Consider the following 57,039-nt stretch of genomic DNA (forward strand, 5'->3'; position numbering starts at 1 on the left):
GCGGCGCGGGGCAATCTGCGGCGCCGCCGCGACTCGACGATGGCAACGCATCGCCATCATCGCGGCGACTGGCAGCTTACCCCGCGGCGCTCCGAACGCCGCCATCGTTATTCCCGGGGCGGGACACCACTCCCGCGACTACAAAGGAGGCGGCTCGTTGAGCACGAGCCAATACAGCCCCAGCTGCCGGACGGCATCGACGAACTTCGCGAAATCGACCGGCTTCAGGATGTAGCTGTTCGCCCCCGTCCGGTAGCCCCGGATCAGGTCCTGCTCCTCGCGCGAGGAGGTCAGGATCACGACCGGCACGAGCCGCGTCCGATCGTCGGCGCGGATCCGCGCGAGCACGTCGAGCCCGCCGATCTTCGGAAGCTTGAGGTCGAGGAGGACCACCGCGGGGGTCTTCGCGGGGTCGCGCCCCGCGTGCGTCCCTTCGCCGAAGAGATAGTCGATGGCTTCCGCGCCGTCGCGCGCGACGACCACCGGGTTCAGAATGTTGCTTCGGGCGAGCGCGCGGAGCGTCAGCTCCTCGTCGTCCGGGTTGTCCTCGACGAGCAGGATGATCTTTTCTTCGAACATCGTTCCGGCGGCCTCTTTTCTCGGGCCCATCGTAGCGCCTCAGCCCGGCGCCCCCCACCCCGGTTCATGAAAGATTATACGGGGCCGACGACGCGTCGGTCGGCCGATCGCTCGTCCTTCCAGCGGTTTGGACCGTCCGGAACCGTGGGGCACGGGCGGCCGGACCTCCTCTCGGGCCGCCGGGATCGCCTTGACAGCCGCCGGGACGGATGCTTACGATCTCTTTCGGTTCTTTGATTTCATCCAGAGCGGCGGAGGGAATGGGCCCCGTGAAGCCGCGGCAACCGGGTTCCGTGTCGCGCGGAAAGCGTCAGGTGCCAAATCCCACCCCCGAGAGGGGAGAGATGAGATGAGAGGCTCGCGATCGATTTCCGCGGATTCCGCCCCTCATCGACGTGGAGGGGCTTTTTCATGGCTGTAAATTTCCGCCAGGCGCTCGAACACGACGTCCTTCTCGCCGACGGCGCGATCGGGACGCTCCTCGTCACGCGCGGCGCGGAGCCGTCGACGGCGAAGTCGTCGCTCTGCCTCTCGGCGCCCGACGCCGTGAGCGAGGTCCACGACGACTACGTCGACGCGGGCGCGCGCATCCTCACGACGAACACGTGGGACGCCAACCGGGTGAAGCTCCGCGAGCACGACTGGGCGGACTCGCTCGAGAAGATCAACCGCGCCGCGGTCGCGCTCGCCCGGGAGGCCGGCGCCGGCGAGCACATCTTCGTCGCCGGTTCCGTCGGACCGCTGGGCGCGATGGTCAAGCCGTACGGGTCTCTCGCGCTCTCCCAGGTCCGCGAGATCTTCGAGGAGCAGATCCGGATCCTCGTCGAGGAAGGGGTCGACCTCCTGCTTCTCGAGTCGTTCAGCAACCTGCTCGAGGCCGCGGAAGCCGTTCGGGCGGCGCGCGGCCTCTCGGCGGACATCCCGATCGTCGCGCAGATGACGTTCTACGCCGACGGGCGCACCGCGTTCGGCGAGCGGGCCGGAGACGCGCTCCGCACGCTCGTCGCGGCCGGGGCGGACGCCGCCGGGATCAACTGCACGCTCGGCCCGCAGGAGACGCTCGACGTCTTCGGACAGATCGCGTCGCAGGTCGGGGCGCCGCTCTCCGTGATGCCCAACGCCGGATATCCCACGCTGATCCGCGGGCGCAACGTCTACAACGCCTCGCCCGACTATTTCCGCGAGTACGCCCTCGAGTTCGTCGACCACGGCGCGGCGATCGTCGGCGGCTGTTGCGGGACGACCCCCGAGCACGTCCGCGCGATGGCGCGGGCGCTCTCCGGCGCCGCGCGGCGGCCGCTCGCGACGGCGGTCGAGGCGGTGCGGGAGAGCTACCCCCATGCGGTCGTCGGGGAGACGATCGAGACCTCGCATTTCAAGCGCAAGCTCGCCTCGACGTCCTTCGCGGTCACCGTCGAGGTCGAGCCGCCGCGGGGCGCGGACTGCCGCTCCTCGATCGAAGCCGCCCGCCTGCTCCGGGGCCTCGGCGTCGACGCCGTCAACGTCACGGACAACCCGATGGCGCGCCTGCGCATGTCCTCGGTCGCCGTCGCCGGGCTCATCCAGCGCGAGACCGGGCTCGACGCGATCGTGCAGTTCACGACGCGCGACCGCAACGTGCTCGGGATCCAATCGGACCTGCTCGGCGCCTCGGCGCTGGGGTTGAAGGCGCTGCTCTGCCTCGGAGGCGACCCGCTCAAGATCGGCGACTATCCCGACGGTCACCAGGTTTCCGAGGTCGACACGCTCGGCCTGCTGCGGATCGCGAAGATCTTAAACGCCGGCGCCGATCTCGTCGGGAACCCGATCGGCGCGCCGACGTCGTTTGCGATCGGCTGCGCGGCCAACCCCGCGGCGCGCGACCTCGAGGTCGAGTTCTCGAAGCTCCGGGCGAAGATCGAGGCGGGCGCCACGTTCGCGCAGACGCAGCCGGTCTTCGACCCGGCCGCGCTGGAGACGTTCTTCGCCCGCCCCGACGCCCGCGCGATACCGGTTCTCGTCGGGCTCATCCCGCTCAAGAGCCTGAAGCAGACGCTCTATTTCGCCAACGAGGTGCCGGGGATGGTCGTGCCCGAGGAGACGATCGCGCGGATGCGGCGCGCGGCCGAGCGCGGCCCCGAGTTCGAGGCGGAGGAAGGGCTTGCGATCGCGAGGGAGCTCGCGGCGGCCATCGCCGCGGTCGCCCCGGGGATGCACGTCATGCCGATGCAGAAGTACGCCTCGGTGGCGACGATCCTCGAGGCGGTGCCCGCCGCGGCCCGGCGCGCCGCGGCGGCCGAAGGCCCGTCGTGACCCCGCGCGCCGCGAAACCTCACCCCCGCTCTCCCGGTGACAAGGGGGAAAAAGGCGACGCTCTTGCCGCGCTCCTGAAAGAGCGCATCGTCGTGATCGACGGCGCCATGGGGACGATGATCCAGGCGCACGGCCTCGACGAGGCGGCCTATCGGGGCGAGCGGTTCCGGGCGCACCCCGTCGACCTGCGCGGGAACAACGACCTGCTGTCGATCACGCGCCCCGGGATCGTCGAGGCGATCCACCGGCAGTATCTCGAGGCGGGCGCGGACGTCATCGAGACGAACACCTTCAACGCGAACGCCATCTCGATGGCCGATTACCGTCTGGAGCCGCACGTCGCGGAGATCAACCGGGAGGCGGCCCGGATCGCGCGTCGGGCGGCGGATGCCTTCGCGGCGGCCCATGGGCGGCCGGCGTTCGTCGCCGGCTCGATGGGTCCCACGAACCGGACGCTGTCGCTCTCGACGGACGTCAATCGTCCCGGATGGCGGGAGAAGCGGTGGGACGACTTCGTCGGGGCGTATGCGGAGCAGGCGGCGGCGCTCCTCGAGGGCGGCGTCGATCTCCTCCTCGTCGAGACCGTGTTCGACACCCTGGTCGCGAAGGCCGCGCTCTTCGCGATCGAGACGGTCTTCGAGTCGCGCGGCCTCCGCGTTCCCGTGATGGTCTCGGGGACGATCACGGACCGCAGCGGACGGACCCTCTCGGGTCAGCTCATCGAGGCCTTCTGGATCTCGGTTTCGCACGCGGACCTGCTCTCCGTGGGGCTCAACTGCGCGCTCGGCGCCCCCGAGATGGCGCCCTACCTCGAGGAGCTCGCCGGGCTCGCGCCGGTCGCCGTCAGCGCGTATCCCAACGCGGGGCTTCCGAACGCGTTCGGCGGCTTCGACGAGACGCCGGAGAAGATGGCCGCCGATCTCGCGCGCTTCGCCGAACGCGGGTGGATCAACTTCGCCGGCGGGTGCTGCGGGACGACGCCGGAGCACATCCGCCGGATCGCGGAGGCCGTGCGCCCGTTCCCGCCGCGCGTGCCGGCGTCGCCGCCGCCGTACACGCGCCTGTCCGGGCTCGAGCCGCTCACGATCCGTCCCGACTCGAACTTCATCGTCGTCGGGGAGCGGACGAACGTCACGGGATCGCCGAAGTTCGCGAGGCTCGTCCTGGAAGGGGACCTCGAAGGCGCCCTCTCGGTCGCGCGGCAGCAGGTCGAAGGAGGCGCCAACATCCTCGACGTCAACATGGACGAAGGGATGCTCGACTCCGAACGGGCGATGCGCGATTTCCTGAGCCTCGTCGCGGCCGAGCCCGAGATTTCCCGTCTCCCGATCATGGTGGACAGCTCGCGATGGCCGGTCCTCGAGGCGGGGCTGCAATGCCTGCAGGGGAAGGGAGTCGTCAACTCGCTGTCGCTCAAGGAAGGAGAGGAGGAGTTTCGCCGGCAGGCGAAGCTCGTGCGGCGCTACGGCGCGGCGGTCGTCGTGATGGCCTTCGACGAGGAGGGTCAGGCGACGACGACCGAGCGGCGCGTGGCGATATGCCGGCGCGCCCACGCGATCCTCACGGAGCTCGGCTTTCCCTCCTCGGACGTCATCTTCGACCCCAACGTGCTCACGATCGCGACCGGGATCGAGGAGCACGACGCGTATGCCGTGAGCTTCCTCGAGGCCGTGCGCCGGATCAAGTCGGAGCTCCCGGGCTGCAAGGTGAGCGGCGGTGTGAGCAACATCTCGTTCTCCTTCCGCGGCAACCGCGGGGTGCGCGAGGCGATGCACTCGGCGTTCCTGTACCACGCGATCCGCGCGGGGATGGACATGGGAATCGTCAACGCCGGCCAGCTCGAGGTGTACGAGGAGATCGACCCGGAGCTGCGCGAGCGGGTCGAGGACGTCCTGCTGAACCGCCGGCCCGACGCGACCGAGCGGCTCCTCGCGCTCGCGGAGTCGGTGCGCGGGAAGGAAAGGGGAGCGGCGGCGGAGGAAGACTGGCGTTCGGCGCCCGTCGAGGAGCGCCTCGCGCACGCCCTCGTCAAGGGGATCGTCGACCACGTCGACGAAGACGTCGAAGAGGCGCGGCTCAAGCTCGGCCGGCCGCTCGCCGTGATCGAAGGGCCGCTGATGGCCGGGATGAACGTCGTCGGGGACCTCTTCGGGAGCGGGAAGATGTTCCTCCCGCAGGTCGTCAAGAGCGCGCGCGTCATGAAACGGGCGGTCGCGGTCCTCCTGCCGTATCTCGAGGCGGAAAAGACGGCCGGCGAGCGCTCGAACGCCGGAAAGGTGCTGCTCGCGACGGTGAAGGGGGACGTCCACGACATCGGCAAGAACATCGTCGGGGTCGTGCTCTCCTGCAACAACTACGAAGTGATCGATCTCGGCGTGATGGTCCCGGCCGACCGGATCCTCCGCGCCGCGCGCGAGAGGAACGTCGACGTCGTCGGGCTGTCGGGCCTGATCACGCCGTCGCTCGACGAGATGGTCCACGTGGCGCAGGCGCTCGAGCGGGAGGGCTTCTCCGTGCCTCTCCTGATCGGCGGCGCGACGACGAGCCCGCTCCACACCGCGATCCGGATCGCGCCGGCGTACTCGGCGCCGGTCGTCCACGTTCCCGACGCGTCCCGGGCCGTCGCGGCCGTTTCCGCGCTCCTCTCGGCGGACCGCGCCTCCTTCGCGCGCGCCCACCGGGAGCGCCAGGAGCAGGCGCGCGCGGCGCACCTCGCCCGCGGCGAACGGCCGCTCCTTCCTCTCGAGGAGGCAAGGCGGCGGCGGACGCCGATCGACTGGGAGCGCGAGCCGCCCGCGACCCCCTCTTTCTTCGGAGCGCGGACGATCGAGGCGCTTCCGTGGGACGAGCTCCTCCCGCTGATCGACTGGACCCCGTTCTTCCACGCGTGGGGGATGCGCGGCCGCTATCCGCAGATCCTCGAGGACGCCGAGGCCGGCTCGCGGGCGCGCGAGCTGTACCTCGACGCCGGCCGGATGCTCGACCGGCTGGCCGCCGGCGGCCGAGTCCGCGTGCGCGCGGCCTTCGGTTTCTTTCCGGCCGCCGCCCGCGGCGACGACGTCGCGATCTTCGACCCCGCCGATCCGCAGCGCCCGATCGGCGCCTTCCACACGCTCCGCCAGCAGGGAGAGCGTCCCGAAGGAGAGCCGAACCAGGCGCTGGCCGATTTCGTCGCGTCCGAGGGCCCCGGACCGCGCGACGCGGTCGGCGCGTTCGTGGTGACGGCGGGCGGCGAAATCGACGAGATCGCTCGCGATCACGAGCGGGAGCACGATGACTACGCGGCCATCATGGTCAAGACGCTCGGCGACCGGCTCGTCGAGGCGGGCGCGGAGTGGCTGCACCGGAGGGCGCGGCAGGAATGGGGCTTCGGGCGCGACGAGCGGCTGACCGTCGAGGACCTCCTGAAGGAGCGGTATCGCGGCATCCGGCCGGCGCCCGGATACCCGGCGTGCCCGGACCACACCGAAAAGGAGGTGATCTTCCGCCTCCTCGACGCGCAGGCGCGGACGGGCGTCCGCCTGACGGAGAGCTTCGCGATGTCGCCGGGCAGCTCGATCGCCGGCTTTTACTTCGCCCACCCCCGCGCCCGTTACTTCGCGGTCGGCCGGATCGGCCGCGACCAGGCGGCCGACTACGCCGCCCGGAAGGGGCTGTCGCTGGCGGAGGTCGAGCGCTGGCTCGGACCCTCGCTCGGGTACGACCCCCTCCCGGCTTCTCCCGCGGCCGTCCCGGTGTGACCCCTTCGCGCCGCTTTTCCGGAATTGTTCCGATTTGGCATGCCATCCGCTAGAATCCCGCCAACAAGAGGAGGAGGGTCTCATGAAATTCGTCGCCTCACGCGCCGCGCTGGCGGTCGCGGTCGCCCTGCTCTATGTTCCGCTCTACGCGGCGGAAGGAACGCTCGGCGGCATGGTCGTCGACGAGAGCGGCACGCCCGTGACGGGCGCCAAGATCACGATCACGACGCCCAAACAGAAAGACTTCAACAGCGTTCAGACGACGGACGAGAGCGGCCGGTTCACGGCGACCGTGCCCAATGCGAAATGGGAATACGGTCTGCGCGTCGAACGGGACGGGTTCTCGCCGAGCCAGACGGAGACGCCGTCGGCCAACGGCAACCTGTCGATCACGATGCATCCCCCCTTCCCCGGCACCGCTCCTCCTCCGCCGAAGGTCGATCCGGGCGTGGCCGCCTACAACGAGGGGGTCGAGCTCATCCAGAAAGGGGACAAGGCGGGAGCGGAGAAGAAGTTCGACGAGGCCGTCGCCGCCAAGCCCGATCTCGCGCAGGCGTGGAAAGTGATCTCGCAGCTCGCCTACGAGAGGAAGGACTACGCGAAGGCGCTCGCCGCCGGCCGCAAGCTCCTCGAGCTCGACGCGAAGGACAAGGACCTCTACGGCATCCTGATGGACTCGGCCCAGAAGACCGGCGACACCGCCGCGGCGGTCGACTACAAGAAGAAATTCGTCGAGGCCAACGCCGACAACCCGGAGGTCAACTACAACGCCGGCGTCGAGTCGTACACGGCCGGCGACTACGTTTCGGCGACCGCGTCGTTCGCGAAAGCGGTGCAGATCAAGCCCGACATGGCCAACGCGTACTTCTGGATGGCGATGTCCGAGTACAACCAGAAGAGCTATCCGGCGAGCCGCCGCGACTTCCAGAAGTATCTCGAGCTCGCGCCGCAGGGAGATCAGGCGGATAACGCGAAGAAGATGCTGGAGGCATTACCTCCGAAATGAGCTTGCTGGCGGCGTGATGCATCGAGCCGGGCGGGCGCGTGCGCCACGACCCGCGGCCTTAACGTACGCCCCGGTACGCCGCGGCCGCGGGCTCGGGCGCCCGCATCCCGCCGGGCTCGCGCCTCGCGCCGCTTTCGACTTCTCCGAACTGAACAACTGATTTCCAGAATCACCGGTGCGAGAGAACGTCCAAGCGATTTCCTGTACCCTAATCACCCGGGAAGTCTTGAGGCGCGGCGAGACGCGAGCGAGACGGGCGATCGCGGCGGGAATGATTGCTTCGCCTGCAACGTATTTGATTTCCGTCATTCCCGCGTAAGCGGGAATCCAGAAATCCAGCCCTGCGTCCGCGCTTTCGCGGGGACGACCGCTTTGCGCGCGCTTTACCCCCTCGTAAACGAGTCGAACTCCTCCGCATGCGGCGCCCGCGCGCGGGCCTCGTCGGCCGCGACGAGCCCCGCTTTCGCGAGCTTCGCCAGCGACTGCTCGAGCGACACGGCGCCGAACTTTCGCGCGATCGCGATCTCCTGGTGGAGGTGGTGCAGCGCGTTCTTCCGGATGTGCTGGCGGGCGCCGTCGGTCGCGAGCAGCAGCTCGATCGCGACGACCCGCCCCTTTGCGTCCGCCCGCGGCAGAAGGTGCTGCGAGAGGATCGCCGCGACCGCCATCGCGATCTCCTGGCGCACGGTCGCCTGGCGCTCGGGGGGGAAGGAGTCGGCGAGCCGCGCGACGGCTCCCGCGGTGTCGGAGCTGTGGAGCGTCGAGAGGACGAGATGCCCCGTTTCGGCCGCGGCGAGCGCGATCGCCATCGTCTCCGGGTCGCGCATCTCGCCGATCACGAGGACGTCGGGCGCCTGCCGGAGCGACGCGCGGAGCGCCGAGGCGAAGTCCGGGGCGTCGACGCCGATCTCGATCTGCTCGATCACGGACTTGCGGTGCGCGTGCTCGTACTCGATCGGGTCCTCGATCGTCACGACGTGCCGCGCGCTCGAGCGGTTGATCTCAGCCACCAGCGCGGCGAGCGTCGTCGTCTTCCCCGACCCGGTCGGACCGGTGACGAGCACGAGACCGCGCGCGAGATGGGCGAGACGGGCGACTTCCTCCGGGAGGCCGAGTGCCGCAAACGACGGCGGCTCGGCCGGCAGCGCGCGAATCGCGGCGGCGGCCCGGCCGCGTTCCCGGTGGAGGTTGACGCGGAACCGCTGCCCTCCGCGGCGAAGGGACGCGTCCGCGTTCCACCGCTCACGGTAGGCCCGGCGCGCCGGCGCGGAGAGAGCGGGGAGGACGGCGCGCTCGATCTCGGGCCCCGAGAGCCTTTCGGCGTCCAGGAACTGGAAGTCCGCGTCGCGGCGGACCGCGGGCGGCGCGTCCGCGACGAGGAGGAGATCGCTGCCCTTCCTCGCGACGAGCTGCGCGAGCCAGCCGTCCAGACGCAGATCTCCGCCCGGGGAAACGTCGATGGCGGCGCCGGACGAGATCTCGAAGTCCTCGGATCCCGTTTCGTCCGCCTTTTCCCGCGGGGCGGCCTCGGCGTTCAACTCCGCGATGAGGCGGTTGATGTCTTCGGCGTCTTCCATCGGCGTCAATCTTACGCAGGAAACGCGCCGAGCGCGGAGTTCCTATTCCGTAAGTCTTGGGAAATAATGCGTTGAATGCAGTCTCGGCGCCAGGCAGACGACTATGACGTCCTCGTCAAGGGATGCTCGCACGTCATCGATGAAACCGACCTCCGCCGCAAGCTCGCGCGCTCCGAGAAGGAGGGGCGCCCGCTCGTCGTCAAGGTCGGCTTCGATCCCTCGGCCCCCGACATCCATCTCGGCCACACCGTGCTCCTCCACAAGATGCGGCATTTCCAGAACCGGGATCACCGCGTCATCTTCCTGATCGGCGATTTCACGGGCCTGATCGGCGATCCGAGCGGAAAGAAGAGCACGCGACCGCAGCTCACGCGCGGGGAGATCGAGAAGAACGCCGAGACGTACGCGCAGCAGTGCTACAAGGTGCTCGATCCCGAGAAGACCGAGATCCGCTACAACTCGGAGTGGTTCCTCGGGGGCGGGAAGGAGAACCGTCCGCCGCTCGGCGCCGACGGGTTCGTCCGGCTCGCGTCGCGGATCACCGTCGCGCGCGTTCTCGAGCGCGACGATTTCCAGCGGCGGTGGAACGCGCACCAGCCGATCGCCCTCCACGAGCTGATGTACCCGCTGTCCCAGGGCTACGACTCCGTGGCCCTCGGCGCCGACGTCGAGCTCGGCGGGACCGATCAGCTCTTCAACCTCCTTCTCGGCCGCGATCTGATGCGCGAGGAGGGAATGGAGCCGCAGGTCGTGATGACGGTGCCGCTCCTCGTCGGGACCGACGGTGTCGAGAAGATGTCGAAGTCGCTGGGCAACGCGATCGGCGTGAGCGACCCCCCGTCCGAGATGTACGGCAAGCTCATGTCGATCTCCGACGAGACGATGTGGAGCTATTACCTCCTCCTGACGGACGATCTCCCGGAGGTCATCGAGGAGAAGAAGCGGACGATGCACCCCATGGACGCGAAGAAGGCGCTCGCGAGGCAGATCGTCGGCCGATACCACGGCGGCGACGAAGCGGGACGCGCCGCCGAGGAGGAGTTCGTCCGCGTCTTCTCGAAGCGGGAGGACCCGGCGCGCTACGAGGAGATCGTGCTGCCGGCCTCCGGCGCTGAGGAGGTTCTTCCGAAGATTCTCTGCGAGGCAGGGCTCGCCCCGTCGAACGCCGAGGCGCGGCGCCTCATCGCGTCAGGCGCGGTCGACGTGGACGACGTTCGCGCGTCGGACCCGAAGCAAACGATTCCGCGCGTCGCGGGTGGCGAAGTCCGCCTGCGTGTCGGAAAGCGCCGCTTCGCGAAGATCATTTTTCGCTAAGCTCAACAATACACGACATCCTGGGATCTCGAGGGCTGCCGAGAAGTGCAGCGAGGACTCTTGCCGAGGCGCGGCGAGGCGCGAACCCGACGGGATGCGGGGAGCCCGGCCCGCGGCCGCGGCGTACCGTGGCGTACGTTAAGGCCGCGGGCGGGCTCCACGCGCCCGTCCGGCTCGATGCATCGCCGTGCCCATCCTCAGATGCAGCAGGCACCGCGCGGAATCTCCGCGCCGTGCGGACACGCCCTCGGGTGCTTCAGAAACGCGCAGATCGAATCGGTGACCTCCAGCGACAGGATGTGCTCGAAGCGGCAAGCCTCCCGCTCGGTGACCTTCGCGTCGAGCGAGAGAGTCTGAGTGAAGAGCATCTCCGCCAGCCGCTGGCGCCGGATGAGGTTCCGGGCGCGCTCGTAGCCCGTTTCGGTCAGCTCGACGGAATCGTCCGCGAAGGCGATGAGCCCCCGGTCGGCGATTCGCTTCAAGAGCGTCGGCGGCGCGCCGTGCGGGCCGGAGACGAGGCGGTGCATGCTGCGGTCGCCGCGCTCCCGCAGGATCCAGATCCGCTCGAGCGCCTCGTCCATCGCTTCCTCCGCCTCGGCGGGCGTCATGAACGAGCCGACGATTCGCCCGTGCTCGAGCGTGAGCCGCCGGTCGGCGAGCTTGGAGACGGTGAGGTCGTGCGTCACCATGACGATCGTCTGCCCCTCGCGGTGGAGCTCCTGGAAGAGCTCGAGCACGACGTTCTCGTTCTCCTCGTCGAGGTTGCCCGTGGGCTCGTCGGCGAGGAGGAGCTTCGGCCGGTTGATGAGGGCGCGCGCGATGCAGACGCGCTGGAGCTCGCCTCCCGAGAGCTGCGAGGGGAGCGCGTCGGACCTCGCGGCGAGCCCGACCCTCCCGAGCACTTCGCGCGCCTCTTTCTCGTCGACGAGCGAATGGAGATCCTGCGCGAGCATGACGTTCTCGACAGCCGTCAGATAGGGCACGGTGTAGAACGCCTGGAAGACGAGCCCGATCTTCTCGCGGCGGAGGCGAATTCGCTCCCTCTCGGAGACGGCGGTCGTGTCGACGCCGTCGACGACGATACGCCCCCGGTCCGGGCGGTCGAGCCCGGCGGCCAGATGCAGGAGAGTCGATTTTCCGGATCCCGAAGGTCCGACGACCGCCACGAATTCGCCCGCGGCGATCGAGACGCTGACGTCGTCGAGCGCGAGCGGTCCGCGCGGATACGCGCGGGTGACGTTTTCGAAGACGAGGATGTCGTTCATTCGTTCATCGCTCATTCGTCTATTCGTTCCTCAAGGCGGTGATCGCCTCGATCCGGAGCGCTCGCCCGACGGAGGGAAGCCCGGCCGCCGCGGCGGTCACGATCGAGAGCAGGAAGGGGACGGCCACCCAGAACGCCGACACCGTCAGCGGAACGCCGAAGAGCGAACGTTCGAGCCGATCGGCGATCAGAAGGCCCGCCACCGACCCTGCGGCGCCGCCGATCGCCCCCAGCGCCGCGCCTTCGGCGAGGAAGCGCACGAAGAGTCGCCGCCCCTCCGCGCCGAGCGATTTCTCGAGCGCGATCTCGCGGCGGCGCTGGACGACGGCGGCCATCAGCGTCGTCGCCGTGCCGAGCGCCGCCAGCGCCGCGATCGCGATCCCCATCGCGGTGAGGAGTCCCCTCAGGCGCACGACGATCCGCCCTTCGGAGGTCGAGACCGCGAGCAGCGGGTCGACTCTCGCGCCGGAGGCGCGCTCGATTCCCGCGGCCGATCCGGTGATGCGGCGGCCGCTTCCCGCGATGCGAAGGAGCACGGCGTCCGCTTCCCCGGGATCCGTCCGCGGCAGATCCGCCCAGGGGAGGATGAGCTCTTCGTCTTCCCCCTCGCCGGTCGCCACCCGGCCGACGATCCGGATCTTCCGCGCGCCCCCGGGAAGGCCGACCGTCACTTCGCGCGACCGGTCGAGGCCGAGCCGGTCGAACAGACGCACGCCGGCGACGGCTTCGCCGGGAGACGCCGGAAGCGCGCCGTCGAGGTCCCAGGTGGCGAAGAACGGTTTCGCCCGGGAGAAGTCGACGGCGACCGCGGTGACGCGGCGCGACCCGGCGGCGACATCCTGGATCCGGATCGGCAGCGCGCGCTCGACTTCCGGCGCCGCGAGGATCCGGCGCGTCGCGTCGCCGGGAAGGGGGCGGCCGTCGCGGCTTCGGGCGACCGCGTTCGGCCCGCGGAGCCGGAACTCCCGGGTCATCTTGCGGGAGACGTCGGAGGCGAGCGAGCCGAGGCCGCCGATCGCGGCGGCGGCGATCGCGATCGCGACGATCGCCGGGACGTAGCGCGGAAGCCGGCGCTGGAACGATCGCAGGAGCTGACGTCCGGCGAAGCTCACCGCGTCACGCTTCCCGGAGCGCCGCGATCGGCTCGAGGGCGATCGCGCGCCGGACCGGCTCCAGCGAGGCGGCGACCGAGACGAAGACCGCCGCCGCCACGGCGACGGCGGCCAGCAGCGGCGTCCGAACGACGGAGAAGCCGAAGATCGCGCGCGCCAGCGCCGGCGCGGCGAGGAACCCGGCGGCCGCTCCCGCCGCGCCGCCGAGAAGCCCGTTCACGGCGGCTTCGGCGAGGAACACCGCGGCGACCTTCTCCGGCTCGGCGCCGAGGGCCTTCCAGAGGCCGATCTCGGGTGCTCGCTCGGTGACGGAGTCGAAGAGCGTCGAGAACACCGCGAGCAGCGCGGCGAGCAGGGCGGCCCCCGCCGCGAAGAGGAGCAGGGTCTCGGCGACGTGGGCGGAACGCTCCTCGTCGGCGGTCACCCGGCGCAGCGGCGCGGCGCGCGCGCCGGGGATCGCCTCTCCGATCTGCGCGGCGATCGACGAAGCGTAGGGGGTGCAGTACCAGCGATCATACTCGGCCGGCGGGAGCTTCCTCGGGTCGCGATGGAGGGCGGCCTGGAGCTTCGACTCGGGGGTCGTCATCGCGGTGACGTCGATGCGGCCGATGCGTCCCGGCGCGCCGGCGATCGCCTGCGCGGCCGAAAGCGGCAGGAGGAGGGCCGTGTCCTCCCGCTCGCCGGAACGGAAGATCCCCGTGATCGTCACGGTCCGCGTCCCTCCCGGGCCGGCGACCGCGAGCCGGGTTCCCGGGGCCCACGGGCGCCCGTCGGCCGCGCGGACGCCCGCCGCCGCCTCCTCGGCGCCGTCGGAGGGCCAGCGCCCCCGCTCGATCTTCCAAGCGGGATGCGCCCCGAGGACGCTCGTCTCGAGGGGCTCTCCCTTCTCCGTGCGGCGCTCTCTCCGGAAATCGACCCCCTCCGCCGCGACCGGGCTCCCGTTGGCCGTCGCGGAGAATTCGAGAACGGGCGAGATCGCCGTGATGTTGTTCTTCCAGAAGAGATCGGGGAAGGCGTCGAGCGCCCGTTCGGGCAGCGCCTGCGGCGACGGGGGCGCGGGAAGCGGAGCGCCGAGGATCGACGGCGACGCCTTCGCCGTCTCGGGAAGGACGACGATGTTCGCGCCGTACGCGGTCAGGTCGCGGCGCGCGCGGTCGCCGATGCCCGACCCGATCGCGAGGACGAGCGTCCAGACCGCGGACGCGATCGCGAGCGCGATGAAGGCCACCGTCTTGCGCCGGCGGCTCCGGCGGAACGAACTGGCGAGGATCCGAAAGAACATCCGTTCCTCAGCGCCCGCCCGGGGCGGCCGGAAACTGCGCCGCTTCGGCGGCGAGGTCCGACGCGCGGATCACGACCGAATTCCCCTCGACGCGGGAGGGGAGCGGGATCGGGTTGCAGCCGCCCGGCCGTCCGATCGTCGGGATGTTGATGTTGGCGTCGCAGTTGAGGCAGACGACATTGCCGCCGATCTCGTTGTACCCGTCCGTCCCGCAGACCTGGCAGGCGTCGAACGCGGTCTTGACCTCCTTCCCGGCCCGGATCACGAGGAAGCGCGCCGCGTGGCCCGCGACGTCGGTGCTGAACCGATGGAGGTGCCCGTCGGAGACCGTCGCGACCGGGATGCGCAGCTCGCCGCCCGCGACGGGCACGACGATCGCCGGCGTGAGCCGGCGGCCCGTTTCGGCGCGAACGAAGCTCACTCCGAGAACGACGAGGATCAAGGCGGAGAGGGCCGCGGCGACCCGGAGACCCCGCTTTTCGCGGAGGTCGCGGGCGCGGACCAGCCGCGCTTCCGGCCCCTCTCCGGCGGGCGTCGCCCCTTTCCGGGCGGTCGCGATCGCGAAGAAGGGGACGAGGAGCACGGCGAGCACGAAGATCACGTTGTTCTTCACGACCGGGCCGATCACCGCCATCTCGGTCCGGCCCACCGGGATCAGGCCCGCCTCGGCGAGCTCATGCAGGCCGCCCACGAAGAGCTGGACGAGGAGGAGCCCGAGCACGAAGCTCGTGATCGCGAAGAATCGTTTGAGATCGATCCGGAGGCTGCCGCGCGCGAACGCGACGCCGAAGGCGACCGCGACCGCGAGGCCGAGCGTGCCGCCGGCCACTGCGGCGAGCGTGGCGCTGTTCAACGACGCCGCAGAGAGGAAGAGCACCGCCTCGATCCCCTCGCGCGCGACGAGCAGGAACGTCAGCCAGAAGACCGCCGCGCCGCCGCGGCCGAGCGCGGACGCGACGCGCGTGCCCACCTGCTCCCGCATGCGGTGGGAGGTCCGGTGAATCCACACCATCATCGTCGCGACGAACCCCGCCGCGACGAGCATCAGGAAGCCCTCGAAGACGTCCTCGTCGAGCGCGAAGCCGCGCAGCAAGATCCCGCCGGCGATCGACGCCGCGACCGCGAGCGCGATCCCGAGCGCGACCCGGCCGTAGAGGTCTTCCCGCCCCGCCTTCCGCAGCGCGCCGACGACGATCGCGACCACGAGCGCGGCCTCGATCCCTTCCCGCAGGACGATGACGAAACTCTCGAGCATGGCCGGCGATCTCCTCTTGACAACGGGCCGCGTCCGGGACAGTATCACGGCTGAGACTGAGTCGCAATGTCAACCACGCGCGTTCCCCGCGCCGCCTGACCGATGCCGAACCGACGCGAAGCCGTCCTCTTCGAGGCGTACCTGAAGCGGCACGGCCTGAAATTCACGCCGGAGCGGCGCGTCCTCTTCGACGAGATCTTCAAGCGCCACGAGCATTTCGAGGCGGACGAGCTCCTCTTCCGGATGAAGCAGCGGGGGAGGAAGATCTCCCGGGCGACGATCTATCGCGGGCTCGAGCTCCTGATCGCCGCGGGCGTCGTCGGCCGGGTGCGCGTGGGCGACGAGGGGTTCCTCTACGAACGCCTCCACGCGGGGGAGCATCACGACCACATGATCTGTCTCGGGTGCGGCAAGATCATCGAGTTCTTCGAGCCGAAGATCGAGGAGCTCCAGGATCGCGTATGCGCCCGCGCGGGGTTTCGCGCGGTCACCCACAGCCACCACATCCGGGGATTCTGCCGGGACTGCCGGAAGAGCACGGCGGTCGATCCGGAAATCGAAAGCGCGCGGCCGCCCCGCGACGGGGCGCGCCTCCTGATTGAGACTGAGTCTTAGAATCAATGAAAGGAACGCCGATGGCCCCGCGAGTCCGGGTTTCGGCGTGCGCCGTGGCGGTGCTGCTCCTCGGGTTCGCCGCCTCCGCCCGCGCCGACCGCAAGTTCTACCTCTTCACGTACCCGTACGCGACGCTTCCGAAGGGCGCCGCCGAGCTCGAGACCTGGATCACGCGGGAGGACGACGACGCCGTCCCGAAGCAGATCGACGGCCAGCTCCAGATCGAGGGGGAGTTCGGCCTGACGGACCGGCTCGACATCTCGCTCTACACGATCCTCGCCAGGGAAGGGGACTCCTCTCTCGACTGGGACGCCTCGAAGATCGAGGCGAAGTACCGGCTCGGAGAGCCGGGGAAGTGGCCGGTCGACGTCGAGCTCTACGCCGAGTACGAGCAGCCGTTCAAGGTGCACGGCTGGGGGGAGCCGGAATTCAAGCTCATCCTCGCTCGCGACTTCGGCGCGGTGAACGTCGCCGGGAACTTCATCTTCTTGCGCCCCGTCGACGACGAGACGGGGCGGCATCTCCCGTGGCGGAAGGAATGGGCCGCCGGCGCCTCGTACGAGCTTTCGCCGCGGGTCAATCTCGGCGTCGAGGGGCACGGCTCTTTCTCGGAGTCCAACGGGAAGATCGGCCCGGTCGTCTCCTATCAGGGGGAGAAGGCGTGGATCGCGCTCGGGCCGTACTTCGGATTGACCTCGCGGGACGGCGACGTCGGCGCGCGGGCGATCCTCGGCTTCTACTTTTGAGGCGGGTCGGGAGCGCGCTCGCCGTCGCCTGGGCTTTGGCCGCGGCCGCCGCGTGCGCCACGACCCTCCCGCCGGCGACTCCCGAAACTGCTCCCGGGCGCGCCCTCTACACGGCGAAATGCCACGCGTGCCACCGGATGTACCGGCCCGACCGGGTCGGACCCGAGAAATGGCCGGCGCTCCTCGAGAAGATGGCGGAGAAGGCGAAGCTGACTCCCGAGGAAGAGAAGCAGGTTCTCGATTACGTGCTCGCCGTGTCGCCGCCGGGCCCTCCGAAGTAGCACCTCCCGTGAACGGCCGGCGGCGGCGTCGGGAAACCGCCGCGGAAGGAATGGCTCAAGGAGGAGGAGCCAGGCCGGTTTCCCGGCGGCGCGGTATCCGCGACGGATCGAAGCCCGCGAGCGCCCGGTCGAGCGTCGGTTCCTGCCCGAGCGTCGTCAGGAGGGCGGCGACGATGTCCGGAAGCTGCCCCCTTCCCGCGGCCTCCGCGAGCTGCCGGCTGCCGGCGCGCTTGGACAGCTTCTCTCCCTGGGAGCTGACGAGCACCGGGACGTGGGCGTAGCGCAGCGGCGGCAACCCGAGCGACCGCGCGAGCAGGATCTGGCGCGGCGTCGAGTCGAGCAGGTCCGCGCCCCGGACGACCTGCGTCATCTCCTGCTCGGCGTCGTCGACGACGACCGCGAACTGGTAGGCGTATGCGCGCGCGGGCTGCTCGCGCCGCACGACGAAATCGCCGACGTCGCGGGCGACGTCCTGACGCTCTCGCCCGAACACTTCGTCGACGAATTCGACGGCTCCTTCCTCGACCCGGAACCGCCAGGCGCGGGCGTCGGCCGGATCGACGTCCGCGTCGCGGCAGGTTCCGGGATAGACCGGCTCGGCCGCTCCGTGCGGCGCCGAGGCCGACGTCGCGATCTCCCGGCGCGAGCAGCGGCACGGGTAGACGAGCCCGGCGTCGAGGAGCTCGCGGAAGCGCTCGTCGTAGAGCGGGACTCGTTCCGACTGCCGGACCACCGGGCCGTCGCTTTCGAGGCCGCAGAGGGACAGGAGCCGGATTTGCTCCTGTGCGCATCCGTCGATCACGCGCGGAGCGTCGAGGTCCTCGATCCGCACGAGCCACTCCCCGCCTTCGCGGCCGAAGCCGCTCCGGCGCGGCGAAGGTCCTCCGGCGCTCCGGGCGAAGAGCCACGACGCGAGCGCCGTCATCAAGGATCCGAAGTGGAGCGGACCGGAAGGCGTCGGCGCGAAACGGCCGCGTTCTACCGCGAGAAGCTCCGCACGACGCCGAGGAGAGACTCGATCTCCTGGGGCGTGAGCAGCTTGCCGAAGGCCGGCATGTCCTTGTCGGTGCCGTTCGTGATCGCCTCGACGAGCCGGGAGTCGCTCTTGTGCTGCTGGAAATCGGGGTCGGTGAAATCCTGAGCCTTGAGCTTCTTCCCTTTCGGCGTCTGCGCGCGCCCGTCCTCGCCGTGGCACTTCGCGCACTTCTGGAGGAAGAGCGGCGACGGGCGCGCGCCCGCGTCGGCGGCGAGCGCCCAGACGCCCCCGGCGGCAAACGACAGGAAGACGGCGGCGGCGACGGAGCGAACGAACATCGGGCCTCCTCGGCGAAGACTTTCCGCCGGACCTTCCGGCGGCGCAGGGGTCATTTTCTCAGAGCCGCGAGGTCCGCGAGCACGTCTTCATGTTTCCAGTCCCGGCCTTCATGGCGTCCGAGAACCGTCCCGTCGGGGCCGATCGTGACGACGACGAGGGAGTGCGTGATCGAGCTTCCGTCACGCTCGAAGAAGGCTCCCGCGTGCTCCGCGACCGCGGCGATCGCCTCGGGGTTCCCCGTCGCGAACGACCACCGGCCGCTTCCGACGTCCACCTGCCGGGCGTAGTCGTGGAGCACCGCGGGGGTGTCGTTCTTCGGGTCGAGCGTCACGAGGACGAAATGGGGAGCCAGGTCGGAAGCGCCGACGCGCGCGAGCCGGGCGACGGTCGCCGGACAGGCCCACGGCAGGGGACAGCGTGTGTAGATGAAGGAGAGGACGACGGGCTTTCCCCGAAAATCCGAGAGCGCGAAGGATCTTCCGTCCTGGTCGACGAGCCGGAAGTCGGGGAAAGGCCGTCCGACGGCGGCGATCTTCGCCGGGTCGATCGCCGGCGCCTCGCCCGGGGTCTTCTTTCGGGCGATCACCGAGATCTCGTCGAGGCGTGAACGGGACCCGTCGACGACGAGGCGCGCCGTGATCTCGTCCCCGGGCGCGAGCGCGTCGAGGCGCACGGCCGGGTCCACCGGAAAGGGCATCGTCATCGCGCCCATGTAGCCGGGGACGGCTTCGTGCTCGACCGTGATCTCCCGCCGCTGCGCGTCGATCGCCGTGATCACGCCCCGCAGCGCGTGCGACGTGGCGGCCGGGGCGGCCGGCCGTTCGGCCGCGGGACGGCAGCCGGCGGCGGCGATGAGCAGGACGCCGAGCAACGCGCCGGCGGCCGTCCCGCGGCGGGAGCGCCGCTTTCCGATCCCGAGGACGAAAACCGCGACCGCGACGAGCGCGCCGTCGCGGACGAGCACCCACCGCATCTCCCCGATCAGCTCGGCGTGCGTCTTCTGCGCGGCGTGGACGTCGAAGCAGCCGCACTGGACGGCCCGGTCGCGCGCGAGATTCGTCCCGATCGCGAGGATGAACACCACGAGCATCGCCGCGGCGAGCTTGCCCGCCGTCCTCCAGAAGACCCCCGAGACGAGGGCGAGGCCGCAGAGCATCTCGATCCACGGGAGGACGAGCGCCGCCGCGTGCACGAGGGAGAGGGGAAAGAGCCGGTAGTTCGCGATCATGTGCGCGAATCCCGGGGGATCCATGATCTTTGGCCCCGCCGCGACGATGAACACGGCGCCGAGGACGAGCCGCCCGATCAGGACGGCCGAACGGAGGAGCAGAGACGGCCGGGCGGCGTTCATTTTTCCTCCCCGGCCGCGACGGGCCATCCGTGCTTCTGCCAGTCGGGGAATCCGTCGCGGTAGACGTAGACGTTGTCGAACGTCACGCCCCAGAGCTTCTGCGCGAGCTGGTGCGAGTCCTCGCAGTCGCCGCCGCTGCAGTAGGCGACGATCGGAGCGTTCGTGTCGCGCCCTTCGTCGAGGAGGGCCTTGATCTTCTCGTCGGCGTCCGATTCCCAGACGGAGATCGAGCGGGCGCCGCGGACGTGTCCCTCCCGGAAGGCGGCGCTGCGGCGCGCGTCGACGAAGAGCGCGCCGCGGTCGAAGAGCGTCTTCGCCTGCTCGGGCGCGATCTCGATCCAGGGCCGGTCGGGATGGGGAGCGAAATCGGACGCGGTCGGAGCGGGAGAGGCGGCGGGACGGGCGGGGGGGGGCGGCGCGGCCGCGCCGGACGCGGGGGCCGGCGCCTTCGGCTTCGTCGTGGCGGCCGGCGCGGGCGCCGACGGCGAAGTCGCCGGTGGCGTCGCCGGGGGGATCGGTTGCAGCGACGCGGGGGGCGCGACGGCCACGGCGACCGGCGGCCGGCCGAGCCAGGCGAGCTTGCGCTCCCGCCGGGCGAACGCGTTCGAGACGAAAGCCGCGACGACCGCGAGACCGACGATGATCGCCGCCTCGCGGAGGAACCCGCGTTCCCCCTGCCGGCGGATCACAGGCGGACCTGCAGGCCGCCGAGGACGTTGTACTTCGACGCGATGTTCACGCCGTTGATTCTCTGGTAGATCGGGATCTGGAAATAGATGTAGATCGCCGTCTTCGGCGTGAAGGCGACCCGCAGGCCGGGCGAGACGTACACGAAAGTCCCGCCGGTGTCGTCGCGGATCGCGTCGGTCCGCCCGACGTCGTCCTTCGTCCGGAACCGCGAGTTGAGCTGCAGGAGCGCCTGGAACGTCTCCGAGACCGGATAGTGGGCGCCCGCGTTGATCTGGAGCTCGTTTCCGGCCCGGTAGTCCTTCGAACCCACCCCGTTTCGCCGTCCCGTGGCGGAGACGAACCAGGGAAGGGCCGCGGTGTTCCCGAGCGGGCCGTACGTGAGCGAGGGGACGTTGACCGTTCCCTGCCAGACGAGGCTCGCGGACACGTCCGTGGATCCGGTTCCCGGGGCGATCGTCGGCTCGGCCTCGGCGCCCTCGGCGTTCCTGGCCGATCGGCCTCCCGTCGGAAGCTTGACGGCGAGAGCGGCCGAGAGATCCGCCACGAACCGGTAGCGCGCCGCGATCGAGACGTCCCCGAGACCGTCGAGGCGGAAGCGCTCGAGCGCGCCGTCCTCGAAATGCTCGTGGTAGCGCGACACGTACGGAACCGAGAGGGAGAAGAACAGGTCGGGGGTCGCCGCGTAGTTGGAGAGGAGCGTCGTGATCCGGTTGACGGTGCGATGTTCGAGCTCCCCTTCCTCGGGGACGACCGGATGCGGGACGCGGTCGCGCCCGGAACGGAGCTCGTCCTGGTCGATGTACTGGAACGACAGGTCGAGCGTCCACTGGCCGGGAGAAGGCAGGTTCAGCGACTGCGGGTCGATCGGGCAGGTCGCCGAGCCGCAGCTCGCCACTTCGATCGCGGGGGCGGCGAGCGCAGCGGCGAACATGAGAGCGAGAACGCGAAACTTCATCGAGTCGTTCCTCGAGGACAAAGGATTGATTTTCGGACGGGCGTCCGTCCGCGGCGGCGGAGGATCAGCCGCGGGGGGGCTCTTCGGGAGGGGAGAGGAACGCGACGCGGGGCGACGCCCCGGCGAACGTCGCGGCCGGGAGCGAGAGGAGAAGCCGCGGCGCGGCGGCCGCGGCCGCGAGGATCGCCGGGGGAAGCCCGGGGAGGACCGCCTCGGCCCGGTCGACCGGCGGGCAGCTCCTCATCGCGCATTCGGCGCCGGGAAGGCAGCAGGCCATCGCGGCTCCGCCGCGGCAGCACGCCATCGCGGACGGCGCGGCAGACCGAACCGGCATCGCCAGTGCGGCGAGAACGGAGACCACCGCGATCAGACCGATCGAACGACGCATTCCGGGAAAACGATAGCACGCGGGCGCCGGCTTCCGGCGCCCGCGTGCCCTGCCTTCATTTTTCGGGCGCCGCCGGCTTTTCCGCGACCACCCCGCAGCCGATCCGTCCGCCGGCGTTGCCCGTCGGCTGCGTATGCATGTCGTCCTCTTTCGCGTGCACGACGATCGCCCGGCCGACGACCGAGCGGTCGCCCGGCGTGACCGTCAGCATCGTCGTGTCGAGCTCCAGATGTCCGCGCCCCTCGCCGCCGACCGTCATGTTCCCGAAATCGCCGGCGTGGTGGCTGGCTGCGTCGGGGGAGCCGTGCTCCATGTGCATCGGGTTGAAATGGCCTCCCGCCGAGGCGGCGTCGGGTGCGGAGCAATCCCCCTTTTCGTGCAGGTGCACCGCGTGGACGCCCTCCGGAGCGTTGGCCACGTCGACCGTGACATGGACGGCGTCTCCGTTCTGGACGAACGTCGCCGTGCCGGTCAGGGTGCTTGCGCTCCGCCCTTCGATCATGGCGGTCGCCGTCGGGCCCGCGTGGGGCGCCGTCGTGGCCGTCGTCGAGGATTTCGAGCCCGCGCAGGCGGCGAGGCAGACGAGAGGGACGATCGCGATGAATGGCCGGATGAGACGCATGGGACCACCTCCGGGTCGATTCTATGCGGCTGGCGAACGACGGCGCGGGCGCCGTGCTTTCGCCTTCGAAGACTTTGCCGGGCTCTTGGACCGGCCCTTCGACCGTTTCGACGCTTTCCCGCCGCGTTTGCCGCCGCCGCGCCGGCCGAGCGCTCCCGCCTCGATCGGCTCGACGGTCAGGGAATAGAACACGCCGTTGAACCCGATGCGGGTCTCCGCGGTCTGTCCGGCCGGCACGGCGCCCTTGAACCGGCCGCGCTCGCTCGCGACGAGGACTCCGTTCTCCCAGGCTCGGGCCTCGAAGGCGATCTTTCGCCCATCGAGGGTGTGCCGTGTGTCGTTGCGGGCGACGACGCGGCAGATCGTGACGGCGTCGGAGGAGACGTAGGGATCGGGCTCGATCGAAAGCGTCGCGTCGCCGGCGCGAGCCGAGCCGGGGAAAAGCATCAGGAGCGGGGCGAAGAGGAGGAGCGTTGGCGTTTTCATCATCCTTCCTTTCGGGAGGGATGAAGGCGCCGCGGGAGACGAGGACGAGGAGAAAGCTATCACACGGGCGCGCCGGGATCGTTCAGAAAGTCGAGGAAGATTACTTCGAAACCGGTCATTCCGGGGCCGCGGGCCGATGCCTATTCGAAGAATCCGAGCATCAAAGATGCGAGCCTCTGATCCGGGGGCCGATCGCCACGGCCGCGTTGCGGCCTCGCGATGACGGTATGAGGGAGCGCGGATTCGGCGGGCCGCCCGTTGTCCGCCCGGCCGGCATTCCCGGGCACCACCCCGTTGACTTCCGGTGTAGTGTGGAAGAGCGATGCCCCGCACGCTTTCCGCCGCGATCACGGAATTCCTGCGGGCGCTCTCCCTCGAACGGAACTTCTCTCCTCAGACGGTGCGCGCCTACGCTTCCGACCTCGCGCGATTCTGCGAATTCTGGGAGAAGGAGTTCGCCAACGTCCCGGCGTCGAAGACGCCCATCGACCGGATCGACGCGCTCGCCGTCCGCGCGCACGTCGCTTCGCTCCACCGGGCGAACCTCTCGAGCCGGTCGCTCGCCCGGCACCTCTCCGCCCTCCGCTCGCTCTTCCGGTGGGCCTGCCGCTCCGGATGGTGCGCCGCCAACCCGGCAGCCGGCGTACCGACGCCGCGACAGCCGAAGACGCTTCCGCGCGCGCTGACCTTCGCCGACACCGAGCGGCTCCTCTCGGCCGACGAGGAGGGGGCGCCGTTCCCCGAGCGGGACCGCGCCATGTTCGAGATGCTCTACGCGACCGGGATCCGGGTCTCGGAGCTTTCCGGGCTCGACCTGGACGATCTCGACTCCGCGCAGCGGCTCGCGCGCGTGCTCGGAAAGGGGGGAAAGGAGCGGATCGTCCCGTACGGCGAGCCCGCCGCCGACGCGCTCCGCGCCTATCTCCCGGCGCGCGCGGCGCTTCGATCGGGGGCCGAGGCGCGCGGAGACGCCGGCGACGGGCGCGAGCCGCTATTGGTCAACCACCGCGGAGGCCGCCTCACCTCTCGTTCGGTCGCGAGGATCTTGAAGCGCCGCCTGCGCGAGGCCGGTCTCCCCGACCGGATCTCGCCGCACGCCCTTCGCCACACCTTCGCGACGCACCTCCTGTCCGCGGGCGCCGACCTTCGATCGATCCAGGAGCTCCTCGGCCACGCCTCGCTCTCGACGACGCAGAAGTACACGCACGTCGATGCGGCGAGGCTGATGGAGGTTTACAAGAAGTCCCACCCGAAAGCATAGGGGCCGGCGCGGACCATACGGGTCGTTATATGGGACGCGGCCGCCCGGCCGGCGGCGCTCAACGTACGCCCGGGTACGCCTCGGCCGCCGGCCCGGGCGCCCGCGCCCGTCTTCCAACCCGTCTGGCCGCGCCTCGAACTCTCTGGTACTGAAATCGTGTATTTTGACGAGCAAGGTGACGAGCCAACTCACCCGGGCCCCGAATGCTATCTGAACGAGGGTAGGGCGAAGCGATCAGGTGCGGCGAGGCGCGAGCGAGACGGGATGCGGGCACGCCTGACGAGTCCCGAGGCGTACCGAGAGCGTACGTTCAGGGCGCGGCAGGCGGGCACGCGCCCGTATCGCTCGATGCATCGCCGCACCAGCTACTCTGTCGCGATCGCGATGTCGTCGGGAAAGTGATGCCACCTTCGGAAGTTCGACGGCGAGCATTCCCGGGCTTCCTCGGCCGTCGCGTGCCGCGCGTTCCATGCGGTGTTGACGTGGAGATAGAGGTGCATCATCGCGGCGAGCAGCTTCTCTTCGTCGAAGGTGGGCTCGCTTTCGAGCCGGCGGATCGTGCCGGCGAGCGCCGACTCCGCTTCCTTGAGGTTGAAGAGCACGTAGTCACGGTTCATCGTTTCCTCCCCGGCCGGCCGCCGGGCGTCCGGGGCCGCGGCATCATGCGTTTGATCAGCTGGACCTGTCCCGCGTGGTACAGATCGTGGGCCGCCGCGCCCGTGACGAGCGCCGTCCGCGACGTCTTCCTTCCGGGAAGCCGCCGGTCGAGCGCGGCCGGATCGATTCGGGCGATCGCATCGCGCAGCGACCGGTGCGTCGCGTCGAGGAGCGCCACGTCCGCCTTCCACTCCGCTTCCGAACCGCCGGGCCGCTCGAACCAGTTGGAGCCCTTGCGGGCGAACGATCCCCTCGGCGCTCCCGTCAGCGACCGGATCACGACATACTTCCAGTAGGCGGCATGGACCGCGATCTCCCAGATGTTGTGGCGCCGCTTGCCGGGCCGCCACGAGGCTTCCTTCGCCGAAAGCCCCCGCAGCGCGCCGCGAAGGTTCGTGCCGTGCCAGGACTTTCGGTCATAGGCCCGGTCGCAGGCGGAGAGAAGGACGTCGATCACCGCGGGGAATCGGGCCATGGTTCGGGCCGTGGTTCGGGCCATGATCCGGGAGGATAACGCGGGGAGGTGGAAACGGGTGTCGCCGGACGGCGGTCCGGGCGGGAGGGCGGCAGAAAGCGATCTACCGGACGGCCTGGCCGTCCGGACGCCGGAGCGCCCCTAGCGTCAGCGGGTCATCATGAGGGAGAGTCCCCGGACCACTCCCCAGATCTCCGCGGCGACCGATGCGATTCCCAGGATCGTGATCGCGACCGGGACCCAGCGCCCGCCGGAAGGCTTCCGGCGGGCGTCGGCGTCGTCCCGATCTTCCCCTTCGCTCATCGAACCGCTCCCGCACCTATGCATACGGTGTTCCCATGCCTTTGTACGGTCCCCGAGGCGAAACGGTTTGATCAGGCGCGGCCGGCGAGAGTCGTTAGAATGCCCCGTCGAAGGAAGGCACGCCACGCGTCGAAATTCCACCGCAAACCGCGAGCGGCGGACGCCGGGAGGCGCCCGGCCGGAGCTGACGACGCCCCGCGGCGCCCGCGTGGCGGTTTTGCTGCTCGCGAGCGGCGTCCTCCTCCTTCTCCCCGGCTGCCGCCAACGGACGTCCGTGAGCGTCGCGTCGGCGAGGCGGCAGGACCTCGCGATTCCCGTTCTCTGCGACGGCACGCTCGAACCGGAGCCGGGAAGCGAGGTGCGGGCGGCCGACGGGGCGACCGTCGACCGCATCGTGGTCCGGGACGGCGCCCGAGTCGCGGCGGGAGACGCGCTCGTTCGCCTCTCGGCGCCGGATCTCGAGCGGCAGGCGCGGGAAGCGCGGGCGGAGGCGACGGCGCTCGCGGCCGAGCGCGTTTCGCTCGCGGCGGAGGCGGCGAGTCTCGAGGCCGAGGCCGGGCGCCGCTCCCGGACGGCCGAGTCCGACGAGCGGCTGCTTCGCTCCGGCGCGATCACCGCGGAGGTCCGCGACGCCGACGCGGCGGCCGCCGACGAGGCGCGGGCGCGCCTCTCCGCCTCCCGCGCCCGCCTCGCCGCGCTCGCTCCCGGCGGAGCGTCGCGCCTCGATCTGGCGAGGCGCTCCGCGGACGATCTGGAAGCTCGCGTCGCGCGGCTCACCGTCAAGGCGCCGTCGGCCGGAATCGCCTACGGTCTCCCGCGGAGGGAAGGCGAGCGCGTTGAGGCCGGTCAGGTCGTCGCCGCGATCGCCGATCCCGTGCGCCGGCGGCTCCGCGCCCGCGTCGACGAGCCGGACCTCCCGCGGATCGCTCCCGGTCAGCCGTTGACCGCGACGTTCGACGGTCTGCCGGGACGCGAGTGGCGCGGAAAGGTCACTGCGGTTTCGAAGACGCTGCGCGACGAGGGGGGCCGGCGCGTCGGCGATGTGACCGGCGAGATCGCCGACCGCGCCGCCGAGCTCCCGGGCAACGCCTCGCTCAACGTCTCGATCGTGACGGCTTCGCGCCGGGGGGCGCTCGTGGTGCCTCGCGCGGCGCTCCAGCGCGACGGCGACCGCCGGTTCGTCTTCGTGCTCGACGGCGGCCTCGCGAGGCGGCGCGACGTGGCGGTCGGGCTGCTCGGCGCGACCGAGGCGGAGATCACCTCCGGGCTCCCGGAGGGGGCGCGCGTCATCCTGCCGGGCGCCGCGCCCTTGAAGGACGGATCGCGGGTCTCGGCCTCCGGAGCGTCCTGATGTTCCCCCGCGAGGTCTTCGAGGCCGCTTTCCACCGGTTCCGCACGCACCCGCTCCAGACCGCGCTGACGCTCACGGGGCTCGTCGTCGGGACCGCGTCGATCATCCTCGTCGTCACGCTCGGCCTGACCGGGCGCGGGTACGTCATGTCGCAGATCGAAGGCGTCGGCTCGCACCTCATCTGGGCGAGCTACGACGGGACCGTGACCTCCGGCGTGTCCCGCACGCTCGACGACCAGATCACCGACGCGGACGTCCGCGCCGTGGCGGCGAGGACCGACCTCTTCTCCGGGGTCACGCCGCTCGTCGCGCTTCACGACGAGATCGCCGTTCTGTCGGGCGTCCGGAACCTCACCATCCTCGGGACGGACGAGAATTATCCGGCGGTCCGCAAGAACCTGCGCATCCTCCAGGGACGTTTCTTCGACCGCGACGACGTGGAGCAGCGGGCCAAGGTCTGCGTCGTCAACCGGGAGCTCTACGGAAAGCTCTGGCGCGGCGACGACCCTCCCGGGAAGACCGTGCGGGCGCTCGACACGACGTTTCGCGTCGTCGGCGAGTTCGAGGAGCCGGTCGACACGCTCGGGCAGGGCGACGTGACTCCGGACACGATCTTCATTCCCTCGACGGTCGCGTGGTACTTCACCCCCCGGCGGCGCGTCGACACGCTCTTTGCCGAGGTGCGGGACTTCGCCCGGATCCCCGACGCCGTCGAGGAGACGCAGAAGCTGCTGGCCGAGCGCCACCACACGGGCTCGGTCTACCGGGTCGACAGCATGACGACCGTGATCCGGCTCGCGCGCCGGATCTCGCTCGGATTGATCGTGGCGTTCGTCATCGCCGCGGGGATCGCCGTCGTCGTCGGGGGGGTCGGGATCATGAACATCCTGCTCGCGTCGGTCGAGCAGCGCACCCGGGAGATCGGGCTGCGGCTTTCGGTCGGCGCCCGGCGGCGGGACATCCTTCGGCAGTTCCTGCTCGAGGCGCTGATGCTCGGCGCCGCCGGCTCGCTCATCGGGGTCGTCCTCGGGACCGCGATCCCGCTCGTTCTGCGCTGGATCGTCACGCGCGTCGCGATCCGGATCTCTCCGGCATCCGCGATGTTCGCCTTCCTCTTCTCGTGTCTGGTGACGCTCCTCTTCGGCGCGGTTCCGGCCTACCGGGCCGCGCGCCTGAGCCCGACGGAGGCCCTTCGCCATGAATAGCTTTCCCGTTCTCGCCGCCGCGTTCCTGGTCGGGGCCGGCGCTCCCGCGGGCGCGCAGACGCCCGCCTCCGCCCCTCCGCAGGTCGTGACGCTCCGTTCGGCGGTCGCGGCGGCCCTCGCCCGTTCGCCGTCGCTCGCGGCGGCCGAGGCGGCGAGCGACGAAGGCGCCGCCGGCGCGCGCCTGGCGCGCGACGCGTACCGCCCTTCGGCGTCGCTCATCGCGACCCCCGGCTACGCGAGCGGGCTCCCGGTCGCGGTCGCGGGCCAGGTGCCGGCGATCGCGGGAATCGACGTGCGGCAGACGATCTGGGACCCGGCCGCGAAGGCCGAGGAGCTCGGCTCCGAGGCGGCGCGGGAGGAGCTCGACGGCGCGCGCGAATCCGCGCGGATCGAAACGGCGCGCGCGGTCGTCGAGCTCTACGCGCGCTGCCGCGCGGACGGGGCGGTCGCGGAGGCGGCCGCGCGCCGCGTCGACGCCGCCCAGGAAGTCCTCCGCCACGTCGAGGCCCGGCAAAAGGAAGGTCGCGAGACCGACCTCGCCGTCGAGCGCGCGGCGCTCCTCCTCGCGCGAGCGCGGCAGAAGTCCCTCGACGCGGCCTCCGACGCCGACCTCGATCTGCGCGAGCTGCGGATGGCGATCGGCGCCTCGCCGGGACGGGAGCTGCTCCTCCCCGACGACCCCGCGAGCGTCCTCCCGGCGGAGGTTCCCGACCGCGAGGCGGCGTTCGCCGCGGACCCGGCGCTGTGCGCGCTCGAACGCCGCGGCGAGATCCTCGATGCGCTGCGGCGCGCGAAGGCGCGGCCGATCGCGCCCGTCGTGCAGGCGGAGGCGCAATACTGGCGCCTCGCCTCCGGGAGCTACGCGCGGTACTACAACCATTTCAAGGCCGACGACTGGAGCGTCGGCGTCGCCGTGGCGGTGCCGCTCTTCTCCGGCGGACGGCTCGCCGAGGAGCGCGCCCGGAGCGAGAGTGCCTGGAGGCGCGTCGAGGCGCAGGCGCGCGAGCGCCGCGAGACGCTCGACCTCCTCTTCGCGCGCGCGGAGGCGGCCGCTGCCCGCGCGGGGTCGGCCGCCGCGCTCGCCCGCCGGGCCCGGGGCGTCGCCGAAGGCGCGCTCGAAGCCGCCGAGGCCCTCGCGCGGGAGGGGAGGGGCGACGCGGACGCGCCGGCGCTGCGCCGCCTCGAGCTCTCCGACGCCGACGAGGAAGTCGCGGACGCCGAGCGCGCGCTCGCGGCGGCCCGGGGCGAGCTGCTTGCGGTGTCGGGGCGCCTCCTCGCCGCCCTCCAATAAGAGCCGGCGCGGCGACCTGTCCCGCCGAAGCCTTGGCGGAGGTGGATACATCGAGCGAGTGCCGTCGCACTGGCGTGCTTGGCGATCGGCGCGCTCAGTGCTCGCGCACTGGCCGCTTCGCGGCTGATCCGCCGCATTGCGGCGGCCGCGCTGGATACCCGGGCGCGTGCCGGCCCGCCGCGCCCTCAACGTACGCTCTCGGTACGCCTCGGGACGCGGCGTGCCTGCCCGCATCCCGTCTGGCTCGCGTCTGGCCGCGCCTCGTCGTCGGTGCAACTGAGCTCGCCCTCGAAGGGAAAGCGGATACATGGAGCCCGGCGGGCGCGTGGCCGGCCGCGGTGTCGTCGCCGTTCGTTCTCGTTTGCGATTTCAGCGAACGGTAGGGCATTCGAAGAATTCGACAATCCCAAAGATGCGCGGTAATCGAGCGGCCTCTTGACGTATAAGTAAATATCTGTATAGTTATTTTCTATGGGACGCCGGGCGAGAGTCACGCGAGCGCAGGTGCTGGCGGCGGCGCGGGAAGCGTTCGCCGAGGGGGGATTCGACGGGACGACGCTCGCCGCGATCGCCGCGCGGCTCGGGCTCAGTCCCGCCGCGCTGCTTCGCCACGCTCCGACGAAGGAGGCGCTGTTCGGAGCGGCGATGGCGGCGGGCGGTCCCGCCATGTCCGTCCCGCTCGACTTTCTCGGCGCCCTCGACGGGAGCGAGGACCCGATCGCAGTGCTGCGTCAGATCGCCGAACGGGTGATTCCCGTCCTCGAGGCGACGTTTGCCGAGACGATCGTCGGCTGGCTTCACGCCCGGAAGAAAGCCGGGCCCGTCGCCATGCCGCTTCCGTTCGACCCGCGCCTTCGCTCCTCGCCGCCGCAGCTGGCGTTTCGCGCGATCGAGGCGTATCTCCGGAAGGCGGTGCGGAAGGGACGCCTCCGCGTCGCCGATCCCCGGGCCGCGGCGACCGCGTTCCAGGGCGCCCTCTTCGCTTACGTCGCGTTCCACAAGCTCTTCCGCATCCTCGACCCGCCGCTGCCGCTCGACCGGTACCTCGCGACGGTCCTCGAGATCTGGGCGCATGGCGCCGCCCCGCCCGCGCCGAAAGGGAGGCGCCGATGAAGAAGAAGATCGCCCTGTCCGTCATCCTCCTGCTCGCGGCGGCGGGCGCGGCGTTCTGGTGGATCACCTCGCGAGCCCGTTCGAAGCCGCTCGAGCTCTCCGGGTCGATCGAGGCGCGCGACGCGCAGGTCGGCTCGCTCGTCGGGGGGCGGGTCGTTCGCGTGCGGGTCGACGAGGGAGCGGTCGTGAAGAAGGGGGACACGCTCGTCTTCCTCGAATCGGACCTGCTCGACCGGCAGATCGAGCAGGAGCGCGGCAACGTCGCCGCGCAGAGGGCGAACCTCGAGAAAGTCGTGCGCGGTCCGCGGACCGAGGAGATCGCCCGCGCGCGCGCGGACTGGGGAAACGCGGAGACGAAACGCCGGCGCAGCGAGGCCCTGCTCCAATCGGGGCTCCTGAGCCCGCAGGAATACGACGCCGACGCCGCGCAGGCCAGGATGCTCGGCGAGACCTACCGGGAGCTCGCGCGCGGCAACCGCCCCGAGGACATCGCCCAGGCGCGGGCCCAGCTCGCCGCCGAGGAGGGCCGGCTGGCCTATCTCCTCGAGCAGAAGGACGAGCTGGTCGTCCGCGCGCCCGCCGACGGGATCGTCCAGACCATGGACCTGCGTCCCGGCGATCTCGTCGCGGCCAACCAGGGGATCGTGACGATCCTCGAGCCGTCCGAGATCTGGGTGCGCGTCTACGTGCCGGAGCCGAAGCTCGGCCTCGTCCGCGTCGGTCAGTCGGCGGCGATTTCGATCGACACGTTTCCCGGCCGGAGCTTCCGCGGACGCGTCGTCGAGATCCGCCAGCAGTCGGAATACACGCCGAGAAACGTGCAGACGCTCGAACAGCGCGGCGACCAGGTCTTCGGCGTGAAGATCGCGATCGAGCCCGCGCCGGAGCTCAAGCCCGGCATGACCGCCGTCGTCCGGCTGTCCCCGTGACGGGGAACGGGGACCTCGGCATCGAGGTTCGAAGCGTGACGCGCGACTTCGGTCCGGTGCGCGCGCTCGACTCGGTCTCGCTGTCGATCTCGCGGGGGGAGATCTTCGGGCTCCTCGGCCCGAACGGATCCGGCAAGTCCACGCTCATCCGGATTCTCTGCGGCCTGCTCGTCCCGACCGCCGGCGCGGCTTTCGTCGACGGCCTCGACGTCTCGACCTCGGGCGAGGAGGTGCGCCGCCGGATCGGCTACGTTCCGCAGCGGTTCTCCCTCTACGAGGACCTGACGGTGCTCGAGAACCTCGACTTCTTCGCGTCGGTGTACGGCCTCGAAGGAGAAAAGGCGAAGGAGCGCCGGCAATGGGCAATCGACCTCACCGGGATCGGCCCGTACCGCGAGCGCCTGGCGGCGCAGCTCTCGGGCGGATGGAAGCAGCGACTCGCGCTCGCCGCCTCGCTCATGCACGATCCTCGCGTCCTCTTCCTCGACGAGCCGACGGCGGGGATCGATCCGGTCGCGCGGCGCGAGCTGTGGAACCTCCTGTTCGAGCTCGCGGGCCGCGGGACGACGGTCCTCGTCGCCACCCACTACATGGACGAGGCGGAGCGATGCGGCACGGTCGCGTACCTGTACCTCTCGAAGCTGCTCGTCTACGGCAAGCCCGACGAGCTCACGCGGTTGCCCGAGGTCACGCCGGGAGGGATGCGGCGGATCGAGGCCGCGTGCGATCAGGGGGTCGCGACCTTGATGGGCCACGCCCGGACGCTGCCGTACGTCGAGGACGTGACGATCTTCGGCAATTCGCTGCACCTCCTCGTGCGCGCCGGCCGGGATGACGCGGCGATCGCCCGCGATCTCGAGAGGGAGACCGGCTCGCGGGTCGTGGTTCGCCCGATCGAGGCCGCGCTCGAGGACGTCTTCGTGCGGCTGACGAAGATCCACGCCGGGCGAAACGGAGCTCCGGTTTCCCCGGCGGGCCCGGGAGGGAATCCATGAGGGGCCTCCGTGCGGTTCTCCGCAAGGAATGGACCCAGATGTTCCGGGATCAATGGACCCTCCGGATGGCGTTCGTGATCCCCATCCTGGAGCTCGTGCTCTTCGGCCTGATCGACACCAACGTGCATCACGTTCCGACTGCCGTCTTCGATCAGAGCCGGACGCCGGAGAGCCGCCAGCTGGTGCAGGACCTGGTGAACACGGGCTACTTCGAGATCCGCTCCCTTCCCGGCTCCGCGGAGGACGTTCGGCGGGAGATCGTCGCGGGAAAGACCTCGGTGGGAGTCCTGATCCCGCCCGATTTCGCGCGGCGCCGCTTGAACGGCGAGCCGGCCGATTTCCAGGTCCTGATCGACGGCTCCGACTCGACGATCTCGTCGCAGACGCTCGCGGCGGCGAGCGGCGTGGCGTTCCAGCGCTCGCTCGAGGAGATCGCCGCCCGCGCGCACGTCACCGACCTGCCCTTGCGGCTCCACCCGCTCCTGCTCTTCAATCCCGACTCGCGAAGCGCGAATCTCCTGATCCCCGGGCTGATCGCCATCCTGCTGACGTTCTCGGCGACGTTTCTCGCCGCGTTCGGGATCGTCAAGGAACGCGAGCGGGGAACCCTCGAGCAGCTGATGGTCACCCCGGTCTCGCCGGCCGCCGTCGTGATCGGAAAGCTCCTTCCGTACCTGGCGCTCGCCTTCGCCCAGCTGATCGTGATCCTGATCCTGATGGCGACGCTCTTCCGTGTGCCCATCCACGGCAGCGTTGCGCTCCTCTTCGGACTTTCGACGATCTATCTCTTCTCGCTCCTCGCGCTCGGGCTCCTCGTGTCGTCGCGGGCGAAGACGCAGATGGAGGCGATCCAGCGGGCGCAGGTCATTCTGCTTCCGTCCTTTCTCCTCTCCGGCTACTTCTTCCCGATTTCGTCTCTTCCCGCCTGGCTGCGGCCCATGGCCTACGTGCTGCCCGCGACGTACTACATCAAGATCGCCCGGGGCATCATCATCCGCGGCGCGGGGTTCGTCGACCTCTGGCCGAGCGTGGCGGCGCTCGTGGCGATTTCCGCGATACTCGTCGCGGCGAGCACGCGGGCTTTCAAGAAGACGATCGGCTAGGCGCGATACCATCGCGCCTGATGTGCGGGATCGCCGGCCTCGTGGATCTCGACGGCGTCCCGCCGGACCGCCCTCTCCTGCTGTCGATGATGCGGCGGATCGCGCATCGCGGCCCCGACGGCGGAGGCTGGATGGAAGACACGGCGGGGTCGATTCTCGAGGGCGGCCGCGAGTCGTCGGTTCCCGCCTCCGGACGGCGCTTCGCGCCCCGCCGGCCCGGCGCCTCCGCGGCGCTCGGCCATCAGCGCCTCGCGATCACCGATCTCTCGGAGGCGGGCCGGCAGCCGATGTCCCGCGGCGACGGGCGGTGGTGGATCGTCTTCAACGGCGCGATCTTCAACGCGCCCGAGCTCCGGCGGGAGCTCGAGGAGGCGGGCGAGCGCTTCACCAGCGCGACGGACACGGAGGTCCTCCTCGCCGCGTGGATCCGGTGGGGCGCCGCGGCGCTCGACCGGTTCAACGGGATGTGGGCCTTCGCGATCTGGGACGCGCGGGATCGCGAGCTCGTCTGCGCGCGCGACCGGTACGGGATCAAGCCGTTCTATTGGACGACCGCGGGGGACGTCTTCGCGTTCGGATCGGAGCCGAAGGCGCTCCGGCCCGTTCGCCCGGCGGCGCCCGACCTGAAGCTGGTGGCGGACTATCTCGCCTGGGGGTCGAGTATCCCCGGGGGCGACGCCACCGGCTACGACGGCTACCACGAGCTTCCGGCGGGCTCGATGCTCCGCACGGACGCGTCGGGCATCCGGGTGGAGACATGGTACGACCTCGACGAGCGGGTCCGCGACGCTCCGCCCGCGCCGCCGTTCGAGGAAGCCGCCGCGCGACTGCGGGAGCTCCTCGACGACGCGATCCGGATCCGCCTCCGGGCCGACGTCCCCGTCGGACTCCTGCTTTCGGGCGGCGTCGATTCCTCCGGGATCGCCGGCATCCTCGCGGCACGTCACCGCGGCGCGTTCTCGGGTCCGGCGATATCGCTCCGCTATCGGCGGAAGGAGATCGACGAAAGCCGCTACTCGGACGCGGTTCTCCGTGCGACGGGGATTCCGGGCGTATACGTCGAACCGACGCCCGAGAGCTTCGATCGAAACCTCGACGAATACATGGCGAGAACCGGCCACCTGACCATGGGCTCGGTCGGGTACGCCCAGTACCTTCTGTACGCGCGGGCGCGCGCCGTCGGGCTTCCGGTGATCCTGGTAGGGCAGGGATCCGACGAGCTCTTCGGCGGCTACGAGCCCTGGGACGTGCACGTGACGCAGCTCTGGAACCGGGGACGGAAGTGGACGGCCGTCCGCGAGGGCCTCCTCTCCGGGCGGCGTCAGTGGGGATGGCCGATCGGGATCCGGCATACCGTCGGCGTCCTGCGGACGGCCCGGCGGCCCCCGCGATGCCGGTGCGACCGCGCCGGGACGCTCCAGGATCACCAGCGGCACTTGCTGCTCCTCGACTACCTGCCCGCGATCCTCGAGGGCGAGGATCGCAACTCGATGGCCTCCGCCGTCGAGTCGCGGCTGCCTTTCCTCGATCATCGGATCGTCGAATTCGCGCGAACCCTTCCCCCGGATTACCTCTGCCGCGGCGGCTGGACGAAGGCCGTGCTTCGCCGCGCGCTCGACGGACTCGTTCCGGAATACGTGCTCCGGCGGCCGCGCAAGCTCGGTCTCCCCGGCCCGCTCGCGGGGCTGGCCTGCCCGCCGGAGGCCGACGCCGCGCGCCGGCGCCTCATCGAAGGCGGGTGGTTCCCGGCATCCCTCGTCGGCGAGGCCGGCTCCGCGCTCTCCGCCGCCGGGCAGATGCGCCTTCGCCTTCTCGACGCCTGGGCCCGAAGCTGCCTCGACCGGCCCGCGGTCAGCCCGGCGCCGCCGGAGGAGTCCCGCGCCACCGTTGCGTGACCCGCTGGAGCGTGCCGCCGAGGAGCCCGCGGTCGAGGCGGCGGAGCTTCCCCTTCCAGCCCGCGTCGCGGTGCCACCGTTCGATCCGGCGCGCCTCGGCGATCTTTGCGCGCACTGCCGCCGCGATCCGGCCGGCGCCCCCCCGTTCGAGAAGCGGGACGAGCGGAGCCCAGTAGAGCGCGAAGTTCTCCGGTGAGTATCCGAACGTCATCGACTCGATCGCCTCGGGCGTGACCCGCCGGCCGCCGAAAGCGGCGAAATCGTCGAGAACGCCGAGCGCGGCGAGGGCGGTCATCGTGCGGAGGCACTTCTCGCAGCGCCCGCAGTTCGACTCGCCGTCCGGCAGCGGTCCCTCGAAGCACACCTGGAGGTGCCGGCGCGCGACGTCCCACCCGGCGATCTCCGCGATCTTCTCCGAGCGGCCCGGGCGGAACTCCTCGTGCCGTATTTCGACGCCGGAGCTCGAGAAGAGAGGGTCGAGCAGCGGATGGGTCCCCCAACGGTGGAGCGCGCCCGCGTCGAGCGTCGCCGCGATCGACGCCGAGCCGATCCGTTGCGCGAAGGCGTGGGCGGCCGAAGCGAGGAGCGCGCCCTGGTCCTGGGGGCCGGCCAGCACGACGCCGCCCAAAATGCGGAAGTTGCCGTCGATCTCCACGACTTCGAGGTCGTTCCGGGCGGCGATCTCCGCGACGGCCTTCGCGTGGCGGCGGGCGAGATCGCCGGCGCGGGGTGTGGGCACCTCTTCGGCAAACGACATGCTCCGAATGGAAATCGCGTCGCGGAAGGACGCCGGGTGCCCGGCGGGGAAGGCCTGCCGGTTCTTCCGGAGCAGATGAAGGGAATCGACTCCGCCGGTCAGGAACAGGGCCGACCGTTCTCGCCGCCCGGCGAACGGACGAAAACCGTCCGACGGCTCCAGGGCCGCCGGAGGGCGGTCGCGCTTCCACCATGCGGAGAGGAGCCGCTGGACGGCTGCGATCCCGTCTCGGAGGCGCGGACAGACCGCTCCCTCGACCGCGATCCGCCGTTCTCCGGAGCGCCAGGCGGGGACGACCGAGGCGAGCAGGAAAGGGTGCGGGTCGGCTCCGAGTACGTCGGCCCCCGTTCCGCGGGAGGTGAACGTCAGCTCGAAGGGAGGGCGGCCGGATTCTTCCCATTCGACCCGTGCGGAGAGCGCGACGCGGTCCCCGTTCCGCGCGAGGGAAACGCCGCCGATCCTCATGTCGCCCTTGCCACCGCGCGGCGGATCGCGAGGAGACGTCCGCCGAGGAGCCGGCGGTCGGCGCGGCGGAGCAGGCCCTTCCATCCCGCGTCCTCGAACCACCGCGCCTGCCGTGCGGCGACGGCGAGCCGGCGCTCCACCGCACCGGCGAGGTCGTCGCGGCGGCCGCGGAGGAGCGGAAGGAGATCGCGCCAGTAGGGGGCGTAATGCGGACCGAAGTCGAAGGCCCCGACCGTCCGCGCGAGATCGAGGGCCGGGAACTCGCGCGCCTCCTCGAGACGTCCGAAAGCGGCGAGCGCGGTCATGGTGCGGAGGCACTTCTCGCAGCGGCCGCAGTTGAGGAGCGGCGGCGGGGGCCCGCTCATGCAGACGAGGAGCCGCGAAACGGCGCCTCCCGCAGCGCAGAGCTCGGCGATCCGGTCGGGCCGGGAGATTCCGATTCCCTCGTGGCGGACCGCAACGGCGGCGCTTCCGAGAGCGGCGTCGATCAGGGGATGCGTCCCGAGCGGGACGAGAATCGTCACATCGCGCCCGGAGGCGAGCGTCGCCGAGCTCCATCGGGACGGGAAGAGGTGCGCGGCGGACGCGAGCACGGACGAAAGCGAACGTTTCGCGATGAACTCGATTTCCGGCGCGAGCGCCGTGACGTTCGTCGCGACCGACACGAGCGCGAGACCCGATTCCGCGGCGGTCTCCTCCAACACGGCCCGGGTGCGGGCGTAACCGGCGAACGGCTCCGCCGGGTCGAGCTGGTCCGGCGCGTAGAGGCCGAAGACGGCGAGCGCGTCGGTAAACGATTCGGGATGGTCGCGGGGGAAGTCGGCGCGGTTGCGACGCAGCAGGTGCGTCGAGTCGACACCCCCCGTCAGGAAGACCGCCGCCCGCGGCGGGCGGCGGGGAAAGGCGGCGCAAAACCCTTCGCGCGCCTCGATCCGGGGCGGCTCCGAAGACGTCCCGCGCCACCCGTCGAAGACGCGCGCGATCGTGAGGAGTCCTTCGGCGAGCCGCGGGCAGACCGGTCCCTCGAGCGCGACTCGGCGCTCCCCGCTCGAGGCCGCCGGAAGGAATGCCGCCGCGAGGACCGCGTCGGACGAGGCGGCGAGATCGGCCGCAGCGGCGCCTTCGACTTCCCACCAGACGTCGAGGGGCGGACGCCCGCTTTCCTCCCAGAGGACGCGGGCGGCGACGCGGGCGCCCGCGCGGGTCGGCTCCCGACGAAGGTCGACGATCCTCATCGCGCCCCTCGGGCGATCCGCCGCCGGAACGCGAGCGCGCGCCCGCCGAGCCACCGCCGGTCGAGACGCCGAAGCAGGCCGGTCCATCCGCGATCCCGCTCCCACTCCTCCGCGCGGCGGTTGGCCTCGAGCCTCTCGTCGATGGCATCGGCGAGGTCGGGGCGCCCCGCGCGGCGCGCCCCGGAAGCCATCGGTTCCCAGTAGTAGTCGAGACGGCGGTACGATGGGACGCCGGGGAGGCTCCGGATCGCATCGGCCGTGACGTCGCGCGGGAACGTCTCGGACTCCGCGAGCGCGCCGGCGACGAGGAGCTCCACCATCGTTCGCAGGCACTTCTCGCAGCGACCGCAATTGAGCAACGGGTCGCCGGGAAGCGGGAAGCTGCAGGTATAGAGGTGGCGGCGGCCGGGCTCGGATCCTCCCACCCGGGCCGCCTTTTCTTCGCGCTTTATGCCGATCCCGTCGTGGACGAAGCGCACGGCCGACGTTCCGAAGAGCGGGTCGAGCAGGGGGTGCGATCCCCAGGGATGGAGACCCGACATGACGTCGTCGGACGCCGCGAGGGCGACGGTCGAGACTCGTCCGGAGAGGAGCTGCGCGATTGCGGCGAAGAACGAGCCGTGCGACTCGAGTGCGAACGAGCGAAGGCTTCCCTGGAGCCCGAGCAGGTTCGTGGAGACCACCGTCAACGGCAGCCCGGCTTCGGCCGCGGTCGCCCGGACCGCGCGTTCCGATCGCGCGCCCGTCTCGGCGAGCTGCGGTTCGTCCGGAAAAAGGCCGCAACGCGTGACGAAGATGGCGCGCCGGACCGCGGCCGGGTGCTCCCGCGGTAAGCCGGCTCCTCGCGAGAGGAGGAGGTCCAGGGAGTCGAGCCCGCCGCTGAGGAAGATCGCTTCCCCTCCGGCGGCGGGAGGATAACCCGCGCGAAATCCTTCGGAGGGCTCGAGCGCCGGCATCCGGCGGTCGCCGCCGTACCAGCTCCCGAGGACCGCCGCCGCGGCGCGGAGCCCGTCGCGGAGGACGGGGCAGATCGCCCCTTCCACGGCGATGCGGCGCTCTCCATCGCGGAGGGCGGCGACGAACACCGCGATCAGGAACGCGTTCGGGTCGGCGGCGGGGACGTCGCCGGAAAGGAACGAGAAATGGAGGTCGAACGGCGGGCGGCCGGCGTCCTCCCACTCGACGCGCGCCTCGATCGTGTCTTCCCCGGCGGTCCCGGTGCGGCGAATCGCCCCGATCTTCATCGCGGCCGTCGCGCCCGCCGGGCCCGGCGGAGCGCGCCGCCGAGCCACCGCTCGTCGGTGCGCCGCAGCGCTCCCTTCCACCCCTGGGCCCGGAACCAGCGGTCGTGCGCCTCCTGGCGGGCGATCAGCCGTCCGATCGCGGCGGCGAGGTCCCGGCGGCCCGCGTCGCGCGCAGCGGGGGCGAGCTCGTCCCAGTAATAGCTCATGATCCGGAACCCTTCGAGAGGCGCGATCGCATCGATCGTCTCGGCCGAAACGCGTCCCGGGGGAAACGTCGGCGGTTCCTCGATTCCGGCGCCGACGAGGAGCGAGACGCGGGTCCGCACGCACTTCTCACAGGCTCCGCAGTTCGCCGTCTCGCCGGGGAGGGGGCCCTGGCCGCACACGTAGAGCGACGCGAGAGCCGCCGGCCATCGGGCGATCGCCGCCGTCTTCCGGAGGCGCGACGATTCGATTCCCCGGTGGTGGACGGCGACGGCGGCGGTGCCGAAGTTCGGGTCGATGAGCGGGTGCGATCCCCAGGCCCGGAGGCCCTGAACCAGGTCGTGCGAAGCGCTGATCGTCACGTCGGTCAGATCCCGCCCGGCGGCTATTCCGGCGGCCGCGAGCAGCGAACCGTGCGTCCACCGCATATGGCCCTCGGCCTCCGGCTCCAGAACGGCGGCGTTCGTGGAGACTTCCGATCGTTCCAGGCCGGCGGCGTCTGCGATCGCCCAGACCGAGCGAGAGCTGCGGGCTTCGACGTGCGCGCGGCGTTCCGGAGAGGAGTCGACCGGAAAAATGAAGTCGCCCAGGCGGACCGCCTCGCGAAACGAGAGCGGGTGGTCGACCGGAAGATCGCGACGGTTCCGGAGGATCTCGAAGGTCGAGTCGATCCCCCCCGAAGCGAGAATCGCCGCGCGGCGGCGCGCCGCCGGACGCGGAGGAACGAAACCGCCCGCCGGCTCGATCGCGGGCGTCGGCCCGGGATGCCGATGCCACGCGCCGAGGAGCGCGGCGGCCGCGGCGATCCCGTCGCGCAACCGCGGGCAGACGCTTCCCTCGACCGCGATCCGCCGTTCTCCCCGGCGGTACGCCGGCATCGCCGCCGCGGCGACGAACGCATTCGCGTCGACTTCGCGCCCCGACGGCCCGGCGACGTCGAAAAAGACGACGAACGCGGGCCGGTCCGCCTCTTCCCAGACGATCGTCGCCTCGGTCCGCACGCGCCCGGCGGCGGAGGCCGTCCGAAATCCTTCGATCCTCACGCGAAGAGCCTGCGGTAGAGCTTTTTGATCCGGCCGCCGAGGACGTCGCGGTCGAAACGCCGGATCGCGCCGGTCCAGTCGACGCCTTCCACCCGCTGCCGGTGGTGGATTGTCGCGCGGATCTTCCGCTCGATCGCGGAGGCGAGGTCACCGCGTCCGCGCGCGCGGATCGGGTCGACGAGCGTTCCCCAGAAATATTCCGTTCCGTTGTCGAACTCGAGACCGCGGATCGTCTCCGCGGTCACGCGCACGGACGGGAAGGACCGCGCGTGCTCGAGCACGCCGCTCGCTTCCATCTCGACGAGCGTCCGAACGCACTTGGTGCACCGGCCGCAGTTGATCGACGCGCCGGCGGGAGCGTTGCCGCAGCAGATCAGCCGCGCGAGCGCGGCGGTCCGTTCTCGGAGGCGTGCGACCTTCTCGACGCGGCGGAGCCCGAGCGCCTCGTGCCGGATCGCCAGCGCCGCGCTTCCGTAGCTCGGGTCGAGGAGCGGGTGGCTTCCCCACGGCACGAGGTGCTCGCCGGGCCACGAGGAGCCGAGGGCGACGGTGCTGAAGCGTCCGGCCAGCAGGTGCGCGCCCGATAGGAGCGCGGCTCCGAGAAAGCGGTGGGCGAAGAACGCGAGATCGTCGTCCAGGCGCCGCAGGTTCGTCGTGATCGGCGCGAGCCTCACGCCGACGTCGGCCGCGATCTCGCGGAGCGGGATCTCGAGGCGGGCGTACTGCGAGACGGCCCACGGCGACTCCTCCGCTCCCGGGTAGTCGAGCCCCCGGATCCACAGCGCGTGCGAGAAGCGAGCAGGATGGCCGGCCGGGAAGTCCTCCCGGTTGGAATAGAAGAGGTGGAGGGAGTCGATGCCGCCGGTCAGGTAACCCGCGGAGGCCGGCTCGGCGCGCGGAGTCGCCGCCCTCCATGCGTCGCGGGGCTCGATGCGGGGGACCGGCCCCGTGGCCGGGTGCCAGGACCGGATCACTCCCCCGACGGCCTCGAGGCCCGCCGCGAGGAGCGGACACACCGCGCCTTCGACGGCGATCCGCCGTTCCCCGTGGCGCAGCGCCGGCACGAACGCGGCGGCGACGAACGCGTTCGGGTCCGGGAAGGCGTCGGCCGCGAGGTCCTCGTCGAGGTCCCACCAGATCTCGACGGGCGGGCGGTGCGAGTCCTCCCAGACGACGGTCGCCGCGAAACGCGTCCCGAAGGTCCCCGGTCCCGTCCGGATCCCGCCGATCCTCATGCGGACCGCCGGCTCCGCAGGCGCCGACTCGACTGGAGGAGCGCCGACCCGAGGAAACGGCGGTCGAGTCGGCGAAGCATTCCCTTCCAGCCGCGGTGAAAGCGCCACGCGTCGGCGACGTGCGCCCGGGAGACGAGCTCCTCGGCTGCCGACGCGAGCTCGCTTTGACCTCGCGCGCGAAACGACTCCACGATCTCGCTCCAGAAATCGGCGACCGCCCACGGGTGAAGGCCGGTGCTCAGTTTCCGCAGGAGCGCGGGCGTGAGGTCGGTCTCGTCGAAGCTCGCCGCCCGGGCCGCCGTCGGCCCGAGCGCGGCGAGGGTCCGCACGCACTTCTCGCATCGTCCGCAGTTGAGCGAACCGGAGCCGAGGGGCCCGCGGGTACAGACCATCAGCGAAGCGAGGGCCTCCGGCCAGGCGGCGATCCGGCCGGCTTTCCCGATCCGCGGCGTCTCGATCCCCTCGTGGAACACCGCCAGCGCGCTTCCGGAATAGAGCGGATCGAGAACGGGATGCGAGCCCCAGGCACGCAGGTTCGCGGCGTCGAGACCGGCCGCGATCGTCGCGGAGGAGATCCGACGCGAGAGGAGGTGTGCGACGGACGAAAGCATCGCGGCGTGATACTTCGCGCAGAAGAAGCCGATGTCGTCCTCGAGCACGCGCAGGTTCGTGCGAACGAAGATCGGATGGAGATCCGCGGCCGCGGCGAAGGCCGTCGTTGCTTTCTGCGTGCGGCGCCAGTAATCGCGCGCCCGCGGCGAGTCGTCCGTCGGCTCGAAGATGTACCCCTCCAGGACGACCGCGTCGCGCAACGACGCGGGGTGCTCGCGGGGATAGCGGTCGCGGTTGTGCGCGACCGCGAAAAGCGAATCGAGGCCGCCGGAGAGGAAGACTCCGGCTCGGGGGACCGGCGGCGGGAACCGCGGCGCCGTGCCGCGAGAGGACTCGATGACGGGCGCGGGAAGAGCGGCGGAGAACCAGCGAGCGAGGAGCCTCGCCGCCGCCGCGAGCCCTTCGGCGAGCCTCGGGCAGAGCGTCCCCTCGACGATAAGGCGACGCTCTCCGTGGTGCTGCGCGACGACGGCCGCCGCGACGGCGAAACCGTCGAGCTCTTCCGTGAGCGCGGGACCGAGCGCCGGCGCGACCTCGGCCCAGATTTTCCGCGGGCGCCGATCGGAGTCCTCCCACGCGATCGTCGCGGCCACGCGGACCGCGTCGGCCGTCTCCTCGCGCCGGAGGTCGAATAGCCTCATGGGCGCGCGCCCGTCAGGAGGAGTCTTCGGGCGCGGAGGAGCCGCCCGCCGAAGAGTTTCCGATCGGTCCGGCGAAGGACGCCGCGCCACCCCGCGTCCGCGTGCCAGCGCCGAACGGCCCGCGCCCGCACCCCGCGGCGCTCGACGGCGCGCGCGAGGTCCGCGCGTCCGCGCCGTCTCAGGGGCTCGACGAGCGGCAGCCAGAAGAACTCGAGGTCGGGAGCAACGGCGGCCGACTCGACGGCGGCCGGGGAGAGCTCCACCGCGAAGGACCCGGCGCCGGCCGGCGCGCCCGCGGCCGCGAGCTCGGTCATCGTCCGCACGCACTTCTCGCACCGCCCGCAGTTGAGCGCCGGCCCCGGCAGCGGTCCTTCGTGGCAGACGAGGAGGCGGGGGAGGAGCTCCGGCCGCGCCGCGATCGCCTCGATCTTCTCCAGACGCGTGCGGTCCGCGCCCTCGTGCCGGATCTCGAGCGCGCCGGAGGAAAAGAGCGGGTCGAGGAGCGGATGCGAACCGGCGGGGGTGAGCATCGCCGGGATTTCGTGCCCGGACGCGAGCGCGACCGACGTCCAGCGCGACGAGAAGAGGTGGGCCATCGACGCGTAAGCCGCGGCGAAGTATTCGCGGCCGGAGAACGCGACGTTCGATTCGACGGCGAGGAGATTCGTGTCGACCCGGGTCAACGGGACCTCGAGTGCGGCGGCGAGCGCCGTGGAGGCGCGGGCCGCCCGGTCGCGGAGATCGCGATCGGCGGACGAGCCGGGCGGATGGACGTAAGGAAAGCCCGAGACGTGGAGCGCGTCCCGGATCGAGGCCGGATGGTTCGCGTCGAACCGCGAACGGTTTCGGAGGAGAACGTCGAGGGAGTCCGCGCCCCCGGACAGGAAGCACGCCGCCCGCGGCGGGGGCGGGGCGGGCGCGCGGAATCCCTCGGAGGGCTCGATCCCCGGGAGCGTCCGCGGCTCTTCGTACCACGATTGGACCAGACCGGCCGCCGCCTCGAGCCCGTCGCGGAGGCGCGGGCAGACGGCTCCGTCGATCGCGACGCGGCGTTCGCCGTGGCGCATCGCCGGGAACGCGGCGGCCAGGAGAAAGGCGTTGGCGTCCGGCTGGAGCGATTCCGCCGCTTCCCCCTCCGCCGCGTAGACGATCTCGACGGGAATCCGGCCGGAATCCTCCCAGATCACCGTCGCGCCGACCTCGACGCGGGCGCCCGCCCGGGTGCGCCGGAGCCGCTCGATCCTCAACTCGCCGGCCCCGGGCGAAGCAAACGGCGCGCGTCGAGCAGCGCCGATCGGAAATGCTTTCGATCCAGGCGGCGAAGCCGGCCTTTCCATCCCGCGTCGCGAGTCCACGCCCGGACCCGGTCCATCTGCGCGATCTTCTCCGCGATCGCACTCGCGAGGTCGGACCGCCCGGCCCGGCGGAGCCGCTCCGGAAGCGGGCGCCAGAAGAAGGCCGTGTGAGGATCCGCGCGGAGCGCCCGGATCGACTCCGCGGTGAGGCAACCTTCCGGGAACGCATTCGCGGGCGCTCCCGCGAGGAGGAGCTCGATCTGGCTGTGCAGGCATTTCTCGCACCGGCCGCAGTTGGCGCCCGGCGCATCGAGGGGCGTGGTCAGGCAGACGTGGAGGTGGGGGAGGAGATCGGGGCGCCGCGCGAGCGACGCCGCCTTCTCGATCCGTCCCCGGTCCGCTCCCGCGTGCCGGAACCGCAGCGCGCCCGTCGAGAAGAGCGGGTCGAGCAGCGGGTGCGACCCGAGCGGGTCGAGCCTCACGCCGAGCTGCTGCGCCGACGCGTAGGAAACCTCCGTGAGCCGGCGCGAGAACAGATGCGCGACCGCGGCGTAGGCGCTGCCGAACCATTCCTGGCGGAAAAAAAGGAAGTCGCGGTCCAGCTCGCCCAGGTTCGTGCGCACGAGCGACAGCGGCGCGTCGAGCCGGCGGGCGAGCGCGGCGGCCGCCGTGCGACCGCGCGACACGAAGCTCTCGCTCGAAGGCGATCCGGGCGGCCCCGTCCAGGGAAGGCCGGAGACGTGCAGCGCGTCCTCGAAGCGAGCGGGATGTCCCGGGGGGAAGTAGGCGCGGTTGCGCACGAAGACGTCGAGGGAATCCATTCCGCCCGACAGGAACGCCGCGGCGCGCGGGACCGGCGCCGGAGCCGGGGAAATGAATCCTTCCGCCGGCTCGATCGCGGGAAGCGTCCGGGGAGCGCCGTACCACGATTTCAGGACCGTGGCGGCGGCGCGAAGCCCGTCGCGCAGCGCGGGGCACACCGTCCCTTCGACGGCGATCCGCCGCTCGCCGTGCCGCATCGCCGGAAACGCCGCGGCGAGGAGCATCGCGTCGGGATCGGCGCGGAGCGACGACGCCGCGGCGCCGCGCGCCTCGAAGAAGAGGTCGAAAGGCTCGCGGGCCGCGTCTTCCCATCGAATTCGTGCGGACGCGCGCGCGCCGTCTCCCGTCACGCGGCAGTCGAGAGCGTCGATCCTCATGGCGCTCCGGCCCGCCGGACGGCGCGCGCCGCCGCGGCGAGGCTTCCGTGGAGGAACATCCGATCGAAGCGCTTGACGAGGCCCTTCCAGTCCTCCTCGTCGCGCCATCGGCGGAAACGACGCGCGGCGTCGAGCTTCTCCTCGACGATCGCCGCGAGATCGTCTCGTCCCGCCCGGCGAAGAGGAACGACGAGCTCCTCCCAGAACTCCTCGAATCCGGTCGTCCACTCGAGCGCGCGGAGGGCTTCGGGCGAGACGTCGCTCTCGGAAAACGTTTCGGCTTCCGCGAGCCGGCCGAGAACGAGGAGTCCCACCGCTGTCCGCAGGCACTTTTCGCAGGCGCCGCAGTTGAGGCGCTCCCGCGGCGGCGGCCGCCAGTTGCACGTCTGGAGGCGCCGCAGCCCCTCCGGCCATTCCGCGACGACGGCGAGCTTCTCGAGCCGCGTGCGGCCCGCGCCGTCGTGCCGGATCGCGAGCGCGGAGCTCGCGTAGTTCGGGTCGAGCAGCGGGTGCGATGCGCACGGGAGGAGATGGCCGAGGTCGTAGGAGGAGGGAATCGACAGCGCCGATATCCGCGCGGTCAACGCGTGTCCCGCCGCGGCGAGCGCGGCGCCGAAGAAGTCGTGGATGTAGAAGTCGAGGTCGTCGTCGAGCTCGCGCAGGTTGAAGCGCATCGGGACGAGGTCGATCCCGCACTCGCGCGCGAGCCCCGACAGCGACGCGACGCGCCGGTCGAAGCGCTCGAACTCGAGCGGGCTCGAGTCGGGGAGCCCGAAGTCGTGTCCGAGGATCAGGATCCCGTCGCGGATCGACGCCGGGTGCTCCCGCGGGATCTCGAGGAGGTTCATCCGGAGCGTGAAGAGCGAGTCGACGCCGCCCGAGAAGAACGCGGCGGCGCGCGGAGGGTTCCGCCGCGGCGGCGGGCGGAAGCCCTCGGACGCTTCGATCGCGATCTCGGGACGGGGGGCCCCCCTCCACGAGGCGAGAACCGTGAGCGCCCCGCGGAGCCCCTCGCGCAGCTCGGGACAGACGGCGCCTTCGACCCGGATCCGCCGCTCTCCGTGGCGCGCCGCGGGAACGATGCATCCCGTGACGAACGCGTCGGGGCTGGGCGAGAGCGCGTCGGCGAGGCCTTCGTCGGTCTCGAAGCAGACCGTCCGGGAGGGGCGGTCGGCGTCCTCCCAGACCACGTCCGCGGCCACCCTCGCCCGCCCGTTCGACCGCTCGCGTCGGAGAGCGGAGATCCTCATGAGGCGGGCCAGGGGACCCGGCCCAGGACCCGCCGGCCGAGCTCCATGCCTCGCCCGCCGAGGACGCGAGCGTCGAGCCGGCGGAGGGCTCCTCTCCAGCCGTCTCCGAGAACCCATGCTCTTCGACGCCTCGCCGCCGCTGCGAACCGGGCGGCCGCGCGCGCGAGATCGTCGCGGCCGGCCTCCCGGAGCGGCGCGACCAGGGGCGCCCAGAAGACCGCGGAGTCGTCGTGGAGCTCCGAGCGCCAGATCCGCTCCGCGGTCAGGGTCCCGCGCGGAAACGACTCCGCGCGGTCGAGCGCGCCGCAGACGAGGATCTCCGCCAGCGTGCGCAGACACTTCTCGCATCGGCCGCAGTTCGGCGCCTCGGGCGCCGGCCAGGAGTGACAGACGAAGAGGTGGCGCAGCGCGGGGTGAGCGGCGATCCCGCGGACCTTCTCGAGCCGGCTCCGATCGGCGCCGTCGTGCCGGATCTCGACGGCGCCGGTCGAGAAGAGCGCGTCGAGCTCCGGGTGCGACCCGGAAGGCATCAGCCCGGACGCGAGGTGGTGTGCCGACGCGAAGGACGCGCTCGTCACGGTGCCCGCGAGCAGGTGTACGCCCGAGAGGAAGGCCGATCCGTACCACCGCCGCTGGAAGAACATGTAGCTCGGCTCGATCTCGACGAGGTTCGTCCGGATCTCGACGAAGCGCGATCCCGTCGCGCGAGCCATCGCTTCCGCGGCCCTTCGGCTACGCTCCGAGACGCTCTCCACGGCGGGAGAGCCGGGCGGGCCGACGTAGCCGACCCCCGAAACGTGGACGACGTCCCGGAACGAAGCGAGATCGGGAGGCGGGAACCGCGAACGGTTCCGGAGGAGCAGGTCGAGCGAGTCGACGCCTCCCGAAAGGAGAACGGCGGCGCGCGGCATCTCTGCCTTCCGGGGTGCCGCGAAGCCGCGCGAAGGCTCGACAAGGGCAGAGACGCGCCGGTCGCGATACCAGGAGCCGAGGAGGGCGAGGGCCGAGGAGAGGCCGTCGCGGAGCCGCGGGCAGATCGTCCCCTCGATCGCGACGCGCCGCTCGCCGCGCCCGAACGCCGGGACGGCGCACGCGAGGAGGAACGCTTCGGCGGCGGGGCGGACGTCGCTGCCGGCTTCGCCGTCGACTTCGAACCAGAGCGTCATCGGCGGGCGATCGACCTCCTCCCATTCGACGCGGGCCGAGGCGCGGACGCCGTTCGGGATGGAGGTCCTCTGGAGGTCGGTGATCTTCAAGAGTTACGGGAGTTTTCGGCTCTCCCGAGGGCGGGCAGCTTAACGGAGCCCGGCCGAAAGTGTCAAACACGGTCCTCACAGACGGCCGCGGGTGATCCATCTCCGTCGATGGCGTTGGAGAGGCGTCAGAAGCGCGGCGAGGCGCGAGCCCGGTGGGATGCGGTCGTCCCGCCCGAGGCCGCAGCGTACCGAAAGCGTACTTTAAGGCCGCGGGCGGGGCGAATGCGGTCGTCCGGCTCGATGCATCGCCGCGCCTGCTTCAGGCGGAGGTGGCGCCGTCGGCGACGACTGTCCCGTCGCGCATCTCGACGATCCGGCTCGTCCGGCGGGCCAGCGTCATGTCGTGGGTGATCACGACGAGCGTGCGTCCCTGTTTCCAGAGCTCGGAGAAGAGGCTCATGATGTCCGTCCCCGAGCTCGTGTCGAGGTTCCCCGTCGGCTCGTCGGCGAGCAGGATGTCGGGCTCCATCGCGAGCGCGCGGGCGATCGCCACGCGCTGCATCTGGCCGCCCGAGAGCTCGGTCGGCCGGTGCTCGCCCCGGTCGGCCAGGCCGACGCGGGCGAGGAGCTCCTCGGCGCGCCGCCGCCGTTCCTTCGGGGGGACGCCGCCGAAGAGCATCGGCATCTCGACGTTCTCGATCGCGGTGATCTGGGGCAGCAGGTTGAAGCTCTGGAAGACGAAGCCGACCCGCCGGTTGCGGACGTCGGCGAGCGCGTCGCGCGAAAGCCCCGCCACCCGCTCTCCGGCGAGCGCATATTCGCCCCCGGTCGGCGTGTCGAGGCAGCCGATGAGGTTCATCAGGGTGGACTTCCCGGAGCCGGAAGGGCCGACGATCGCCGCGAACTCTCCGCGGCGGATCTCGAGGTCGATCCCCTTCAGCGCCTCGACCTTCACGCGGCCGGTGTCGTAGATCTTCCGGATCTCCTTCATCGCGATGATCGGCCCGCCGTTCGTCGCGGCGGACGCCTCGGGACCTCTCTTCGGGTTTCTACTCATAGCGCAGGGTCTCCGCGGGATCGATCGCCGCGGCCCGCCGGGCCGGGAAGTAGCCGGCGGCGAGCCCGATCGCTCCCAGAATGAAGGTCGTCACGGCGCCGATCGGCGCCGAGATCCGGGGATGGCCGAGGTAGCCCATCACCTCGCTCGAGTCGAGCGGAATCAAGGAGAGGAGGGTGACGAGAGCGAGCGCGATCGCGATCCCGGCGGCTCCGCCGACGAAGGTGTAGAGCGTCGCCTCGAGGACGAACGGGCCCGTGATCCAGCGCGGCCTCGCGCCGAGCGCCATCTTCACGCCGATCTCGCGCGTCCTCTCCTTCACGACGGCATACATGATGTTGGCGACCCCCACGCCGCCGACGATCAGCGTGAGCGCGCCGACGATTCCGAGGAAGACCTGGATCCCGAGCAGCATCTGCGCTTCCTCCTTGTTGTCGGAGACCGTGTCCCACACTCCGAGCGCCCGGTCGTCGCCGGGATCGAAACGGTGGCGCGCGCCGAGGACGTGCCGCAGGCGGTCGAGAGCGGCCGGCATCTGCGTCGGGTCGGCGACCCCCACGACCAGGTTGTCGAGGTTCTGGTGTCCGAACATCGCGAGGAACGTCGGCAGCGGGATGAACGTCTGGTTCTCGTCCTGGTTCATGTAGCTGTTGTCCTGGATTCGGTGCTTCAGCACTCCGATGACGAGGAACGGGGCGTTCGCGACGAGGATCGTCTTCCCGACCGGGTCTTCGGTTCCGAAGATGTCCTTCGCCTGCTTGTCGCCCAGGAAGATCACGCGCCGCGAGTCGCGGATGTCGCGGCCGTCGATGAACCGACCGCCGGGCACCGGCCCCTGGTTGCGCCACGTCCGGTAGGGCGCCTCGACGCCGACGACGCTCCCGTTGACGGTCTTGCGCCCGTAGACGAGCGGGACGCGTCCCTTCTGGATTTCGCCGATCACCGTCGCGACGTCGGCCATCCGCGCCTGCGCGTACTCCGATTCGCTTTCGGGGAACACGAGGCGGCGGCCCGGCGGCATCCCGGCGAACGGCTTCGTCGTCTGCCCCGGCCAGATGATCGCGATGTCCTTCCCCATCCCCTGGGAGTTCCGGATGAGCTGCTCCCGGAAGCCCTGGCCGAACGCGAGGAGGAGCAGGACCGAAACGGTCCCCCATGCGATCGCGGCGACCGTCAGCACCGCCCGCTTCCTCTTCAGCCGCGCCGTCTGCAGGAAGAGGTGCAGAACCACCGCGAACGTGGAGGCGCGGGGGGTTTTCGCACTCACAGCTTCATCGCCACGACCGGGTCGAGCCGCGACGCCTCCCTGGCCGGGAAGTACCCCGCCAGGAACCCGATCGTCCCGAGGACCGCCGCGGTCACGAGCGCGATCACCGGGGAGAGCTCCGGGCGGCCGATCGTGTCGCCGAGCCCCTTCGTCGGGACCGCGAGGCAGATCACGAGCGAGAGAAGCAGCCCGATCGCGCCGCCCGTTCCGGTCAGCACCATCGTCTCGACGAGGAGCTGCCGGAGCACGAACCTCTCCCGGGCGCCGAGCGCCATCTTGATGCCGATCTCGCGCGTGCGCTCGTCGACGATGACGTTCATGATGTTCGACACGCCGATGCCCCCGACGATCAGCGTCAGGACGCCGATGATCCCGAGGAACAGGTTGAACGCGAGGAAGAAGACGTCGAAGAAATGGAACTGCTCGGTCGTGTCCCAGATCGAGAGCGCTTCCTTGTCGTTCGGATCGAAGCCGGTCCGGCGGGCGAGGATGCCTCGCACCTCCGCGATCGCCTCCTTCGAGGGGCGCGAAGGCTTCGGCTGGAAGATGATGTTGTTGCAGTACTTCTCGCCGATGAGCACCCGCATCGTGCTCGCGGGCACATAGATCTTGTTCGCGTCGCGCCCGCCGTACGACGAGTTCTGGAGCTTGTGCGTCTGCACGCCGATCACGAGGAACGGCGTGTCCTGGATGAACACGGTCTTCCCGACGACCGGGTCCTTCCCGAACATGTCGGTCGCGAGCTTGTCGCCGACGAACGCGACGCGCCGCTGTCCGGAGATGTCGAGCGGGTCGAGGAAGCGCCCGCCGGCCTGGGGGTTGAGGTTGCGTACCTCGCCGAAGAAGGGATTGACGCCGGAGACCCCGACGTTGAATGTCTTCGCCCCGACGCGGACTTTCAGCTCTTTCCGGTATTCCGAGGAGATACCGGTGATCTGCGTCGCCTGCGCGCGGACGGCCTCGATGTCCTCTTCCGCGACGCGGACCTTGCGCCCCTTTCCCAGCCCGTTGTACGGGACCGACGTCAGGCCCGGCCAGGCGATGACGATGCGGTCGCCGAGCCCCTTGACGCGGCGGATCTGCTGATGCTTCAGGCCCACGCCGAAGGCGAGGAGGAGCGACACGGCGGTCGTCCCCCACACGATCCCGAAGAGGGTCAGCAGCGTTCGCAGCTTTTGCGACCGCAGATCGCGCCAGAGCTGCCGGAAGGCTTCGGTCATCGGCCTTCCACGATCACGTCCCGAGTCTGGCGGGTCGGCAAGATCCTGTTGTCACCCCCGCGAAAGCGGAGGTCCAGGTCTCTGGATTCCTGCTTTCGCAGGAATGACACGAAGTCTCCCAAGTAGTTCCGAACGACACGCGATTTCTCAGGCCGCTCCGTCACGACGCCGTGATTTCCTTCGGCGGCTTTTCGACGAGCTTCTGGCCGGCGGAGACCCCGGAGACGATCTCGACGTTCAGCCCGTCCGAGATTCCGACCTTGACCTCCGTCTTGACCGGCTTCGCCTTCGGGTCCGCGGCAGCGACCTCGACGAACGCCTTGTTGCCGCCGTCCTCGAATTCGACGAGGCGCTCCGGGATCGTCAGCACGCCCTTCTTCTCCCGGATGACGATCTCGGCGTTGGCCGAGTACCCGGCCCGGAGCATGACCTCGCTCCCGGGATCGAGCTCGACCCAGACGTCGAACAGGGTCGCGCCCTCCTTCTGCTGCGCCTGCGGTGCAATGCGGGTGACGCGGCCGGTGACCGTATCCGAGGGGAGAGCTCCGACCTTGATCCGCGCCGGCATGCCGACGGCGATCTTCCCGACGTCGATCTCGTCGATCGTCCCCCGGAAGAGGAGATCGCTCATGTCGGCAATCGACGCGAGCTCGGTCCCGGGCTGGTACGGCGTCAGGGGAACGACCGGCTCGCCCGGGTTGACCGTGCGGGTGAGGATGGTCCCGGCCGCCGGCGCCCGGATGATCGACTCGAGCGTGATCCCGCCGCCGCTCACCCGCCCCGTCATCGTGAGCTCCCGCGTCTGGACCGCCTTGTCGAGGGTGATCTTCGCGAGGTCGTAGGTCGTCTTCGCGGAGTCGAGCGCCGACTTCGCGGCGATCCCCTGCTTGTAGAGCGACTGCTGGCGGGCGTAATCGATCTGCGCCTGCTCGAAGGAGCTCCGCGCGGTGTCGACCGCGGTCGAGGCGTCGGTGACGTCGGTCGGGGTGGGGTCCGGCGCGATCTCGAAGAGGGGGTCGCCCGGCCGAACCTTGTCTCCGACCTGGACGACGCACGTCTTCACGACGCCCGAGATCTTCGATTTGATCGAGTACTTCTGGCGCGGCTCGATCTGGCCGACCGCGAGGGCCTTTTCGGTGATGCTCCCGGTCTCGACGCTGACGAGCTTGGTCTTACCATCCTTCTTGTCGGCGCTCGCCCAGGCGTACAGTGCGGCGGCAACCGCCACGATTCCCAGCAAAATAAAGAAGATACGAAAAAGCTTCTTCATCGCGGACCCCCTCCATCCGGCGAACACCGGGCTCGCTTTCCCTCTATGACGTGGATACCGGAAGGAAGTTCTGCGGGAAAGAGGACGGGACGGCTACCGGGGCTTGATCCCGCCCGGGAACTCGCGCGACGCCCGGAGGATCGGCGCCTTCTTCTCGAACGGGATGCCCATGGAGGCGAGCCATTCCTCGGCGCGCTCGCGGGCCCGCCGCTGCTTGAACTGGAAGAAGAGCCCCTCTTCGCGCGGGTGCGCCAGCAGCGCCGCGCGGTAGGCGTCGGAGGGGTCCGCCGCCGAGAGCGCCCGGCGGAGCTCCTCCCGGGTCTTCTCGTCCTCGACTTCCTCGACGAAGAGCTCCATTTCGCCCGCGCCCCGCTCCCCGCGGTCGCGGGGGAGCGCGAGATACCGGCGGGAGCCCGAGAGCTCGGCGTGGCGCGCCGGCTCCCGCGTCTCGACGACCTGCACGACATCTCCCGTCTCCCGGTCGAGGAAGTGCGTGATCTGCTGCGACCGGCTCTCGAAACCGACGACGAGTCCTTCCCAGTCGAGGTTCATTCGACCGTCGGGTCCTTCTCGACCGCGGTCTGAAACGCGGTCGACCAGAGGGCGCGCAGCGGATCGAGCGGGGCGTCGATCACGGTGCGCCCGTCGAGCGCGACGCGGATCGAGCCGCCGGAGACCGTTCCGACGACGGAAAACGGAACGCCGGCGGAGGCCGCCCGGTCGCGGAGCGTCTCGGCGTTGCCGCGCGGAAAGCTCACGAGGGCGCGGCCCGTCGACTCGCCGAAGAGGACGGCCGACGGGCGGACACCTTCGGACACGAGCGTGATCCGCGCGCCGAGCCCCCGCGGAAACGCGCTCTCGCACAGGGCGACCGCGAACCCGCCGTCGGAGACGTCGTGCGCGGAGGAGAGGAGCGAAGCCACTGCGGCGCCGACGAGGAACTCGATGAGGTGCTTCTCGGCCGGCAGGTCGAGCGATGGGCAGGGTCCCTCGTCGCGTCCGCGGATCACGCGCAGGAACTCGGAGCCGCCGAGCTCGTCTCGGGTCTCGCCGGCGAGAGCGATCAGGTCGCCGTCGCCGCGAAAGCCGATCGAAACGTGCTTCTCGACGTCGTCGAGCAGTCCGACCATGCCGATCGTCGGCGTCGGAAGGATCGCGCGCCCTTCCGTCTCGTTGTAGAACGAGACGTTTCCCGACACGACCGGCGTCTCGAGCGCGCGGCACGCCTCGGAAATTCCTTCGACGGCGAGGGCGAACTGCTCCATCACCTCGGGTTTCTCGGGGCTCCCGAAGTTGAGGCAGTCGGTGACGGCGAGGGGACGCGCGCCGGTCGCCGCGATCGAGCGCGCGCACTCGGCGACCGCGATCGAGGCCCCCGTCTTCGGATCGAGAGCGCAGAAGAACGGGTTGACGTCGGTCTTGAGCGCCAGGCCCCTCTGATGCGCGGACGGCCGTCCGGGCTGCCCCGCGCCCGAGTCGTCGACCCACATCGTCGCCTTCAGCCGGATCACGGCGGCGTCGCCGCCGGGGCGCTCGACCGTGTTCGACCGCACCATGTGGTCGTACTGGTTCCAGATCCATCTTTTTTCGGCGATGTTCGGCGAGGCGAGAAGCCGTTCGAGGCACTGCCGGTAGTCGGCCGGCTCGGGCTCCTCCGTCCATCGGAACGGACCCCCGGCGGCCGGAAGCGGCGCGCGCGGCCGGCGGTACACCGGCGCCCGGTCGGCGAGCGGGCCGACCGGCATGTCCGCCACGACCTGGCCGTGAAACTTCAACACGACGCGCCCCGTGTCGGTCACCGTCCCGATCCGCACCGCGTCGAGCTCCCACTTGTGGAAGACGGCGAGTACTTCCGCGAGCCGCTCGGGCCTCGCGACGAGGAGCATCCGCTCCTGGGATTCGGAGAGCATGATCTCGTAGGGCGTCATCCCCGGCTCGCGCGTGGGGACGTCGGAGAGCTCGATCTCGAGGCCGGCGCCGCCGCGCCCGGCCATCTCGAAGGAGGACGACGTCAGTCCCGCCGCGCCCATGTCCTGGATCCCGACGACCGCGTCTCCCTTGAAAATCTCGAGGCAGGCCTCGAGGAGCAGCTTCTCGGTGAACGGGTCGCCGACCTGGACGTTCGGACGCTTCGACGCCGCTCCGCCTTCGCCGAATTCCGCGGACGCCATCGTCGCGCCGTGGATCCCGTCCCGGCCGGTCTTCGAGCCGACGTAGACGACCGCGTTCCCGGGCCCGGCGGCCGTTCCCTTGAAGATGCGCTCGCGCCGGACGAGGCCGACGTTCATGACGTTGACGAGGATGTTCCCGTTGTACGCCGGATGGAACGTCGTCTCGCCGCCGAGCGTCGGGATCCCGATGCAGTTGCCGTAGCCGGCGATGCCCCGCACGACGCCGTCGACGAGGTGGCGCATGCGCGGCGCGTCGAGGTCGCCGAATCGCAGGGAGTTCAGCGACGCGATGGGCCGCGCGCCCATCGTGAAGACGTCGCGCAGGATCCCGCCGACGCCGGTCGCCGCGCCCTGATACGGCTCGATGAAGGACGGGTGGTTGTGCGACTCCATCTTGAAGGCGGCGCAGAGGCCGTCGCCGAGATCCACGACGCCGGCGTTCTCGCCGGGGCCCTGGACGACCCGGGGACCGGTCGTCGGGAAGGTCTTGAGGTATATCCGCGACGACTTGTACGAGCAGTGCTCCGACCACATCGCGGAGAAGATCCCGAGCTCCGTGATCGTCGGCTCGCGTCCCAGGATCTCGAGGATGTTCCGGTACTCCTCGTCGGTGAGCTGGTGCTCGGCGACGAGATCGGGTGTGATCGAGGTCATCTCCCGCTAATTTATCTCATCCGGCTTGGAAAGCGTCTCGTGTCCGCGCTCCCGCTCTTTGGCGCTCCGCACGCTCTTTTCCTCGGGCTCTCCGAAAAGCGCCGGCTCGAGGTATGTTCCCTGTTCCTGTTCCGGCTTGATCTCCTCGACCGGAATGCGGTGCGCGTCGGCCCAGGCATCGTGACGGATGCCGGTCACCATCCAGGATACTTCCGCTCCGGGAACTCCGCCGGCGATTCGAAACGTGTTGCCACTCACCTTCTGCGCGACGTAGAGGCTCGGCTGAGGCGTTCCGATCGCCGTGAGCTGGTACCGGAAATCGCGATTCAACGCCTCGAACCAATCGGGAAGCGTGATCGTGGCCGTGCCCGACGTATCGAGAGTCGTCACACCGTCGTAGATGTTCTTCATGTCGGGAGACTCGACGAAGGAGTGGGAAAGGTACTTGTGGGCGGGATCGAGCGGATGGTCGATCTTGAAGGAACCACCCAACTTCGAAAGCGTGCCGTTGACGTGGACGTCACCGTCGAAGTAACCGGCATAGCTCGCGCCGTGGCTGTTGCCGTAAATGGCGTACGCCCCTGCGTGACCGGTCTCTCCGTACACGCCGACACCGCTGCTGCTGTCTTCTCCATGAACTCCGGCACTGAAGCCCCCGCTCGAGCTCCGCCCGTCGACGCCATCGAGGGCGCTGCTGCCGAACACGCCGTAGTTCTGCCCGGCCAGGTAGCCGACGGTTCCGGTGGTCAGGTTTTGGCCCTGAACTCCCGCGGCTGTCGCAAAGCTCGTCTCTCCGATGATCCCGTTGCCGGCGAGGCTGTTGCCCTCAATCCCGGTCCCTTTGTTATTGAAGCCGAAGACGCCGACTCCGTCGGAGGAGGAGGCGTTTCCGTAGACGCCGATGCCGGCCGTGCCGGCGCCCGCGGACCCGAGAACGCCATACGATGCACCCTCTCCCCAGACGCCGGCGCTGGCTCCGCTCTTGCCGTATACGCCGGAATTCTCTGTATTGGTGACGGAAAACGCCGGATGGTCAGAAATGGAGGTGGTCCCCGCATAAGGCAAAGTGAGCCCACCCCCTCCCGTCACCGCGTCGATCGTGATCGTCTTGCCGCTGACGTTGACCGTCGTGTTGGCGCCGTGCGCGATCGTCAGCGCCCCCGTCAATCCGTTCAGGCTCGTCACCCCCGCCGTTCCCCCGCCGCTTCCGAGGATGTCGTCGCGGAAGCTCATCTCGAACCCCGAGGAGTCCTGGGACACGTTGGCGACCTGGGCACCGGCGAGAAGGACCGAGCCGGTCCCCTCCGTCACCGTCGCTGTGATCCGGGCGTTCGTCGTGTGGATTCCGGAGACGACGTCTCCCACTCCCGGCTGGAGCTGTTCGTACGGAGAGAGCGGGAACGCCCTCTGCCCGAGCAGCGCACCGGTGCCGTCGAAGACCTGGACGTTGACGGTCGGCGATCCTCCTCCCGTCTCGACGAGACCGAAGTTGTACCGGAAATCTTCCGAGCCTCCCTGGTCCACCCCCTGGATCGACGCCGACTGCCCCGCCGATATCGAGAAGCTCTTCGGCACC

Annotated in this window: 49 protein-coding genes, 2 pseudogenes and 1 riboswitch; of the genes and pseudogenes, 16 read left to right on the forward strand and 35 right to left on the reverse strand. The window is 70.6% G+C overall.

The window, feature by feature from the left end; genetic code table 11:
• Positions 1-138 precede the first annotated feature (138 nt).
• A complete protein-coding gene (locus tag VKH46_07370) occupies positions 139-579 on the reverse strand; it encodes a response regulator (protein ID HKB70649.1) in 441 nt (146 codons plus the stop codon).
• A 236-nt stretch (positions 580-815) separates the two neighbouring features.
• A riboswitch (SAM riboswitch) is annotated at positions 816-930 on the forward strand.
• Between the two features lie 60 nt (positions 931-990).
• Between VKH46_07370 and VKH46_07375 the strand changes: the two genes are divergently transcribed.
• The 3 genes from VKH46_07375 to VKH46_07385 all read left to right on the forward strand — a co-directional run bounded on the left by VKH46_07375 (position 991) and on the right by VKH46_07385 (position 7,617).
• Positions 991-2,871 carry a bifunctional homocysteine S-methyltransferase/methylenetetrahydrofolate reductase gene (locus VKH46_07375; protein ID HKB70650.1) on the forward strand — a complete coding sequence of 627 codons (1,881 nt, stop codon included), beginning with the start codon at positions 991-993 and terminating at the stop codon, positions 2,869-2,871.
• On the forward strand, positions 2,868-6,611 hold the full coding sequence (metH, locus tag VKH46_07380) for a methionine synthase (protein ID HKB70651.1): 3,744 nt from the start codon (positions 2,868-2,870) through the stop codon (positions 6,609-6,611). Before VKH46_07375 ends, metH begins: the two co-directional genes overlap by 4 nt.
• Positions 6,612-6,693: 82 nt before the next feature.
• Positions 6,694-7,617 carry a tetratricopeptide repeat protein gene (locus VKH46_07385; GenBank protein HKB70652.1) on the forward strand — a complete coding sequence of 308 codons (924 nt, stop codon included), beginning with the start codon at positions 6,694-6,696 and terminating at the stop codon, positions 7,615-7,617.
• Between the two features lie 383 nt (positions 7,618-8,000).
• Here the strand turns inward: VKH46_07385 and VKH46_07390 are convergent, their stop codons facing one another.
• A complete protein-coding gene (locus VKH46_07390; protein ID HKB70653.1) occupies positions 8,001-9,194 on the reverse strand; it encodes a PilT/PilU family type 4a pilus ATPase in 1,194 nt (397 codons plus the stop codon).
• A gap of 75 nt (positions 9,195-9,269) precedes the next feature.
• Here VKH46_07390 and tyrS point away from each other — a divergent pair, with 75 nt between their 5' ends.
• Complete coding sequence (gene tyrS, locus VKH46_07395; protein HKB70654.1) at positions 9,270-10,508, forward strand: tyrosine--tRNA ligase; 1,239 nt, start codon at positions 9,270-9,272, stop codon at positions 10,506-10,508.
• Between the two features lie 197 nt (positions 10,509-10,705).
• Here the strand turns inward: tyrS and VKH46_07400 are convergent, their stop codons facing one another.
• From VKH46_07400 to VKH46_07420, 5 genes and pseudogenes are all read right to left on the reverse strand, one after another.
• Complete coding sequence (locus VKH46_07400; protein HKB70655.1) at positions 10,706-11,116, reverse strand: iron dependent repressor, metal binding and dimerization domain protein; 411 nt, start codon at positions 11,114-11,116, stop codon at positions 10,706-10,708.
• 9 nt (positions 11,117-11,125) lie between these two features.
• Positions 11,126-11,773 (reverse strand): annotated as a pseudogene (locus VKH46_07405) (ABC transporter ATP-binding protein).
• 19 nt (positions 11,774-11,792) lie between these two features.
• Positions 11,793-12,884, reverse strand: coding sequence for an FtsX-like permease family protein (locus tag VKH46_07410; GenBank protein HKB70656.1), 1,092 nt, complete (start codon positions 12,882-12,884; stop codon positions 11,793-11,795).
• 4 nt (positions 12,885-12,888) lie between these two features.
• The gene (locus VKH46_07415) at positions 12,889-14,166 is read right to left on the reverse strand and encodes an FtsX-like permease family protein (GenBank protein ID HKB70657.1); all 1,278 of its coding nucleotides are present in this window, start codon (positions 14,164-14,166) and stop codon (positions 12,889-12,891) included.
• Between the two features lie 7 nt (positions 14,167-14,173).
• Positions 14,174-15,421 (reverse strand): Fe-S-containing protein, encoded by a 1,248-nt coding sequence (locus VKH46_07420; protein ID HKB70658.1) that lies wholly within the window; start codon positions 15,419-15,421, stop codon positions 14,174-14,176.
• A 102-nt stretch (positions 15,422-15,523) separates the two neighbouring features.
• On the opposite strand from VKH46_07420, the gene VKH46_07425 reads away from it, so the two are divergent.
• The 3 genes from VKH46_07425 to VKH46_07435 are packed head-to-tail and all read left to right on the forward strand — an operon-like array spanning position 15,524 to position 17,063.
• On the forward strand, positions 15,524-16,036 hold the full coding sequence (locus tag VKH46_07425) for a Fur family transcriptional regulator (GenBank protein HKB70659.1): 513 nt from the start codon (positions 15,524-15,526) through the stop codon (positions 16,034-16,036).
• A gap of 20 nt (positions 16,037-16,056) precedes the next feature.
• Entirely contained in the window at positions 16,057-16,782 is a 726-nt protein-coding gene (locus tag VKH46_07430) for a hypothetical protein (GenBank protein ID HKB70660.1), read from the forward strand.
• Positions 16,779-17,063, forward strand: a complete 285-nt coding sequence (locus VKH46_07435; protein ID HKB70661.1) for a hypothetical protein — start codon at positions 16,779-16,781, stop codon at positions 17,061-17,063. Before VKH46_07430 ends, VKH46_07435 begins: the two co-directional genes overlap by 4 nt.
• A 55-nt stretch (positions 17,064-17,118) precedes the next feature.
• Here the strand turns inward: VKH46_07435 and gluQRS are convergent.
• The 8 genes and pseudogenes from gluQRS to VKH46_07475 form a co-directional block, all read right to left on the reverse strand.
• Positions 17,119-18,030, reverse strand: a pseudogene (gluQRS, locus tag VKH46_07440) (tRNA glutamyl-Q(34) synthetase GluQRS).
• 11 nt (positions 18,031-18,041) lie between these two features.
• Positions 18,042-18,377, reverse strand: a complete 336-nt coding sequence (locus tag VKH46_07445) for a c-type cytochrome (GenBank protein ID HKB70662.1) — start codon at positions 18,375-18,377, stop codon at positions 18,042-18,044.
• A gap of 50 nt (positions 18,378-18,427) precedes the next feature.
• Positions 18,428-19,729 carry a MauE/DoxX family redox-associated membrane protein gene (locus VKH46_07450; GenBank protein HKB70663.1) on the reverse strand — a complete coding sequence of 434 codons (1,302 nt, stop codon included), beginning with the start codon at positions 19,727-19,729 and terminating at the stop codon, positions 18,428-18,430.
• Entirely contained in the window at positions 19,726-20,418 is a 693-nt protein-coding gene (locus tag VKH46_07455) for a rhodanese-like domain-containing protein (GenBank protein ID HKB70664.1), read from the reverse strand. Before VKH46_07455 ends, VKH46_07450 begins: the two co-directional genes overlap by 4 nt.
• Positions 20,415-21,374 (reverse strand): hypothetical protein, encoded by a 960-nt coding sequence (locus VKH46_07460; GenBank protein ID HKB70665.1) that lies wholly within the window; start codon positions 21,372-21,374, stop codon positions 20,415-20,417. The genes VKH46_07455 and VKH46_07460 overlap by 4 nt, the downstream gene beginning before the upstream one ends.
• Positions 21,375-21,438: 64 nt before the next feature.
• Complete coding sequence (locus tag VKH46_07465) at positions 21,439-21,762, reverse strand: hypothetical protein (GenBank protein ID HKB70666.1); 324 nt, start codon at positions 21,760-21,762, stop codon at positions 21,439-21,441.
• A 55-nt stretch (positions 21,763-21,817) separates the two neighbouring features.
• A complete protein-coding gene (locus VKH46_07470) occupies positions 21,818-22,384 on the reverse strand; it encodes a superoxide dismutase family protein (GenBank protein HKB70667.1) in 567 nt (188 codons plus the stop codon).
• 21 nt (positions 22,385-22,405) lie between these two features.
• On the reverse strand, positions 22,406-22,870 hold the full coding sequence (locus VKH46_07475; GenBank protein ID HKB70668.1) for a hypothetical protein: 465 nt from the start codon (positions 22,868-22,870) through the stop codon (positions 22,406-22,408).
• 322 nt (positions 22,871-23,192) lie between these two features.
• Between VKH46_07475 and xerC the strand changes: the two genes are divergently transcribed.
• Entirely contained in the window at positions 23,193-24,131 is a 939-nt protein-coding gene (gene xerC / locus VKH46_07480) for a tyrosine recombinase XerC (protein ID HKB70669.1), read from the forward strand.
• A 365-nt stretch (positions 24,132-24,496) separates the two neighbouring features.
• Here xerC and VKH46_07485 read toward each other — a convergent pair whose 3' ends face one another.
• From VKH46_07485 to VKH46_07495, 3 genes are all read right to left on the reverse strand, one after another.
• On the reverse strand, positions 24,497-24,748 hold the full coding sequence (locus VKH46_07485) for a hypothetical protein (protein ID HKB70670.1): 252 nt from the start codon (positions 24,746-24,748) through the stop codon (positions 24,497-24,499).
• Complete coding sequence (locus tag VKH46_07490) at positions 24,745-25,263, reverse strand: DinB family protein (protein HKB70671.1); 519 nt, start codon at positions 25,261-25,263, stop codon at positions 24,745-24,747. The genes VKH46_07485 and VKH46_07490 overlap by 4 nt, the downstream gene beginning before the upstream one ends.
• 147 nt (positions 25,264-25,410) lie before the next feature.
• A complete protein-coding gene (locus VKH46_07495; GenBank protein HKB70672.1) occupies positions 25,411-25,566 on the reverse strand; it encodes a hypothetical protein in 156 nt (51 codons plus the stop codon).
• Between the two features lie 208 nt (positions 25,567-25,774).
• Here VKH46_07495 and VKH46_07500 point away from each other — a divergent pair, with 208 nt between their 5' ends.
• From VKH46_07500 to asnB, 8 genes are all read left to right on the forward strand, one after another.
• Positions 25,775-26,917: an efflux RND transporter periplasmic adaptor subunit gene (locus tag VKH46_07500; GenBank protein HKB70673.1), complete on the forward strand. Its 1,143-nt coding sequence runs from the start codon at positions 25,775-25,777 to the stop codon at positions 26,915-26,917.
• A complete protein-coding gene (locus tag VKH46_07505) occupies positions 26,917-28,122 on the forward strand; it encodes an ABC transporter permease (protein HKB70674.1) in 1,206 nt (401 codons plus the stop codon). Before VKH46_07500 ends, VKH46_07505 begins: the two co-directional genes overlap by 1 nt.
• On the forward strand, positions 28,115-29,413 hold the full coding sequence (locus VKH46_07510; protein ID HKB70675.1) for a TolC family protein: 1,299 nt from the start codon (positions 28,115-28,117) through the stop codon (positions 29,411-29,413). Before VKH46_07505 ends, VKH46_07510 begins: the two co-directional genes overlap by 8 nt.
• Positions 29,414-29,884: 471 nt before the next feature.
• Complete coding sequence (locus VKH46_07515; GenBank protein HKB70676.1) at positions 29,885-30,526, forward strand: TetR/AcrR family transcriptional regulator; 642 nt, start codon at positions 29,885-29,887, stop codon at positions 30,524-30,526.
• Entirely contained in the window at positions 30,523-31,455 is a 933-nt protein-coding gene (locus VKH46_07520) for an efflux RND transporter periplasmic adaptor subunit (protein HKB70677.1), read from the forward strand. The genes VKH46_07515 and VKH46_07520 overlap by 4 nt, the downstream gene beginning before the upstream one ends.
• On the forward strand, positions 31,452-32,450 hold the full coding sequence (locus tag VKH46_07525) for an ABC transporter ATP-binding protein (GenBank protein ID HKB70678.1): 999 nt from the start codon (positions 31,452-31,454) through the stop codon (positions 32,448-32,450). Before VKH46_07520 ends, VKH46_07525 begins: the two co-directional genes overlap by 4 nt.
• Positions 32,447-33,553, forward strand: coding sequence for an ABC transporter permease (locus tag VKH46_07530; GenBank protein HKB70679.1), 1,107 nt, complete (start codon positions 32,447-32,449; stop codon positions 33,551-33,553). The genes VKH46_07525 and VKH46_07530 overlap by 4 nt, the downstream gene beginning before the upstream one ends.
• A 20-nt stretch (positions 33,554-33,573) precedes the next feature.
• A complete protein-coding gene (asnB, locus tag VKH46_07535) occupies positions 33,574-35,448 on the forward strand; it encodes an asparagine synthase (glutamine-hydrolyzing) (protein HKB70680.1) in 1,875 nt (624 codons plus the stop codon).
• Here asnB and VKH46_07540 read toward each other — a convergent pair.
• The 17 genes from VKH46_07540 to VKH46_07620 form a co-directional block, all read right to left on the reverse strand.
• Complete coding sequence (locus tag VKH46_07540) at positions 35,405-36,670, reverse strand: hypothetical protein (GenBank protein ID HKB70681.1); 1,266 nt, start codon at positions 36,668-36,670, stop codon at positions 35,405-35,407. The genes asnB and VKH46_07540 overlap by 44 nt on opposite strands.
• Complete coding sequence (locus tag VKH46_07545; GenBank protein HKB70682.1) at positions 36,667-37,905, reverse strand: hypothetical protein; 1,239 nt, start codon at positions 37,903-37,905, stop codon at positions 36,667-36,669. Before VKH46_07545 ends, VKH46_07540 begins: the two co-directional genes overlap by 4 nt.
• Positions 37,902-39,149, reverse strand: coding sequence for a hypothetical protein (locus VKH46_07550; GenBank protein HKB70683.1), 1,248 nt, complete (start codon positions 39,147-39,149; stop codon positions 37,902-37,904). Before VKH46_07550 ends, VKH46_07545 begins: the two co-directional genes overlap by 4 nt.
• The gene (locus tag VKH46_07555) at positions 39,146-40,396 is read right to left on the reverse strand and encodes a hypothetical protein (GenBank protein HKB70684.1); all 1,251 of its coding nucleotides are present in this window, start codon (positions 40,394-40,396) and stop codon (positions 39,146-39,148) included. The genes VKH46_07550 and VKH46_07555 overlap by 4 nt, the downstream gene beginning before the upstream one ends.
• Positions 40,393-41,631: a hypothetical protein gene (locus VKH46_07560; protein HKB70685.1), complete on the reverse strand. Its 1,239-nt coding sequence runs from the start codon at positions 41,629-41,631 to the stop codon at positions 40,393-40,395. The genes VKH46_07555 and VKH46_07560 overlap by 4 nt, the downstream gene beginning before the upstream one ends.
• Entirely contained in the window at positions 41,628-42,884 is a 1,257-nt protein-coding gene (locus VKH46_07565; GenBank protein HKB70686.1) for a hypothetical protein, read from the reverse strand. Before VKH46_07565 ends, VKH46_07560 begins: the two co-directional genes overlap by 4 nt.
• Positions 42,881-44,131 carry a hypothetical protein gene (locus VKH46_07570; GenBank protein HKB70687.1) on the reverse strand — a complete coding sequence of 417 codons (1,251 nt, stop codon included), beginning with the start codon at positions 44,129-44,131 and terminating at the stop codon, positions 42,881-42,883. The genes VKH46_07565 and VKH46_07570 overlap by 4 nt, the downstream gene beginning before the upstream one ends.
• A complete protein-coding gene (locus tag VKH46_07575; GenBank protein ID HKB70688.1) occupies positions 44,128-45,378 on the reverse strand; it encodes a hypothetical protein in 1,251 nt (416 codons plus the stop codon). Before VKH46_07575 ends, VKH46_07570 begins: the two co-directional genes overlap by 4 nt.
• Positions 45,375-46,580, reverse strand: coding sequence for a hypothetical protein (locus VKH46_07580; GenBank protein ID HKB70689.1), 1,206 nt, complete (start codon positions 46,578-46,580; stop codon positions 45,375-45,377). The genes VKH46_07575 and VKH46_07580 overlap by 4 nt, the downstream gene beginning before the upstream one ends.
• A gap of 44 nt (positions 46,581-46,624) precedes the next feature.
• Positions 46,625-47,884: a hypothetical protein gene (locus VKH46_07585; protein ID HKB70690.1), complete on the reverse strand. Its 1,260-nt coding sequence runs from the start codon at positions 47,882-47,884 to the stop codon at positions 46,625-46,627.
• Between the two features lie 259 nt (positions 47,885-48,143).
• Complete coding sequence (locus tag VKH46_07590; protein HKB70691.1) at positions 48,144-48,881, reverse strand: ABC transporter ATP-binding protein; 738 nt, start codon at positions 48,879-48,881, stop codon at positions 48,144-48,146.
• Positions 48,874-50,148 carry an ABC transporter permease gene (locus tag VKH46_07595; GenBank protein HKB70692.1) on the reverse strand — a complete coding sequence of 425 codons (1,275 nt, stop codon included), beginning with the start codon at positions 50,146-50,148 and terminating at the stop codon, positions 48,874-48,876. Before VKH46_07595 ends, VKH46_07590 begins: the two co-directional genes overlap by 8 nt.
• Entirely contained in the window at positions 50,145-51,368 is a 1,224-nt protein-coding gene (locus VKH46_07600) for an ABC transporter permease (protein ID HKB70693.1), read from the reverse strand. Before VKH46_07600 ends, VKH46_07595 begins: the two co-directional genes overlap by 4 nt.
• A gap of 160 nt (positions 51,369-51,528) precedes the next feature.
• Positions 51,529-52,638 carry an efflux RND transporter periplasmic adaptor subunit gene (locus VKH46_07605; protein HKB70694.1) on the reverse strand — a complete coding sequence of 370 codons (1,110 nt, stop codon included), beginning with the start codon at positions 52,636-52,638 and terminating at the stop codon, positions 51,529-51,531.
• Positions 52,639-52,731: 93 nt separating this feature from the next.
• On the reverse strand, positions 52,732-53,190 hold the full coding sequence (locus VKH46_07610; protein ID HKB70695.1) for a UPF0158 family protein: 459 nt from the start codon (positions 53,188-53,190) through the stop codon (positions 52,732-52,734).
• The gene (gene purL / locus VKH46_07615; protein HKB70696.1) at positions 53,187-55,463 is read right to left on the reverse strand and encodes a phosphoribosylformylglycinamidine synthase subunit PurL; all 2,277 of its coding nucleotides are present in this window, start codon (positions 55,461-55,463) and stop codon (positions 53,187-53,189) included. Before purL ends, VKH46_07610 begins: the two co-directional genes overlap by 4 nt.
• A 6-nt stretch (positions 55,464-55,469) precedes the next feature.
• Positions 55,470-57,039 (reverse strand): hypothetical protein (locus VKH46_07620; protein ID HKB70697.1); only part of this gene is annotated, 1,570 nt, incomplete at its 5' end.

The organism is Thermoanaerobaculia bacterium (genome assembly GCA_035260525.1).
GTDB lineage: Bacteria > Acidobacteriota > Thermoanaerobaculia > UBA5066 > DATFVB01 > DATFVB01.

Excerpts from the sequence above, each read along its gene's own strand:
- VKH46_07370 (HKB70649.1), bottom strand. The coding sequence starts at position 579 with ATGTTCGAAGAAAAGATCATCCTGCTCGTCGAGGACAACCCGGACGAC.
- VKH46_07375 (HKB70650.1), top strand. The coding sequence starts at position 991 with ATGGCTGTAAATTTCCGCCAGGCGCTCGAACACGACGTCCTTCTCGCC.
- VKH46_07385 (HKB70652.1), top strand. The coding sequence starts at position 6,694 with ATGAAATTCGTCGCCTCACGCGCCGCGCTGGCGGTCGCGGTCGCCCTG.
- VKH46_07390 (HKB70653.1), bottom strand. The coding sequence starts at position 9,194 with ATGGAAGACGCCGAAGACATCAACCGCCTCATCGCGGAGTTGAACGCC.
- tyrS (HKB70654.1), top strand. The coding sequence starts at position 9,270 with ATGCAGTCTCGGCGCCAGGCAGACGACTATGACGTCCTCGTCAAGGGA.
- VKH46_07400 (HKB70655.1), bottom strand. The coding sequence starts at position 11,116 with ATGACGCCCGCCGAGGCGGAGGAAGCGATGGACGAGGCGCTCGAGCGG.
- VKH46_07415 (HKB70657.1), bottom strand. The coding sequence starts at position 14,166 with ATGTTCTTTCGGATCCTCGCCAGTTCGTTCCGCCGGAGCCGCCGGCGC.
- VKH46_07420 (HKB70658.1), bottom strand. The coding sequence starts at position 15,421 with ATGCTCGAGAGTTTCGTCATCGTCCTGCGGGAAGGGATCGAGGCCGCG.
- VKH46_07425 (HKB70659.1), top strand. The coding sequence starts at position 15,524 with ATGCCGAACCGACGCGAAGCCGTCCTCTTCGAGGCGTACCTGAAGCGG.
- VKH46_07430 (HKB70660.1), top strand. The coding sequence starts at position 16,057 with ATGGCCCCGCGAGTCCGGGTTTCGGCGTGCGCCGTGGCGGTGCTGCTC.
- VKH46_07445 (HKB70662.1), bottom strand. The coding sequence starts at position 18,377 with ATGTTCGTTCGCTCCGTCGCCGCCGCCGTCTTCCTGTCGTTTGCCGCC.
- VKH46_07450 (HKB70663.1), bottom strand. The coding sequence starts at position 19,729 with ATGAACGCCGCCCGGCCGTCTCTGCTCCTCCGTTCGGCCGTCCTGATC.
- VKH46_07460 (HKB70665.1), bottom strand. The coding sequence starts at position 21,374 with ATGAAGTTTCGCGTTCTCGCTCTCATGTTCGCCGCTGCGCTCGCCGCC.
- VKH46_07465 (HKB70666.1), bottom strand. The coding sequence starts at position 21,762 with ATGCGTCGTTCGATCGGTCTGATCGCGGTGGTCTCCGTTCTCGCCGCA.
- VKH46_07470 (HKB70667.1), bottom strand. The coding sequence starts at position 22,384 with ATGCGTCTCATCCGGCCATTCATCGCGATCGTCCCTCTCGTCTGCCTC.
- VKH46_07475 (HKB70668.1), bottom strand. The coding sequence starts at position 22,870 with ATGAAAACGCCAACGCTCCTCCTCTTCGCCCCGCTCCTGATGCTTTTC.
- xerC (HKB70669.1), top strand. The coding sequence starts at position 23,193 with ATGCCCCGCACGCTTTCCGCCGCGATCACGGAATTCCTGCGGGCGCTC.
- VKH46_07485 (HKB70670.1), bottom strand. The coding sequence starts at position 24,748 with ATGAACCGTGACTACGTGCTCTTCAACCTCAAGGAAGCGGAGTCGGCG.
- VKH46_07490 (HKB70671.1), bottom strand. The coding sequence starts at position 25,263 with ATGGCCCGATTCCCCGCGGTGATCGACGTCCTTCTCTCCGCCTGCGAC.
- VKH46_07495 (HKB70672.1), bottom strand. The coding sequence starts at position 25,566 with ATGAGCGAAGGGGAAGATCGGGACGACGCCGACGCCCGCCGGAAGCCT.
- VKH46_07505 (HKB70674.1), top strand. The coding sequence starts at position 26,917 with ATGTTCCCCCGCGAGGTCTTCGAGGCCGCTTTCCACCGGTTCCGCACG.
- VKH46_07510 (HKB70675.1), top strand. The coding sequence starts at position 28,115 with ATGAATAGCTTTCCCGTTCTCGCCGCCGCGTTCCTGGTCGGGGCCGGC.
- VKH46_07515 (HKB70676.1), top strand. The coding sequence starts at position 29,885 with ATGGGACGCCGGGCGAGAGTCACGCGAGCGCAGGTGCTGGCGGCGGCG.
- VKH46_07520 (HKB70677.1), top strand. The coding sequence starts at position 30,523 with ATGAAGAAGAAGATCGCCCTGTCCGTCATCCTCCTGCTCGCGGCGGCG.
- VKH46_07530 (HKB70679.1), top strand. The coding sequence starts at position 32,447 with ATGAGGGGCCTCCGTGCGGTTCTCCGCAAGGAATGGACCCAGATGTTC.
- asnB (HKB70680.1), top strand. The coding sequence starts at position 33,574 with ATGTGCGGGATCGCCGGCCTCGTGGATCTCGACGGCGTCCCGCCGGAC.
- VKH46_07540 (HKB70681.1), bottom strand. The coding sequence starts at position 36,670 with ATGAGGATCGGCGGCGTTTCCCTCGCGCGGAACGGGGACCGCGTCGCG.
- VKH46_07545 (HKB70682.1), bottom strand. The coding sequence starts at position 37,905 with ATGAGGATCGTCGACCTTCGTCGGGAGCCGACCCGCGCGGGCGCCCGC.
- VKH46_07550 (HKB70683.1), bottom strand. The coding sequence starts at position 39,149 with ATGAAGATCGGGGCGATTCGCCGCACCGGGACCGCCGGGGAAGACACG.
- VKH46_07560 (HKB70685.1), bottom strand. The coding sequence starts at position 41,631 with ATGAGGATCGGCGGGATCCGGACGGGACCGGGGACCTTCGGGACGCGT.
- VKH46_07565 (HKB70686.1), bottom strand. The coding sequence starts at position 42,884 with ATGAGGCTATTCGACCTCCGGCGCGAGGAGACGGCCGACGCGGTCCGC.
- VKH46_07575 (HKB70688.1), bottom strand. The coding sequence starts at position 45,378 with ATGAGGATCGACGCTCTCGACTGCCGCGTGACGGGAGACGGCGCGCGC.
- VKH46_07590 (HKB70691.1), bottom strand. The coding sequence starts at position 48,881 with ATGAGTAGAAACCCGAAGAGAGGTCCCGAGGCGTCCGCCGCGACGAAC.
- VKH46_07600 (HKB70693.1), bottom strand. The coding sequence starts at position 51,368 with ATGACCGAAGCCTTCCGGCAGCTCTGGCGCGATCTGCGGTCGCAAAAG.
- VKH46_07605 (HKB70694.1), bottom strand. The coding sequence starts at position 52,638 with ATGAAGAAGCTTTTTCGTATCTTCTTTATTTTGCTGGGAATCGTGGCG.
- VKH46_07610 (HKB70695.1), bottom strand. The coding sequence starts at position 53,190 with ATGAACCTCGACTGGGAAGGACTCGTCGTCGGTTTCGAGAGCCGGTCG.
- purL (HKB70696.1), bottom strand. The coding sequence starts at position 55,463 with ATGACCTCGATCACACCCGATCTCGTCGCCGAGCACCAGCTCACCGAC.